Source organism: Amycolatopsis sp. 505 (assembly GCF_031625235.1).
GTDB lineage: Bacteria > Actinomycetota > Actinomycetes > Mycobacteriales > Pseudonocardiaceae > Amycolatopsis.
On record NZ_JACKQP010000004.1, the window covers coordinates 115,344 to 171,339 of the forward strand.

Sequence of the window (55,996 nt, forward strand, 5' to 3'; positions counted from 1 at the left end):
CCATCGCCGCGTCGAGGTCCTCGCAGATGCCGAGGGAGTCGTCGACGATCACCGCGCGCAGGTGGTCGAGGCCGCCCTCCAGCTCCTCGATCCACGGCGCGGTCCGCTGCAGCCGGTCGGCGGTGCGCACGTAGAACATCAGGAACCGGTCGATCGTACGGATCAGCGTCTCGGTGTCCACATCGGACACCAGGAGTTCGGCGTGGCGCGGGGTCGTGCCGCCGTTGCCGCCGACGTAGAGGTTCCAGCCGTTCTCCGTGGCGATGATGCCGAAGTCCTTGCTCCGCGCCTCGGCGCACTCCCGGGCGCACCCGGACACCGCCGACTTGAGCTTGTGCGGCGAGCGCAGGCCGCGGTAGCGCAGCTCCAGCTCGATCGCGAGGCCGACGCTGTCCTGGACGCCGTAGCGGCACCAGGTCGACCCGACGCACGACTTCACCGTGCGCAGCGCCTTGCCGTAGGCGTGCCCGGACTCGAACCCGGCGTCGACGAGCCGCCGCCAGATCAGCGGCAGCTGGTCCACGGTCGCGCCGAACAGGTCGATCCGCTGGCCGCCGGTGATCTTGGTGTACAGCCCGAAGTCGCGCGCCACCTCGCCGATCACGATCAGCTTGTCCGGCGTGATCTCGCCGCCGGGGATCCGCGGGACCACCGAGTACGTGCCGTTGCGCTGCAGGTTCGCCAGGTACCGGTCGTTGGTGTCCTGCAACGTCATCTGCTCGCCGCCGAGCACGTGCCCGTTGCCGAGGGTGGCCAGGATGGACGCCACCGCCGGCTTGCAGATCGCGCAGCCGCTGCCCGCGCCGTAGCGGGCGATGAGCTCGCTGAACGTGGTGATCCGGGTGGCCTGGACGATCTCGAACAGCTCCGCGCGTGACTGCGGGAAGTGCTCGCAGACGGCCTTCGACTGCTCGACACCGGCCGCGCTGAGCAGCTTGGACAGCAGCGGGACGCACGACCCGCAGGCGGTGCCCGCCCGCGTGCACACCTTCAGCTTCGGGACGGTGTCACAGCCGTCCTCGTGGATGGCCGTCGTGATCGCGCCCTTGGAAACGGCGTTGCACGAGCAGATCTGCGCCGCGTCCGGCAGCGCGTCGACGCCGACCGCGGCGCCGCCGCCCGCCGGGGCGAGGATCGCGCCCGGCTCGGCCGGCAGCGGACGGCCGACCAGCGCGCGCAGCGTGTTGTACTCGGTCGCGTCGCCGACGAGCACGCCGCCGAGCAGCGTCTTGCCGTCGTCGGTGACCACGAGCTTCTTGTACGTCCCGGCCACCGCGTCGTTGACGGCGACTTCCAGGGCGCCCTCGGTCGTGGCGTGGGCGTCCCCGAAGGAAGCGACGTCGACGCCCATCAGCTTCAGCTTCGTGGACGTGTCCGGCTCGGGGAACGTCCCGCCGCCGCCGGTGAGCTGCGCGGCGACGATCTCCGCCATCGCGTAGCCGGGCGCCACGATGCCGTACACGCGGCCCTCGACCGCGGCGCACTCGCCGATCGCGTAGATCGCCGGGTCGCCGGTGCGGCAGGAGGCATCCGTCAGCACGCCGCCACGCGGGCCGAGGTCCAGTCCGGACTGCCGGGCGAGGTCGTCGCGCGGCCGGACCCCGGCGGAGAACACGACCAGGTCGACGTCCAGTTCGGTGCCGTTGCCGAGCTTGGCCAGCAGCCGCGAGCCGTCGGCCTCGATCGCGTCGGTGGACGTTCCCGTGTGGACGGTGACGTCCAGGTCGGTGATCAGCCGCCGCAGGAGCGCGCCGCCGCCTTCGTCGACCTGCAGCGGCATCAGCCGCGGCGCCATCTCGACGACGTGCGGGGACAGCCCCATGTCCCGCAGCGCCTTCGCGGCCTCCAGGCCGAGCAGGCCACCGCCGATGACGACGGCCGACCGCCGGCCGCGGCCCGGCTTGTCGATCGCCGCCGCGCGGATGCTGTCGAGGTCCTCGATGGTCCGGTAGACGAAGCAGCCGTCCAGGTCGTGGCCGGGCACCGGCGGCACGAACGGCCGCGAGCCGGTGGCCAGCACCAGCGCGTCGTAGGAGACGACGTCACCGGAAGCCGTGGTCACCGTCTTGGCGGAGCGGTCGACCGACACCGCCAGCTCACCGAGCCGGAGCTCGACGTGCGCGTCGCCGGCGTAGTCGGAGCCGGGGAGGGCCAGGGTGGCCGGGTCCCAGGTGTCCACATAGGACGTGAGGGCCACCCGGTCGTACGCCGGGCGCGGCTCCTCGGACAGGACGACGATGTGCCAGGTCCCCGAAGGGTCTTCCGCGCGCACCGCCTCCACGAGCCGGTGGGCGACCATGCCGTGTCCGGCGACGACCAGGGTGGGCATCTCAGACCTCCGCTCCCGCGAGCGCCAGACCGCGCTCACTCGTGGGCTGTTCGGCGGGCTTCCGCAGGTAGACCGCCCAGGTGACGGCGAAGCAGAGCCCGTAGAAGACGAGGAATCCGATGAAGGCGGGCACGCCGCTCTTCGCGTCGGCGAAGGACTGCCGGAACGCCAGGTTGATGAAGAGGCCGCCTTCGGCACCGATCGCGCCGGCCAGGCCGATCAGCGCGCCGGACAGGCGCCGTGCCTTGAGCAGTTCGGCCGTCTCTCCGGCGCCGTTCGCGATGGCGACCTTCGCCTTGGCGCGGAAGATGGCCGGGATCATCTTGTACGTCGAGCCGTTGCCGATGCCGGTGAGCACGAACAGCACGATGAAGGCGATCGTGAACAGCGCCAGGGACTTCGACGTCGACGCCAGGATCAGCACCACCGTGGCCAGCGCCATCCCGATGAACGTGAAGAAGGTGACCTTGCCGCCGCCGATGCGGTCGGCCAGCCAGCCGCCGGTGGGCCGCGAGAGCGAGCCGAGCAGCGGGCCGAGGAACGTCACCGCGGCCGCCTGCAGCGGCGTGCGGCCGAACTGGTTCTGCAGCACCAGGCCGAAGGCGAAGCTGTAGCCGATGAACGAGCCGAACGTGCCGACGTACAGGAACGACATCACCCAGGTGTGCGGGTCCTTGACGACCTCGCGCATCGCCTTCGTGTCGCCCTTCATGGTGGCGAGGTTGTCCATGTAGAAGTACGCGCACAGCGCCGCGATGACGATCAGCGGCAGGTAGATGAACAGCACCAGCCGCGGCGCGGTCGCGCCCGCCGTGCCGATCACCAGCAGCCCGACCAGCTGGATCGCCGCGACACCGAGGTTGCCGCCGCCGGCGTTGAGGCCCAGCGCCCAGCCCTTGTGCTTCTCGGGGTAGAAGGCGTTGATGTTCGTCATCGACGAGGCGAAGTTGCCGCCGCCCACCCCGCCGAGGGCGGCGACGAGCAGGAAGGTGCCGAGCGACGTGCCGGGGTGCAGCACGATCGCGGCCAGCGTGGTCGGGATCAGCAGCAGCACGGCCGAGACGACCGTCCAGTTGCGGCCGCCGAACTTCGCCACGGCGAACGTGTAGGGCAGCCGCATCAGGCCGCCGATCAGCGTCGGCGTCGAGACGAGGAGGAACTTGTCGGCGGCGGAGAAGCCGTAGTCCTTGCCCATGAACAGGACGATGACCGACCAGAGGGTCCAGATCGAGAAGCCGATGTGCTCGGCGAAGACCGAGAACCACAGGTTGCGGCGGGCGACCTTCTTGCCCGTGGACTCCCAGAATTCTTCGTTCTCGGGTTCCCAGTGCTCGATCCAGTGCTTTCCTTGGTGGGCCACGGCGTTCTCCTTCGTGCGGGGGTTCGTGCTGGTCATTGCGCGGCGAGCCAGTTCGCGATGCCGCCGACGGTGTCGGTGCACCCGCCGCATCCCGTGGTGGCTCGCGTGGCCCGCGCCAGTGCGGGAGTGTCGGTGGCCCCGGCCTTCCAGGCCTCGATCAGCCGGCCCTTGGTGACGTTGTTGCAGCGGCAGATCACCGCCGCCGCGGGCAGGTCGGCGGGGCTGGCCGCCGGGGTGCTGCCGCTGGGCAGCGCGCGGCCGAGCAGGACGGCGAGCCGGTCGTCCGGCAGCGGCGTCCCGCGGTCGTGGAACTGCGTGATGGTGGCGGCCGCGTCGGGCAGGCCGAGCAGGATCGCCCCGGTGACGCGGTTTTCGCGGACGACGAGCTTGCCGTACCGGCCACCGGTGGGGTCGTTGAAGGTGAGCACCTCGGCGCCGTTGTCGGATGCTTCGAGCTGGGTCTCGCCGAGCGCGGCGAGGTCGATGCCGCGGGCCTTGAGCCGGGTGACAGCCGTGGTGCCGCGGTAGCGGGCCGCCGCGTTCGTCCCGGTCAGGACGTCGGCGAGGACTTCGGCCTGCTCCCAGGCGGGCTGGATCAGCCCGGCCGGGGCGCCGGGGTGGCGGGCGCAGTCGCCGAGGGCGTGGATGCGGCCGTCGCTGGTGCGCAGGACGTCGTCGACGAGGATGCCCAAGTCGACGTCGAGGCCGGCTTCGGCGGCCAGGCTGGTCTCGGCGCGGACGCCGGCGGCGACCACGACCAGGTCGGCCGGGACGAGGCTGCCGTCGTCGAGCTTGAGCCCGTCGCCGGGCAGGTAGCGGGCGGCGGTGGCGCCGAACTTGAACGTCACGCCCAGGTCGGTCAGCCGGCGGGCCAGCACGTGCCCGGCCGCGGGGTCGAGCTGGCGTTCCATGACGTGACCCAGCGGGTGCACGACGGTCACCTGGTTGCCGCGCCCGGCGAGCCCGCGGGCGGCTTCGAGGCCGAGCAGGCCGCCGCCGAGCACCGCGACCGGCGCGCCGAACCGGGCGGCGTCGAGGATCTTGGCGCAGTCGTCGAGGCTGCGGAAGGCGACCACGCCCGGGCCGGCTTCCAGGCCTTCGACCGGCGGGATCCACGGGTTCGCGCCGGTGGCGAGCACCAGGGCGTCGTAGTCGACCGAGGAACCGTCGGCCAGCTCGACACAGCGCTTCTCGCGGTCGATGCGTGCTACGTCGACGCCCAGCCGGAGGTCGATGTTGTGGCGCTGGGCCCATTCGTCGTCGTGCAAGCGGACGCTTTCGGCGCTCATCCCGCCCGCGACGACGGCGGACAGCAGGACCCGGTTGTAGGCGGCGTGCTTCTCGGCACCGAGGACGGTCAGGCGGACGCGCTCGGCGATCGGGTCACGGCGGCGGATTTCGTCGGCGAGCCGGGCGCCGGCCATGCCGTAGCCGACGATGACGACTTCACGGGGGGTCATGCGGCACCATCCACAGTAGACAGGGCAACGGCACACACCTTGAACTCCGGCATCCGGGAAACCGGGTCGAGCGCCGGGTTGGTGAACAGGTTGGCGCGCTGCTCACCCGGGAAGTGGAACGGCAGGAAGACGAGGTCGGGTTTGAGGCTCTGGGCGAACCGGACGCGCGCGACGGTTTCGCCGCGCCGGGAGCTGATCAGCGCCCGGTCGCCTTCTTCGAGCCCGGCGCGCTTGGCGGTGTCCGGGTGGACCTCGACGAACGCCTCCGGCACGACCTCGTTGAGCTCGCCGATCAACCGCGTCTGCGCGCCCGACTGGTAGTGCTGCAGCACGCGGCCGGTGGTGGCCTGCAAGGGGAACTCGTCGTCCGGGAGCTCGGCCGGGCCGGTGTGCTCGACCGGCACGAACCGCGCGCGGCCGTCCGGGTGGGCGAAGGCGTCGAGGAACATCCGCGGGGTGCCGGGGTGGTCGTTCCCGGGGACCGGCCAGTGCAGCGCCTCCCCGCTGCGGAGCCGGTCGTAGCTGACGCCGGAGTAGTCGGCGATGCCACCCTTGGACGCGACCCGCAGTTCCTCGAACACGGTCTCGGCGTCGGTCGGGAACCGGCCTTCGGGCTGGCCCAGCCGGAGCGCGAGGCCGTGGAGGACGTCGAGGTCGGACCGGACGCCCGGCGGCGGGGTCAACGCCCTGCGCCGCAGCAGGATCCGGCCTTCGAGGTTGGTGAGCGTGCCGTCCTCCTCGGCCCACTGGGTGACCGGCAGGACGACGTCGGCGAGCGCCGCGGTCTCCGACAGCACGAAGTCGGCGACGACCAGGAAGTCCAGTTCGGACAGTCGATCCTGGACCCGCTGCGAGCGCGGCGCCGAGACGACGACGTTGCTGCCGAACACCATCAGCGCCTTCGGGCCGTTCTCCTGGCCGAGCGCTTCGAGCAGTTCGGTGGCCGAACGGCCGGGACCGGGCAGGCTTTCGGCGTCCACACCCCAGACGCCGGCGACGTACGCGCGCGCGGCCGGGTCGTCGAGCTTGCGGTAGCCCGGCAGCTGGTCGGCCTTCTGGCCGTGCTCGCGCCCGCCTTGGCCGTTGCCCTGGCCGGTGAGGCAGCCGTAGCCGGAGCCCTGGCGGCCGGGCAGGCCGAGGCTGAGGGCGAGGTTGATCCAGGCGCCGACGGTCGCGGTGCCGGTGGCGTGCTGCTCGGTGCCGCGGGCGGTGAGGACGTAGGCGTTGCGGGCGCCGGCGAGCTTCTCGGCGGCGAGCCGCAGGTCGGCGGCCGAGACACCGGTGACGCGCTCGGCGCGCTCCGGCCACCAGCTCGCGGCGATCCGCCACACGTCGGCGAACCCGCTGGTGCGCTCGTCCACATAGGACTGGTCGAGGTGGCCGCCTTCGACGACGGCGTGCAGGATGCCCAGCGCCAGTGCGAGATCCGTGCCGGGCGCGGGCGCCAGGTGCAGGCTCGCCAGCTCGGCGGTCGGGGTCCGCCGCGGGTCGACGACGATCAGGTCGGTGCCGCGCAGGTGCTGGGTGAACGGAGGCATCGTCTCGGCCGGGTTCGCCCCGGCGAGCAGCACGACGTCGGCGTTCTTGAGATCGGTGACGGGGAACGGCATCCCGCGGTCGGCGCCGAAGGCCTTGATCCCCGCGGCGGCGGCCGACGACATGCACCACCGGCCGTTGTAGTCGATCTGCGAGGTGCCGAGCGCGACCCGGGCGAACTTGCCGAGCAGGTAGGCCTTTTCGTTGGTCAGCCCCCCGCCGCCGAAGATCGCGACGCCGTCGGGGCCGTGGTTTTCCTGCGTCTCGCGGAGCTTGCGGGCGACGAAGTCGAGAGCGAAGTCCCAGCTGACCGGCTCGAGCGCACCGTTGACGCGCAGCATCGGCGTGGTCAGCCGCTTCGGGCTGGTGAGCAGCGAGCCGGAGGTCCAGCCCTTCTGGCACAGGCCGCCGGCGTTGACGGGGAAGCCCCGCGGGGTGACGCGGGTGCCGTCGAGGCTCATCCCGCACTGCAGGGCGCAGTACGGGCAGTGGGTGTCGACCTGCGGCATCGGGCACCTCCTCGGCGTTTCGGGCGTGCCCTGACGCTAAGGAGGCCGTGTTAACCGGATTCGACCGAATGTTTCAGGCAGTTGACATTGCGGCGGTGTTTCCGCCGCCCGGCCGGTGAGATCCGTGTCCATCTGCCGGGAGTAGGGAGGTCAGCGGTCGGTTCCCGAAGGTGACACGGGTGGCTGGGACGTGGGTCACAAGCCCCCGGACACCGTGTCGTCCATCCAGGTACGCGTGTCGTCCATCCAGGTACGCGTGTCGTCCATGCCGGTACGCGTACACAGCCGGACGACACGCGTATCCAGATGGACGACACGCGTACGCAGGTGGACGACACGGCGGCGCTCAAAGGACGCCGGACACCTCGCGCGCCGCCGCGCGCAGGCCGTCCAGCGATGCCTGGGTCGACCTCGGGTTCAGCGCGTTCGACGCCAACCGGAACAGCACTGCGCGCAACAGCAGCTGTGGCCACTCCGGCAGGTGAGCCCACCTTTCGAGCAGGTCCCGCCCCGCGCCGCCCCAGGCCAGGGCGTCGACCGCGACGATCGCCGCGCCGTACTCGCCCGGCCGGTAGTACGGGACGAAGTCGACCAAGCCCGGGCCGGCGTCTCCGTCGAAGAGCAGCCCCGCCAGCAGCTCACCGTGCGCCACCTGCGACGGGAGCCGGATCGGGCGGCGGGCGGGTGCGAGGACCTCGAACCAGCGGCCGCCCTTCGTCTCGTCCAGGGGGACCTCGAGCTCCTCCCAGGCCACGCGGTCGGCGACCGCGTCGACGTCGGTGCGCGTGTCGAGGAAGTCCGGCCGCGGCAGGCCGACCGTGGCCCGGTGCAGCTTGACCGCGGCCAGCACCGAAGCGTCGCCGCGGTGCTCCGGTGTGCCGGAGACGAACCGGGAGGCCGTCCAGCCGCCGACGATCCAGCGGCCGTCCGTGGAGCGAACCGGCTTCGCGACCCGGAGGCCCGGCTCGCGGACGTAGTCGAGTGCGTGCGCGGTCCACAGTGTCCGGACCTTGTCGGTGACCGGCTTGAGCACCAGGTCGCCGCAGCGCCACGCCGTCGAATCCGGCAGGCGTTCACCGTCGTCCGCGGGGCCGCCGAAGGCCGCGCGGACGTGCGCCGGGGGACGTTCGAGGGTTGACCGCACGAGCCGTGACGTTACCCGGCCGGGTGTTCCACGAATGAGAAGACTCGCTGCTCACACGCGGTTTCCCGGCCGGGCGAAAGACACACTGTCAGTAGGTCGGCAGGCTCGGGTCGATCTGCTTCGCCCAGGCGAGCACGCCGCCGCCGAGGTGCGTCGCGTCCTTGAAGCCGGCCGCGTGCAGGGCGGCGAGGGCCTCGGCGGACCGGGCACCGGACTTGCAGTGCAGGACGATCGGCTTGTCCTGCGGCAGCTCGGCCAGCGCCTCACCCGAGAGGATCCGGTCCTTCGGGATCAGCGTCGCGCCCTTGATGTTGACGATCTCGTACTCGTGCGGCTCACGGACGTCGATCAGCGCGAAGTTCTCGCCGCTGTCGAACTTGGCCTTGAGCTCCGCCGGGGTGATCGTGCTGCCCGACGCCGCCGAAGCCGCCTCGTCGGACACGACCCCGCAGAACGCCTCGTAGTCGATCAGCTCGGTGATCTTCGGGGTGTCCGGGTCCTTGCGGATCTTGACCTCGCGGTACTTCATCTCCAGCGCGTCGTAGCTGATCAGGCGGCCGAGCAGCGGCTCGCCGATGCCGGTGATGAGCTTGATCGCCTCGGTCACCATGATCGAGCCGATGGACGCGCACAGCACGCCCAGCACGCCACCCTCGGCGCAGGAGGGCACCATGCCCGGGGGCGGCGGCTCCGGGTAGAGGTCGCGGTAGTTGAGGCCCTTGCCGTTCGGCGCGTCCTCCCAGAACACGCTGACCTGGCCCTCGAACCGGAAGATCGAGCCCCAGACGTACGGCTTGCCCAGCAGCACCGCGGCGTCGTTCACCAGGTAGCGCGTCGCGAAGTTGTCGGTGCCGTCGACGATCAGGTCGTACTGCCCGAAGATCTCCAGCGCGTTCGAGGAGTCGAGGCGATCGGTGTGCAGGTGCACCTTGACCAGCGGGTTGATCTCGGCGATCGACTCCTGCGCGGACGCGGCCTTGAGCTTGCCGACGTCGGACTGGCCGTGGATGACCTGGCGCTGCAGGTTCGACTCGTCCACCACGTCGAAGTCGACGATGCCGAGCGTGCCGACCCCGGCGGCGGCCAGGTACAGCAGCGCGGGGCTGCCGAGGCCGCCGGCCCCGATCACCAGGACCTTCGCGTTCTTCAGCCGCTTCTGCCCGGTCACCCCGACGTCGGGGATGATCAGGTGACGGCTGTACCGGGCCACCTCTTCCTTGGTGAGCTCGGCAGCCGGCTCGACGAGCGGCGGCAGTGCTGACATGGGTCCTCCATCTCGCGCGCGTATCGCGTCCATCCCACTATGCACAACGCGCGCAGGCAAATATGCCTTCCCGCGTCCAGGGAGTGGGATTACTGCGGGGTGGGGTTCGGCCAGGAGTTGGTCTTGCAGATGCGGCCGTCCTTGGCCACCTTGCCCTTGTCGCCGCCGGGGATGTCGTTGAGCATCGCCACGTAGTCGTCGTTGACGCCGAAGGACTGCTGCATCATCACCGGCGCCGGCTGGTCGGTGCCGCCGCAGCCGACGTGCTGGTTGCCCAGGGCGTGCCCGACCTCGTGGTTGATGGCGTACTGCCGGTACCCGGTCATGTCGGCGCCGTAAGCCTTCGCGCCGCGCACCCAGCGGGCCAGGTTGATCAGCACCCGGCCGAGGCTCTTGCGGTAGCAGGAGGCCTCGAACTTGATCTGGAACCCGCAGGCGTCCGGCCGGTGCGTGGTCTCCGGCGTGGTCAGGCTCACCCGGAACGACGGGTTCGGGAAGTTGGCGTCCACCCGCTGGAACGCGATCTTGCCGTCCCAGGTCCAGCCCTGGGTCGGGTTTGACAGCGTGCCCTGGACGGCGGTGGCGAAAGCGTCGTCACCGGCGTAGCTCGCCGGGTCGATGCCGTCCTCGACCTCGACGGTGTAGGTGTACAGCTTCCCGTTGCCGATCTTCGGGCCGCTGCCCGGGACGACGTGCCACTTGCCCGCGCCCGCCTGCGTGAACGGGATGCCCTCCGGCAGGTCCGCGGTCGGCACCTTGAGGTCGACCGGGGTGGCCGGGTTCTCCGGGATGGGCTGCTCGCCGTTGCCGTCGATCGCGCCGCCGGAGGAGTCGCCGCCCGCCGACTCGACGCCGGGCGCGGAGGCGCCGGGGCCCTGCTCGGCGATCGGCTGGGCCGGGCTGTTGGCCGTGTTGACCACGACGAGCACGGTCAGCACCACCAGGATCGGCAGCGCGTAGACGCGCCAGCCGTAGGTCTTGGTCAGCTTCCCCAGGCCGGACTTCGACGGCGGGTCCGCCTCCTGCTCCCGGGCGACCGGCACCTCCGGCTTCCAGGAGGCGCTCAGCGGCTCGGCGCTGGTCCGGCGGCTGCCCGAGCGGTAGCGGTCCTCGCCGGCGCGCAGCGCCGGCGCCTTCGACGACGGGCGGTACTGCCCGGTGCGGGGGTGGTCCTCGGCGTCCGGCGCCCGGCGAGCCGACGCGCGGTGGGGCGTCCGCCGATCTTCGCCTCGCGCGTCCTGCTTCACCCGGTCCACCGCACCAGGGTGCCACAGCGGCGAAGCGCCACTCGCGCCGACTGGCGGATCATCGAGTGAACTCGGCATCCCCCGATCGGGCTACCAGGTGCCCGCTTCGACGTGCTCCCACATGCCCAGCACGGCCTTCGCGACGACGACCGGGCGTTCCATCTGCGCCACGTGGCCCGTGCGCGGCAGCACGAGCAGCCGGGCCCGCGGGATCGCCCGGGCGGTCCGCACCGCGCGTTTCACCGAGATGACGCGGTCCTCCCGGCCCCAGACGACCAGCGTCGGCGCCTTGACGAGCGGCGCGACCGACCACAGCGACGCCTTCCCGAGCGTCGACCACGCCCGGAAGATGGCGAACGTGCTGCGCGCCATCGCGGGCGCGGCCCAGGCGAACCCCGCGCGGGCGCCGTGTTCCTCGGTCAGCTCGTCGAGCCGGCTCTCGGGGAACCGCGACGGGTCGGCGAAGCACAACTTGATGACCTGAGCGGCGCGTTCCCGCGGCCCGAGCGCGGCCAGCTGGGCCCGCACCCGCGCGCCGACGAGCGGCAGGTAGGCGAACGCCATCCGCGGGTCCGACAGCCGCCGCGGGTCGAGCCGCAGGTCGGGCACCGCCGGCGAGATGAGCGTCAGCGTCTTCACGAGCTCGGGCTTCTGGGCCGCGACCAGCAGGGCGATCGCGCCGCCCATCGAGTTGCCGAACAGGTGCACCGGTCCGCCGACCGCCTCGATGTGCTTCACGACGACGTCTGCGTGCGCCTGGAGCGTGAAGTCGAAGCCTTCTTCGGGCTCGGAGTAGCCGAATCCGGGCAGGTCGATCGCCGTGCCGCCGGCGACCGGCGAGAGCAGGGCGGCCAGGTCGGTCCAGTTCGTCGACGAGCCGCCGAGGCCGTGGACGTACACCGCCGGGACGCCGTCCGGGCCCGGCGTGCGGCGGACGTGCAGCCGGGCGGTGCCGACCTCTTCGAACGCCGCCGGCCAGGGCGGCGGGACCGGGTCGAGCGACGGCAAGGCCCTGCTCGAGAGCGGCACGTGGGTCAGCGGCGGCCGGGCCTGCACGGGGGTGTTCACGGGTCCAGAATGCCCGACCCTTGGCGCGGCACACGTACCGGCGAGTAATCTTCAGGGCGACTTCACGCGGTGGCGACCCCGCCCGTCGAAGAAGCGATGACGGGAGGATGAGCATGACGGAGATGACGCGGCTGCAGCAACGTGGGGTGCGGCTGCCCCGGACCGAGCGCCGGGCTCAGCTCCTCGCCGCGGCGCAACGGGTCTTCGCCGAAAACGGTTACCACGCCGCCGCGATGGACGAGATCGCCGAGGTCGCGGGCGTCTCGAAGCCGGTGCTGTACCAGCACTTCCCCGGCAAGCTCGATCTGTACATCGCGCTGCTGGAGAGCCACGTCGACGAGCTGGTCAAGCGCGTCCAGAACGCACTGGACTCGACGACGGAGAACAAGCAGCGCGTGCCGGCGACGGTGGGCGCGTTCTTCGACTTCGTGAGCAACGACGCGGGCGCGTTCCGGATGGTCTTCGAGTCCGACCTGCGCGGCGAGCCGGCGGTCCAGGAAGCGGTCGACCGGGCGACGTCGGCGAGCGTGGACGCGATCACCGAGACGATCACGGCGGACGCGGGCCTCGACGAGGACAAGGCGCGGCTGCTGGCTGTCGGGCTGGTCGGGATGAGCCAGGTCAGCGCCCGGTTCTGGCTGGCCCACCACCAGTCGATGAGCCGCGAGGAGGCGGTGGCCCTGACGGCCAACCTCGCCTGGCGCGGCATCGGCGGCGGCTTCCCGCTCAAGGACTCCTGACGCCTCGGGCCGGGTGTGAACTAACCGGTTAGTTACGCTGGCCCTCCAGGTGAACTATCCGGTTAGTTACGCCCTGATCCAGTGAACTATCCGGTTAGTTAACCCGGCGTTCGTTGAACTATCCGGTTAGTTACCTAGGCCGCCGATGTACTATCCGGTTAATTCCCTTGAACTCACCAGTTAGTACATTACTCAGCGCGCGGCAGCCACCCGGACCAGCGCGGAGATGCGGCGGGCGACCTCGAAAGGACGCTCCTGCGGCAGCATGTGCCCCGCACCGGGAAACCGGACGAACTCCGCGTGCGGCAGTTCCTCCGCGATCACCTTCGCGTGCGGCTGCGGGCACAGCCGGTCCTTCTCCCCCGCCAGCACCACCGACGGCACGTCGCACAACGCGCCCAGCCCGCCGACGCCCCGGTGGGCCGCGATGGCGTCCAGGAACAGCCCCGCGCTCGCCGGGTGCGCGCAGAGCAGCTGCTCGACGACGCTGTCCACCTGCGCCCGCCCCGGCCGGTCGCCGAACACGAGCCGCCGGGCGCCCGAACGGACCAGGCCCGGCCGCAGCCGCAGCGTGTCCGACCGCAAGCCGGCCAGCAGCCGGGCGACCCGTGGCTCGAAGCGCGTCACGCTCCGGCCGACCAGCCCGGGGAACCCGAGGGTCAGCTGGTCCATGTCCCCGGACGACGTCGCCACGAACGCCGCGCCGGCCAGCCGGGAAGCGACCAGCGACGGGTGCCGTTCGGCGAGCACCATCAGCGTCATCCCGCCCATCGAGTGCCCGGCCAGGACGAGGGGCCCGGAAGGGACGCGGTCGGCGATCAGCTCGGCGAGGTCGTCGGCCAGCCGCGCGATGGTGGCGCCGCCGGGCCGGGCCGGCGACGAACCGCCGTGGCCGCGCAGGTCGTAGCGCAGGACCCGCAGGCCGGGGTCGAGGTGCGGCAGCACGAAGTCCCACGTCCGGTGGTCCTGCGTCCAGCCGTGCACCAGGACCAGCGTCACCGCCGAATCGGCCGGCCCGGACTGCGAGACGTGCAGCGCGGCGCCGTCGCTCGCGACGAACCGGTGCTCGATCGCCGGGTTCCGCAGCCGGGACGCGGTCGTCATCGGCCCGCCGGGAGCAGGAACGACTTGCGCCAGAAGTACTTCCCGGGCAGCCCGACCAGGCCGGACTCCTGCAGGAACGGCATGATCTTCTCCCCGGCCCACGCGATCGTCCCCTGCCAGTTCGGGTTGTTCAGCGCCGCCTCGACGCCGTCGCGCGGGCGGATGCCGACCGCCTTGTAGACGTCCGGGTTGATGAACGCCCGCGTCACGAAGTACGAGATGACCGCGATGATGAACTGCTGGTAGGCGATCTCGGCCTTCGACAGCTTCGCCATCCCGCGCGTGACCTCTTCGCGGGCGAAGGTGACGTGCCGGGCCTCTTCCAGGACGTGGATCCGGTTGACCATCCGGACCAGTGGCTGGACGCCTTCGTCGTTCATCTGCTCGCGCTGCAGCCGGTCCAGGACCTCCTCGGCGACGAGGATCGCGCCGTAGCGGGCCGGGCCGTAGGAGATCGTCGGCATGAGCTTCGCGAGGCGCCGCAGCCACGGCACCGGGCCGTAGGCGGGGCAGCCGATCCGCGACGCCATCCGCGCGAACATCGTCGAGTGCCGGCATTCGTCGGCGATTTCGGTGAGCGCGAACTGGGCGTGCGCGGACGTCGGGTCCTGTTCGTAGACCTCTTTGAGCAGCATTTGCATCAGGAGGATTTCGAACCACAAACCGGTCGTGGCGACGCTCGCGACCTCGTGTTTGCCCAGCTCGATGCGCTGCTCGGGAGTCAGCTTGTCCCAGAGTTCGGTGCCGTAGAGCGAGGAGCGCTCTTCGAGGATGAACCGTTTGCCCTCGACCAGCGGCGCGGTCCAGTCGATGTCGACGTCGGGGTCGTAGAACTTGTTCGCCGACGACTTCAGCAGGCGGTCCGCGGTCTTCTCGCGATCCGGTTCCTTCAGCGTCCGCGTCATTGCCGACACCCCTTCCGCGACATGTAACTTGAGGTAACAGTTACCTGTGCGTAGCATGACCCTCGTGATCGAACGTGTCAAGCGCTCAGGCAAGCAGGCCGGCAAGTCCTCCCGCGGCGACGAAGCGACCGGCGACGCCCGGCGCGACCGCTGGCGCAAGCACCGGATCGCCCGGCGCAAGGAGTTCGTCGAAGCCGCGCTCCGGGCGCTCGACACGCACGGCCCGGACCTCGGCATGGAGGACGTCGCCGCGGAGGCCGGCGTCACGAAACCGGTGCTGTACCGGCACTTCGACGACAAGGCCGACCTGTACGTGGCCCTCGGCCAGCGCGGCACGGAAATCCTCTTCGAGCGGCTGATCCCGGCGATCAACGCCGAGCTGGCGCCGGTCCCGCGGATCCGGATGGCCCTCGACGCGTTCTTCACGGTGATCGAGGAGCACCCGAACCTCTATCGGCTGCTCGCGCACGGCCGGCCGGAGAAACCGGTGTCGTCGGACGTCGTGGCCGAGGACAAGGAGCTGATCGCGACGGCGCTGACCGCGCTGCTCGGCGACTACATGCGGATGTTCAACATGGACTCCGGCGCGGCCGAGCCGTGGGCGCACGGCATCGTCGGCATGGTCCAGAACACCGGCGAGTGGTGGCTGGACCGCCGGTCGATGAGCCGCGACGCGGTCGTGGAGTACCTGACGCAGATCATCTGGGCGGCCATCGACGGGCTGACCCGCCAGAACGGCGTGGTCATCGACCCGAACCTGCCCCTGGAAGCCAACAAGGTGGTCCAGCTGGGCCGCACCCCGGAGTCGCTGGAGGAAACGTCATGAGCGAGCACGAACACGACGAAGACGGCTACCACGGCGAGGCGACCCTGGTGGTCGACGGCGTTTCGCTGACGACGACGGTCGAGCTGCGCGGCTACTTCCAGCCGATCGACGGCTATTACCGCTGGTACGGCCGGGTGGCGGTGAACGAGGAGCTGACCCGCCTGGCGGGCGGCAAGAAGAAGGCCGTCGCCATCCAGGCGGGCGCGCACTCGGCCACCGGGGAACTGTCCGACCCGGACCCGTGGGGCCGCTACCGGATCACGGGCACGAGCACGCCGCCGTTCCACGTGCCCACGACCCTGGAAGAGCTCAACGCCTAGGGCAGCCGCGGGCCGGGCAGCTCCACGCCGGGCAGCACGCCGTTCGCGATGTCCGTGGCGCGCCACTTCGGCACGCTCAGCCGGACGGCCGTGACCGGCGCGGCCAGGAAGGGCGCGGCCTCGGGGACCTTGGCGACGAGCAGCTCGCGCACCCGCGCGTCTTCGTCGCCGCCGAGGATCTCGGCGGTGGCCTGGGCCTGCAGGAACGGCTGCATCGGCGAGCCGGTGGAGACGACGACCGAGACCACCGGGCTCTCCCGGATGGCGGCCAGCGTCCGGCCGCGGTCCTCGAGCACGAGGTTCAGCGTGAACTCGCCGCTTTCGGCGAAGTAGACCCCGCCGACCCACGGCCCGGCGCTGCCGGCGGTGGCGAGAAACATCGACTTGTGCGCGGACAGGGTGTTCCGCACGAGGTCCGCGACGGCGGCCTGTTCAAGAGTGGTCACCGGGCGAAGCTAGGGGCCGGAAAAGCGACACTCCAAGGAAAACGCCACCATCCGGTGAAACCGGGAAGGCCGTCCCTCGGGACGGCCTTCCCGCCGGGACCGAGTCAGTCGCCGACGCCGAAGCCGACCTTGCGGACGTCCGAGGGGGCGATCTCGACGTACGCGATGCGGTCGGACGGGACGATGTACTTGCGCCCCTTCTCGTCGTTGATGCGGAAGAGCCCGTCACCGGCCGTCAGGGCCTCGGCGACCAGCTTCTCCACCTCTTCGGGAGACTGGCCACTGGACACCACCAGCTCGCGCGGCGTGTCCTTGATGCCGATCTTGACCTCCACGTGGGACCTCCGCTGGAAATTCGTAAGGGATGTGCCGGCCAAGGCTAACCGAACCGGCTCGTTCCGGTGGCGCATGTCCGCGCCCGACCGCGTCGTCACTTCCGGGTACTCCATCGGGTTCAGCCCAGGCCGAGCGCCTGCATGCGCTTCGTGTGCCCCTGTTGCAACCGCCGGAACAGCGCCGCGATTCCGGAAAGGTCGCCCGAGCCGCTGATGATGAGCTCGGCCAGCCCGTCGCGCTCGGCGACGACGTACTGGGCCTGGGTCAGGGCCTCGCCGAGCAGGCGGCGGCCCCACAGGGCGAGCTTGTCGCGGGTCTTGGGGTCGGCCTCGATGCCGGCCGCGACCTCGCGTTCGGCGAAGGCCGAGTGGCCGGTGTCGGCCAGCACGGTCAGCACCAGGTCCTTCGTCTCCGGGTCGAGCCAGCTGGCGATCTCCCGGTACAGGTCGGCGGCGAGCCCGTCGCCGACGTAGGCCTTGACCAGCGACTCCAGGTACGACTTCGGGGGCGTCGAAGCGTGCCAGGCGTCGATGTGGTTCACGAACGGGGCCATCGCGTCTTCGATCTTGATGCCGTTCGCGGCCACGTGCTTGGCGAGCTGGCCGTAGTGACCGATCTCGGCGGCCGCCATCGCCGCCAGCGCGGCCCGCCCGGCCAGCGTGGGGGCGCTGCGCGCGTCCTCCGCCAGCCGGTCGAACGCGGACAGTTCGCCATAGGCGATCACCCCGAGAAGGTCGACTACGCCTTCACTGATCTCTTTGGGCTCGGTCACGGGGGCAGGGTATCGCCGAAGCACCCGGGCGTGTCGGGACGAGACCGATCACACTGGTTCCGGCGCGCCGGGTACTGTCGAAAAACTGCTGACCAGGTACACTGGCACACGATATCGAGCTTCCGTACGCCATACCGGCGTCGGGAAACAGGCAGGTCACGTGGCCTGCCGACGTACTGCAATGTGCGTGCACGCCTCTTCCGGCATTCCCGGGACGGACCGGTTCCGCGCTCCAGAACAGCGCCAGGGACCAGGGTTTACTCCCGGTCGAGTGTCGAGCGGACCCACGGCTGTGCGCGCTGGTCACGAGAGAGGCGATCACCCTGACCGCAGAAATTCCCACAACCGAACAGACCCCCGCCGTCGCGCTGGAACACAGCGAGACCGGCCCGGCCGCGCTCGACACGTCGCACCCGCTGCAGGCGGGCGTCGAGGTCGAGCCCGAGGCCCCGACCTTCGCGTCCTTCGGCGTCAAGCCCGAGATCGTCAAGGCTCTCGGCGAGGCCGGCATCGAGCGGACGTTCGCCATCCAGGCGCTCACCCTGCCGCTGGCCATGGCCGGCGACGACCTCATCGGCCAGGCCCGCACCGGCATGGGCAAGACCCTCGGCTTCGGCGTCCCGCTGCTGCACCGCGTGCAGGTCCCCGGCGACGGCACCCCGCAGGTGCTCGTCGTGGTGCCGACCCGCGAGCTGTGCATCCAGGTCGCCAACGACCTCAAGGGCGCCGGCAAGCACCTGGGCATCCGGACGCTGGCCATCTACGGCGGCCGCCCGTACGAGCCGCAGATCGAGGCGCTGCGCAAGGGCGTCGACGTCGTGATCGGCACCCCGGGCCGCCTGCTCGACCTGGCCGAGCAGCAGCACCTGGTGCTGGGCAAGGTCCGCGGCCTGGTGCTCGACGAGGCCGACGAGATGCTCGACCTGGGCTTCCTGCCCGACATCGAGCGCATCCTGCGGATGGTGCCGGACGAGCGGCAGACCATGCTGTTCTCGGCCACCATGCCCGGCCCGATCATCACGCTGGCCCGCACGTTCCTGAACCAGCCGACGCACATCCGCGCCGAGGAGAACGACGCCGGCGCGGTCCACGAGCGCACCACCCAGTTCGTCTACCGGGCGCACTCGATGGACAAGCCGGAGGTCATCGCCCGGGCGCTGCAGGCCGAAGGCCGCGGCCTCACGATGATCTTCAGCCGCACCAAGCGCACCGCGCAGAAGGTGGCCGACGACCTGGTCGAGCGCGGTTTCGCCGCCGCCGCCGTGCACGGTGACCTGGGCCAGGGCGCCCGCGAGCAGGCGCTGCGCGCGTTCCGCTCGGGCAAGGTCGACGTGCTGGTCGCGACCGACGTCGCCGCCCGCGGCATCGACATCGACGACGTCACGCACGTGATCAACTACCAGTGCCCGGAGGACGAGAAGACCTACGTCCACCGGATCGGCCGCACCGGCCGGGCCGGGCGCACCGGCGTCGCGATCACCCTCGTCGACTGGGACGAGGAGCCGCGCTGGAAGCTGATTTCGGACACCCTCGGCCTGGACATGCCGGAGCCGGTGGAGACGTACTCGTCGTCGAAGCACCTGTACGAGGACCTGGGCATCCCGGAGGGCACCACCGGGCGGCTGCCGCTGGCCAAGCGAACCCGCGCCGGCCTGGCCGCCGAGGAGGAAGAGGACCTGGGCGGCAAGAAGCGCGGCCGTCGTCGTGGCGAAGCCGCCTCGGAGGACGCGCCGCGCAAGCGCACCCGGGCCCCGCGCAAGCGGACCCGCGGCGGCTCGCGGGCGGCCGAGGCGATCGAGGCTGCGGACAACGCTGCCGCTGCTTCCTCGGACGGGGCTCCCGCTTCGGCGGAGGGCCGCACCCGGACCCGCCGCCGCACCCGCAGCGGAAACGCCCCGGAGGCGACCGGCCCGGCCGTCGAAAAGGAAGCCGGCGAGAACGCCGAGCGCCCGGCTCGACGGCGCCGCCGTCGCCGCCCGGCCGCGACGTCTGATACACCTGCGTCGGCAGACTGAGGCTTCTCCATCGGGGGTTCGGGTACGTGAGCGACGTCGAGAAGGCGGACTTCGGGTCCGAGGACGTACTCGAGGACACTCCCGAGAGCACTCCGCCCGCCCCGCGGGTCAAGGCACGTCGTTCGCCTTGGAACCGCGGGCGGGACAGGGTGGCCGCCGCGCTGATCGCGGTGGGCGTGCTCGCGGTCGCGTTGATCATCGGCGTGACGAGCGACAGCGCGGCCACCGACCGGACCGAGGCGGCGCCACCCCCGGCGCTGCCCGCGGTCCCGGACAAGGTCCCGGGGTCGATGGCGGAGATCTGGAGCGCCCCGAGCGGCGCGACACCGGTCCCGGTCGTGGCCGGCGAGTCGGTGGCCACCGCGAACGGCGGCGAGGTCGCCGCGCGCGACCCGCTGACCGGGCAGATCCGCTGGCACTACACGCGTGACCTGCCGTTGTGCACGCTGGACCAGGTGTGGGGGCGGCTGAACGCCGTCTATGCGAAGTCGATGGGGTGCAGCGAGGTCACGCAGCTGGACCCGGGCACGGGCCGCATCACGGCCCAGCGCAACGGCAACGCGGAGCTGGGCACCCAGCTGGTCGACGACGGCTCCCACGTCACGGCGACGGGCAAGAAACTCCTCACCACCTGGCGTGACGACCTGGTGCAGAGCGCGGAGTACGGCCAGGTCCCGGCGCTGGTCAACGCGGGCAAGCAGCCGCGAACGGGCTGCACGTACGGAACGGTCGCGGCGGGCTCGGGCAAGATCGGCGTGATCGAGCGCTGCCCGGGCGACCCGGCGGACCGGCTGACGGTGTACAAGGCGGCCCCGGAGAAGGACGACGAGCCGCAGGTCAGCTTCAGTTCGGTGCTGGCGGGCAAGAGGGCCCGCGTGATCGCGATGTCGGGCGACCTGACGGCGGTGGTGCTGCCGGACCAGAAGCTCCTGGTGGTCTACAACGGCGACGGCACCCAGCGCGCGGCGTACCCGCTGGACGTCCCGCCGGGCGACCTGGCGGCCGACCCGCCCTCGGGCGTCGAGGCCACCACCCAGACGGCGGCGAACATGTACTGGTTCAGCGGCTCGAAGCTGGTGGCCCTGTCCCGCGACGACCTGTCACCGCGCTGGACGTTGAGCAGCGCAGCGGGGCCGGGGATCACGTTCGCCCAGCAACTGGTGGTCCCGATCAAGGGCGGCTTGGCGGTGCTGAACGAGACGGACGGTTCGACGATCCGCACGGTCGGCGTCGACCGCCGCGGCTACCAGGGAGTGGTCCGCCTGGGTGCGGCCGGCCCGGTCCTGCTGGAACAACGCGGCCCGACCCTCACCGCCCTGAAGTAACCCGCCTGGTTCCGATCAGGCGAGCCAGAACATCGTTATGGCGGAGACCGTGAAGAGCACGACCGCGAGCCCGGCTCCCACGGCGGGCGGCCCGTTGCGGCGGTCGGCGACCCGCTGAGCAAGCAGGGCCAGCACGGCGGCGATCGGGTGACCGATCAGGAGCGTCGCGCCGGGGCCGGGTGCGCCGGTGAACAGGCAGATGATCCCGACGGCGAGCACCCCGGCGGCGAGGACGGCGAGCCCGGCCGCCAGCGAGCCGGTGAAACCGCGCCACCAGCGCCCACGGTCTTTCGCGGCCTTGGCGGGGGCCCTCTCGTCGGCCTCCGGAGAGGGCTCCACCGGCTCGACCCGCTCCGGCTCGACCCGCTCCTGCGGCTCGGTCGGCGCATCAGCCACAGCCCGCCCGCCGACCGGCGGCACAGCCGCCGCGCCGCGCACGGCCGCTGGCCCAGCAGGCTCGAGTGGCACGGCTGCCGCGCCGTGCGCGGGGACCGGCTCGGCGGGCTCGGCCCGCATCGACGGCACCGGACCCGGCACGGTCGGCGCATCAGCCACAGCCCGCCCGCCGACCGGCGGCACAGCCGCCGCGCCGCGCGCGGCCGCCGGCCCGGCAGGCTCGGCCCCGTCGCGTGGCACAGCCGCCGTGCCGCGCGCGGGCGTCGGCTCGGCGGCTTCGCGGGCCGCCACCTGCTCGGCGTCAGGCTCTCCGGCCGGCAGCGGCACTGTCGCCAGTTCGTCGGTGTCCGGTGAAGCCAACGTTCCCTCCCGTTCAGGGCGCGAGCAGGTCCCAGGGCTGCGCCGCCGGGGCTGCTTCCTGGCCCGCCGCGCAGCTCGGCCTGAAGTCGCACCAGGCGCACCTTCGGTCCGGGCGGGCCGGGAACAGCACCTCTGCGTCGCCGCCCGCGTCCAGGGTATCCGTGGCCAGCCTCAGGTCGCCCGCGGTCTCCTCTGCCCTCTGCAAGTGCCTCTGCAAGCTCTCCGGGGTGTGCTCCGCCGCCGCGATCGTGCCCGTCGGGACGTGGTGCAGCTCCACCGTCGTGCACGGCATGCGCAACGTCCTCGCCGCCGCCACCGCATACAGCGCAAGCGCTTGCGACGCCCTCGCCTCGTACTCGTCCGGCGGGCGGCGGCCCGTCTTGTAGTCCACGATCACCAATTCCCCGGCGCGGGCGTCGATCCGGTCCGCGCGCCCCTCGATGATCATCGACGGCCGCTCCCCCGGCGTGCCGGACACCGGCGCCGACACCCAGCGCTCCAGCCCCACCGGGTCGTGCGAGACGTCGTTGTCCTCGACGTACTCCGCCACCCAGCCCTTCGCCCGCGCCCGGTACCGCGCCGCCTGCTCCTCGCTCTCGAAGCCCGCGTCCTTCCAGAACTCCGCCACCAGCGCCACCGCCCGCTGCGGCACCCGCTTGAGCACCGGCAGGTCGAACAACGCCCGCAGCGCGTTGTGCACCACCGCGCCCAGCGTGCTGTGCGCCCACGGCCCGGTGCGCTGCGGCGTCGGCCGTTCGAGGTACGCGAGGCGGTACCGGCGCGGGCAATCGTCGAAGGTCGCCAGCCGCGCCGGCGAGACCTTCGTGAGCCGCACCGGTTGCGCCACGCCGAAGTCGAAGCCCATCTGCTCCTTCACGATGCCCACGCTACGCACCACCACCGACACTTTTTTCGGGGGTTCGGGTGGCGGAGCCCCCGACCTGGGGCGAAGCCCCAGATGTCACTGCCACTTTCCGCGCGGGGCGAACCCGCCCCGCGCGGAAAGCCGGTCACCGCATCACGAGCACCGTGTGCGTCCCACCGGAAACCGTCAGCGGGCCCGCCGCGCGCAGCGGACGCCCGTCCAGCAGCACCAGCCGCCCCGAAGGCACCACCAGCGAACCGGAAGTCCCCCGCGGCGCGGTCACCGTCAGCGAAAACACCGAACCCTGCTGAGACCACGAAGCCGACAACGCGCCCTTCGGCGTCGGCACCGCCCCTCGCGCCCACGAAACCGAACCTGGGTGCGGCGAAACCGTCCAGGTCGCGAAGCCCGGCGACGTCGGCGAGACGCCCAGCAGCTCGTTCGTCAGCGCCGGCACGACGCCGGTCGACCACCCGTGCGCGGCCGACGTGTAGCCCTGCTCGTAGTGCGAGCCGCCCTCGCCGATGCCCTCCCACGCCGTGATGCCCGGGTCGTGCGTGGCCATCCAGCCGTACATCCGCTTGATCTGGTCGATCGCCGACGCCGTCTGCCCGGTCCGGAACCGCGCCTGCAGCTCGGGGAACGACGTGAACGCGTACACGCGCTTCGTGCCGTCGCCGACCAGAGTGTCGTTGTCCATGAACGGATTCCCGTACGGCAACGCGCCCGCCGCGAGCCGCGCCAGTGCCGAAGTCGCCTGCGCAGGCGAAGCGATGCCTGCCAAGACAGCGTGGCTGTTGCCGTCCTGCCCGTGTCGCACCGCGCCCGTCGCCGAGTCGAGGTACGCGCCCGCCGCCGGGTCCCACAGGTACTGGTTCACCGCCGCCGATACGTCCGAAGCGCGCGAAAGCCACCGCTGCGCGTCGGCCGGGTGCCCCGTCGCGCGCGCCAGGCCGGCAGCACCCTGAAGCGCTCGGACGTACAACGCGTTGTAGTACGTCACTTCGCCCGTACGCGGCAGGAACGCGTAGTCGCCGTAGCCGCTGGTGCCGTTGAGCCCCTTGGCGAGCAACCCGCGCGAATCGGTGACCGACGGGTACCAGCTGTCGAGCGTCTTCACGAGGTGCGAGTAGTACGAGTTCGCGTAAGCGGTGTCGCCCGTGTAGAGCACGTAGTCCCAGCTGGACGTCACCCACCAGAGCGGATAGTCGAACAGAGGCAGCGTGTAGTTGTTGATCGACGCGGGCGGGATCCAGCCGTCCGCGCGCTGGTGGTCGGCCAGATCGGCGAGGACGTTCCGAGCCGCCGTGCCGTCCTGGTGCGTCAGGTACTGCGTGAGACCGGAGACCGCGACGTCGCCGACGTACGGGTCCCGGTCGCGCTTCGCGCCGTCGTGCAGCACCAGCTTCCCATCCAGTGACGGCGAGAACGCGCCGCGAGGGTCCACATCGGACTCGCGGAAGGTGTCCATGCCCAGTTCGTTCGTGTAGGACGCCGCGTACCAGTAGCGGTTCAGGTCCTCGTCGGACGACTCGAACCAGCCGCGGTAGGTCGACGGCGTGCCGAGGAACGGCGTGAAGTCGAGCGAGACGCCGCTGATGCGCACCTCACCGGAGGGCTGGGCCAGCGGCGCGTCCGATGCCAGCGCGTCGAGGCTGATCCGCAGGTAGCGGAAGCCGTGCAGGCCGTCCGCACACACCTGCGTGCCCGAGGCGCAGCCCTTGGTGTCCCGCCACACCGTCGGCGTCGCGGGCACGGCGAACTGGTCGGTGCCCGGCCCGCCGGAGAAGTCCGAGCGGGTGAAGTCGGAGCGTTCGCCCAGATACTGCCGGGTTTCCGAGAACGCCAGCCGGACGCCCGGCCGGTTCGCCGACGCGCCCGCGAACGCGATCTTCGGGTAGCCGGCGACGACCTTGCCGAAGTCGACGACGGCGGTCGGCACCGGCGGGTCGGCGACCACGCCGGGCCACACCTCGGCGACGCGGCTGAACTCGCCCGAAGGGGTGTTCTGGTCCTTGGTCACGGTGATCCGGACCTGCGCGGCCGTCACCGGCCGGTCGAAGGTGACCGCGCGCTGCACGGCCGTGTTGCCGCTGACCGTGGCGGCCGTCCGCCACACGCCGGCGTCCAGCACCTCGACCGTGAAGTCCTGCGGCACGCCGTCCACATTGGACAAAACGGTGACTTCGGGCAGCGCGACCGGCGCGCCCGCGGTGATCGTCAGGACGTCGGGGTAGGCGCCGATCGTGTCGTCGTTCCAGAACGTCTCGGTGTTGCCGTCGACGGCGTTGCCGGGGTCGTACGTCCTGGGCTGCCCGTTCCCGCCGTTGTTCGGCGCGTGGAACGACGACGCGGCCGCGGTGGTGCCCGACGGCCAGGCCGGCTTCGGCGGCGGCGCCTGCCGCTTGAACGTCGCCACCCCACGCCCGAGCAGGCCGTTGGGGTTCGTGACGTCTCCGGTGGTGGACAGCACCTGCACCGGGCGGACGTCCCGGCTCGACGGTGCGACGACGTACTTCTGCCAGCCCGGCGCCGCGTCGGCGGGCACGGCGACGACGCCGCTCGCCACCAGCACCGTGACCGGCAGGACTGCTCTGAGCCACTTCATCGAGGCCTCCGCAAGGGCGTTGAATCGTTTCAAACGCTGAGCTGAGGTTCAGGCTGCGGGAGCGGTGCCAACGATGTCAACGAACCGGGCGCATCCTGTCCGGCAGGACAACCCGGGTGGCGGTCTCAGCCGGCGCCGGAGATGAACCCGCGGACCGAGTTCGCGACGAGCTCCACGGCGATGGCCGCGAGCAGCAGGCCGGCCACCTTGGCCAGCAGCGTGATGCCGCTTTCCTTGATCAGCCGGATGACGAGGCCGGAATAGCGCATGCAGAGGTAGATCACGAAGTGCACGGTGACGATCGCCAGCGCCAGGGCGATGTACGCGCCGAGGTGCCCGTCGGCCTGCCGGACGAACACGATGGTCGCGGCGATCGCGCCGGGCCCGGCCAGCAGCGGCGTGCCGAGCGGCACCAGCGCGACGTTGACGTCGTCGGCCGCCGCTTCGGGCTCGTGGCCGTTGCTGGTGAGCAGCTGCAGCGCGATCAGCAGGAGCAGCAGCCCGCCCGCGCCCTGCAGCGCGGGGATGCCGATGCCGAGGTAGGCCAGGATCGCCTGCCCCGCGATCGCGAACAGGCTGATGACCAGCAGCGACACCAGGACGGCCTGCCGGGCGGCGCGCGCCCGGGTCGCCATCGGCTTGCGGCCGACGAGGCTGAGGAACACCGGCACGGTGCCGGGTGGGTCCATGATGACGATCAAGGTGATCGTCGCGCTCATGAAGAGCTTCGCGTCGAAGAAGTCGGCGAACGCCATGTCAGCCCTTCACGACCTGGAACCCCGTCGCGCGCGAAGCCAGCTCCTCGAACTGCCCGGGGTCAGTGGTGCACTCACCGAGCTTGATCGTCTTGTTCGTGCCGTGGTAGTCGCTGGATCCGGTGAAGACGAGCCCGAGCTCGGCGGCCAGCTCGCGGACGCGGGCCCGCGTCGCCGCGTCGTGGTTCGGGTGGTCGGCCTCGACGCCGGTGAGCCCGCGCGCGGCCAGCCCGGCGAGGGTGTCCTCGCTGATGGTGGCGCCGCGGCTGAAGGCGAAGGGGTGCGCGACGACCGTGACCCCGCCGGCCGCGGCGATCATGTCGATGGCCTCTTCGACCGGCGTGTCCCGGCGGGCGACGTAGTAGCCGCGGCGGGGGCTGAGGTAGTCGGCGAAGGCCTCGTCCACGGACTTGACCAGCCCGGCCCGGACCAGCGCCTGGGCTAGGTGGGGGCGGCCGGGCGGGGAGTCCTCGGGCAGCAGGCCGAAGATCTCGTCGATGTCGATCGGGAGGCCGTCGGCGGCCATCCGCTCGGCCATCCGGCGCAGTCGCGTGCGGCGCTCGAGCCGCAGCCGGGTCTGCTCGGTGACGACCGGCTCCGACGTCGGGTCGAAGAGGTAGGCCAGCAGGTGGACGCTGATCTGGCGACCCGTCTCGGGGTCGATCGACACCGTGGAGAGCTCGGCGCCGGGGACCAGCGTGAGGCCGGGTGACACCGCTTCGGAGGCGGGCGCCCAGCCCGCGGTGGTGTCGTGGTCGGTGATCGCGACGACGTCGAGCCCGGCTTTCGCGGCCGCGGCGACGAGCCCGGCCGGCGTGTCGGTGCCGTCGGAAGCGGTGGAGTGGGCGTGCAGGTCGATGCGCATCGTGTCCATTGTCGACGATGCGCTGCGTCACACGCTCGCCGGGACTCCTAGCCGACCGGCTTCTTGCCCCGCGCGGCCCGCTGGGCCTTGATCATGGAGAAGCGTTCGGCCTGCTTCTGCTTGTCGCCGAAGACGAGCTCCGAGATCGTGTCGTAGAACTCTTCGGGGCGCGGCAGGAAGTCGATCTTGTTCAGCGCCTGGATCTGACCGGCGGACTCGACCACCATCGTGCCGTAGCCCATCATGCGGCCGGTGGCGGTGCGGACGTAGCTGAGGTCGGTGACCTTGCTGATCGGCATCATCAGCACCTTGGTGGTGAACACCCCGGTGGTCATGACGAACCGCTTGTCGGTGACCACCAGGCGCTCGACCCACCACTCCATCACCACGTAGGCGAACCGCAGGACGACGAGCAGCGCGACGTACCAGAGGATGTTCTGGCCGATGTACAGCGCCGGCGGCAGCAGGTAGGACACCAGCACGCAGACGGCCAGCAGCGCGGCCGCCTCGAAGGTGTCCCACAGGAGCACCGCCCAGTGGCGGCGGATCCGGATGACCCGCCGCTCGGTGTCGAGGAGGTACTCGTCGGGGTCGCGTGGCGCGAACATGGTTCGAGGGTAACCCCGCGATCAGCCCTTGAACACGTTGCTGACGAAGGTGATCACCGATTCGGCCGAGCTGCGCAGGAAGTCGATGATGTTGCCGACGAGGCCGGCGGCCTGCCCAGGCTGGGCGATGACGAAGAACAGCACCAACGCGATACCGGCGAGGCCCGCAATCTTCTTCACGTTCACCGCGATCAAATCCCGTCTCTTACGGTGACACCGGACAACAGCAGTTTTTACGTTGTACCGCACCGAACAGGCGCAGGGGAGGAAAGTCCCGCGCTTGGGTCAGCACGCGGTCCGAAGTGTACCGTATGGCTACTCTCCGTGTACAGGACAGCCGTTTTCACCTCGGCTGCGTCTACCCTTCGGGACATGGAGGGCGTCACCAGCACCACGATCCGCTGCGTCGGCGGGATCGTGTTCGACCCGTACGGCCGTTTGCTGCTCATCCGGCGCGTAAATGACCCCGGTTCGGGGCAATGGTCGCTGCCGGGCGGCCGAGTCGAACCGGGCGAAACGGACAAAGAGGCCGTGGTCCGGGAGCTTTCCGAGGAGACCGGGCTGGACGTGATTCCGGGCACACTGGTCGGTTCCGTGCGGCGGGGACCGTACGAGATTTTCGACTACGCCTGCGAGGTCGAGGGCGGAAAACTCACGGCCGGTGATGACGCGTCGGAGGTGCGTTGGTCCGATGCGGCAGACCTTGCCGGGCTGGAGGCGGCCGGAGACCTGGTGGACCTCCTTTACGTGACGCTGCGTGAGTGGAACGCCCTACCGCGGGCCTGACTACAGCGGCAACCAGGTCATCCGCTGCCCGTGCGGCACGGTCCGCGCCAAGGCGTGCGCCTCGGCCTTCCCGTCCTCCCACCGCACCACGCCCAGCGTTGCGAGCCCGTCCGACCCGGCCAAATCGGACCGCCCCGGCAGCACCAGCTCCAGCCCGGCGCCGTAGAACTCCTCCGACACCCACCAGACCGGCCGCGAAGAAGCCAGCTCGGCCAGCGCCTCGACGAACGCGGCCCGTTTCTCCGCCGGGAAGTACGCCAGCGCGTGGCTCGTGACCACCACCAGCGGCCCCTCCAGCGACGAAGCCGCCGAGGCCAGGTCGTCGACGCCGTCGCCGGGGATCAACCGCGGCCGGTGGCGCGCCTGCTCGGCCGCCGCCGTGCGCAGGAGCCGGATGCGGTCCGGCTGGTCCGCCCAGACGCACGCCTCCAGCCAGGCCAGCTCGTCCTCGTCCGACAGGTCCACCGGCGCCCGGTCGAGGCCCGCGCGGTCGAGCAGCGCCAGCTTCTTCGGCAGCTTCGGCACCGTCGCGCCCGGGGCCAAGTCCAGCGCGCAGTGCAGCCCGACCGCCGCCTTCGCCGGCCCCGCCGTCAGCTGGTCGCCACCGTCGCACTGGTAGCGGTAGCCGAAGCGGTCCAGCCCGAGCAGCAGCCCCGCGCTGCAGCCGACCTCCAGGAGCGAGACCTTCCCACCCGCCTCGCGGGCCGCCCGCGCCACGCCCGGGTACAGCAACGCCGCCCGGCGGACCTCGTTCGTCTGCGTATACCGCGCAGCGACCAACGCGCGCGCCTTGTCGGCGCGCTCCAGGAGGAACGACCGGAACAGCGGCCACGTGTCGGAGTCGACGCCGTCGAACCCGCCCAGCGACGGGTAGTACCGCGAGAGCGGGTGGATCGGGTCGGCCTGCACCAGCCGGTGCGCGACCGCCATCAGCAGCGTCCCGCGCACCTCGCCGTCGCGAGCTCCCGACAGCAGACCCGCCACGTCGTCGTCCGCCGCCGCCTGCAGCGCCAGGTGCTCGTACAGCGGCGAGACCCCGCGGGCCTCGACTTCCGCGAACGTGCGGAGTATCCCCTTGATCCCGTCCAGGTCCATCAAAGCCTCATTCGTGCGGCACCGGCCGGCCCGGCTGCTCCCCGCCCCGAGTCTCCCCGTACGACCGCTTCGGCACCATCACCTTCCGCCGGAAAGTGCACACGATCAGGCCGTCCTGCTTGTAACCGCGCGTCTCGACGTACACCACGCCGCGGTCGTCCTTGGACTTCGACGGCGTCTTGTCGAGCACCTCGGTCTCGCCGTAGATCGTGTCGCCGTGGAAGGTCGGCTTCACGTGCTTGAGCGATTCGACCTCGAGGTTCGCGATCGCCTTGCCGGAGACGTCCGGCACCGACATCCCGAGCAGCAGCGAGTAGACGTAGTTCCCGACCACGACGTTCTTGCCGAAGTCGGTGGTCTCCCCGGCGTAGTGCGCGTCCAGGTGCAGCGGGTGGTGGTTCATGGTGATCAGGCAGAACAGGTGGTCGTCGTATTCGGTGACCGTTTTGCCCGGCCAGTGCTTGTAGACCGCACCGACCTCGAACTCCTCGTAGTACCGGCCGAACTGCACTCGTCATCTCCTTGCCCGCGTAACACCGCGTGAGGCTGGTACGACACGCATCCGTAGTGAGGAGTACCCTCAACCATCGGTGTTCGCGCGTCAACGCGAGCCCCACCACTCTGGACCCGGCCCGAAGGAGGTGAGGAACTCGATGAGTAGTGGCGATAGTCCGCTCCCTAGTAGTCCCAGCGTTCCCACCTCACCGGCCGGCCGGCTCATCTCCTGGTAGGCCTTCTCACCCCGGGAACGCTGGTGTGTCGCCGGGCGGACGTCTTTTCCGCCCCTGGTCCGTCGTCTCGCACGACCACGCACGACACCAGGAGATCCCATGCCTGCCATCCCCTCCCTCGGCGGCCTGCGCGGCCGCGGCAACAAGGGCACCGTTCCCGTGCGCCCGGTCCCGGTGCCGCTGTCCGCGTACGTCGTCGACTGCGCGGTGTACGTCGGCGGTGAGCGCCTGCCCGGCCGCTGGACCCACTCCGAGGCGATCAAGGAGGTCCGGAAGCGGCACGAGGGGTTCGTCTGGATCGGCCTGCACGAGCCGGACGCCCAGCAGATCCAGGGTGTCGCGGACACGTTCGGGCTGCACGAGCTGGCGGTCGAGGACGCGCTCGAAGCGCACCAGCGGCCGAAGCTGGAGCGCTACGACGACACGCTGTTCCTGGTGGTCAAGACCGTCCGGTACGTCGAGCACGAGTCCCCCACCACGGCGAACGAGATCGTCGAAACCGGTGAGCTGATGGTGTTCCTCGGCCGCGACTTCGTGATCACGGTCCGGCACGGGAACCACTCGGGACTGGCGCGGCTGCGGCGCGAGCTGGACGAGGACCCGGAGCGGCTGAAGCTGGGCCCGTCCGCGGTCGTGCACGCGATCGCCGACCACGTCGTCGACCACTACCTCGACGTCACCGGCCGGATCGAGACCGACATCGACGTCATGGAGGCGCAGGTCTTCGCGCCCCGCTCGCAGGTCAGCGCCGAGCAGATCTACCTGATGAAGCGGGAGGTCCTCGAGCTGCGCCGCGCGGTGATGCCGCTGGCCACGCCGATCCAGCGGCTGGCCGAGGGCTACACGCGGCTGGTGCCCGACGACGTCCGCTCGTACTTCCGCGACGTCGCCGACCACCTCACCACCGTGTCCGAGCGGGTCGCGGCGTTCGACGAACTGCTGTCAACCCTGGTCGACGCGACCGTCGCCAAGATTTCCCTGCAGCAGAACACCGATATGCGCAAGATCACGTCGTGGGCGGCGATCATCACCGTGCCGACGATGATCGCGGGCATCTACGGGATGAACTTCGACTACCTGCCCGAACTGCACTGGAAGTTCGGGTACCCGCTGGTGATCAGCGTGATCCTGGCGATCTGCCTGTTGCTGTACCGAATATTCCGGAAGAACGGCTGGCTCTGAGTCCCTTTCCCCACCGGATTTCCTTCGGAGAACTGTCATGTCCAGGTTGCTGTCCAACTTGAAGTTCTGGGCGCTCGCGCTCAGCGTGCTGTGGATCGTCGTCATCACTTTCGTCATCGTCGCCGACCCCGGGTTCGCGCACGGGATGAAATGACGCCCGCGGGTCGTACCCTGGGCGCATGCCGAAAGCGCTGGTCGTCTCCGACGAGGTCGACGAGCGGTTGTGGACCGACGCGGTCCGCAGCCACTCCGTCGACCTGGTCATCGGCGCCGGGGACCTGCCGTACGACTACCTGGCGTTTCTGGCGAGCGCGCTCGACGTGCCGTGCGTGTTCGTGCCCGGCAACCACGACCCCGACCTGAGCGGCTACACGCGCTACGGCGGGCTGTCCATGAAGGACGGCTTCCCCACGGTCTGGCCCGGCCCGGCGGGCGGCATCAACGCCGACGGGCGCCTCGTCGACGTCGCCGGCCTGCGGTTCGCCGGGCTCGGCGGCTCGATCCGCTACAACGAAGGCCCGAACCAGTGGACGCAGCGCCAGCAGGCGCGGCGGGCCCGCGGGCTGGTCCGGCGCGCCCGCTTCCGGCGGTGGCGCGACGGGCGCGACGTCGACGTCCTGCTGACGCATTCGCCGCCGCTGAACCTGGGCGATCGGGCCGACCCGCCGCACCGCGGGTTCGCGTGCCTGCACCGCACGATCGAAGCGCTGCGCCCGAAGTGGCTGCTGCACGGGCACATCCACCCCCACGGCGAGCCGGTGCCGGACCGGGTGGTCGGCACGACGCGGATCCGCAACGTGGTGGGCCACCGGATCATGGAGTTCTGATGAAAGAGACGGGATTCCCCCGCGCGGACGCGGAGAACGACTTCCTCCGCGCCCGCCGCGGCCAGGTGCTCTCGCGGCTTTCGACGTGGCTGCGCCGGGAGCCCGACGACGTCAACATCATGCTGCCGTTCCACGAGGTGGTGGAGGCGCTCGGCTACCTCGGCGAGCACCGGATCGGGCTGCGGGTGATCAAGCTGGAGTCGATCGTGGGCACGGTCGACCGCAGCCGCGACTTCGACCGTCGCTTCCGCCCGACGTCGGCCCGCGTCCGCGAGCGCTGGGAACGCCTGGCCCTGGCCGCCCGCCGCGGCGAGGAGATCCCGCCGATCGAGGTCTACCGGGTGGGTGAGCTGCACTTCATCATCGACGGCCACCACCGCGTCTCGGTGGCGATCGCCCAGGGACTGTCCACAATAGAGGCTTCGGTGACGGTCGTCCGGACCAAACTGGACCCGGGCGGCATCCGCCACCGCGGCGACCTGATCGTCAAGGACTACCGGCGGCTGTTCCTGGAGCGAGTCCCCCTGACGGGCCACGCGCGGGCGTCGGTGATCGTGTCGGACCCGTGGGACTACGCGCGGCTGGGCGAACACGTGGAGGCGTGGGGCTTCCGGTTGATGCAGGACGAAGGCAAGTTCTGCGACCGGGCGAGCGTGGCGCAGCGCTGGTTCGAGGAGGAGTTCGTCCCGGTGGTGGGGATGCTGCGGCAGGCGGGGCTGATCGGCGACCGCACGGACGCCGAGGCGTACATGTGGGTGGCGGCGGAGCGGTACCGGCTGATCCGGACCCACCGCTGGGACGACGACGTCATCGAGCGGCTGCGGTCACGGCACCACTAGGTGGTAGACCACCAGGGTCTGTTCGGGCCGCTCGGCGACGTGGAACGCGGCGTGCGGCACGGTGATCTCGCCCAGCCGCGGGTGCCGCAGGCGCTTGTGGCCCGCGTGGCTGAACTGGACTTCGTACCGCGGCCACCACGCGCGGACCTCGGGGCTGGCCTCGGTCAGCTCGGCCACCAGCCGGGTCACCCGCGGGTGGTCCGGGTACCTCCCCGCGATCGCCCGCAGCCGGGCCAGGACCGCGCGGGCCTCCTGCTCCCAGTCGACCAGCACCTCGCGCGCGGCCGGCTCGGTGAACAGCCAGCGCACGATGTTCCCACCCCGTCCGATGCCGCGGAGCAGCTCCTCGGCGGCGGCGTTGAGCGCGAGGACGTCGTAGCAGATTCCGGTGACGTACGCGGGATTCGCGCCCAGCAGCGCCGGGACGCCCGCGACCTCGGGCGCGGCTTCCTCGCTCTCCACCGGCTTCGGCCCGCCGCCGGCGAGGCGGTGCAGGTGCTCCTGCTCGGCGCCGGTCAGCCGCAGCGCCCGAGCCAGCGCGTCGAGCACCTGGCCGGACGGACGCACGTCACGGCCCTGCTCGAGGTAGGTCAGCCAGGTGGCGCTGATGCCGGCCAGCAGGGCCAGCTCTTCGCGGCGCAATCCCGGCGTCCGGCGGCGCCCGGTGGCGGGCAGGCCCGCGTCGGCCGGGGTCAGCCGCTCGCGGCGGCTGCGGAGGAACGCGCCCAGTTCGGTGCTCACCCTGGGACCTCCAGTACCAGAATAACGCGATTCTGGATACCAGCTTAGCGGGCCGCCAGGCTGGTGCCATGCAAGCTTGGATCGCGACCGGACAAAACGTCCGTCTCGAAGAAGTGCCGGAGCCTGCGCTGAAAGGCGGCGGCGTGCTCGTGGAGGTGCTCGCCGCGCACGTCCCGGCGTACACGAGAGCCGTGGTGCAGGAGAACCGCGGTGGCCTGCCGGTGCCCCTGGTGCTGGGGCCGTCCTGCGTCGGGCGGGTGCTCGACGTCGCGCCGGACGTGTTCCACGTCGCGCCCGGGGACCTCGTGCTGGACACCGCCCTGCTCGACGCGGGCGACGGCGACGAGGTCCTGGTGGGCTGGGTCGGCCTGGGCGGCTCCGGCGCGGGCAGCGCGCGGACGGACCGCATGCGCACGGTGTGGCGCGACGGCGTCTTCGCGGAGAAAGCCCTGTGCGCCAAGGAAACCCTGGTCAAGCTGCCCGGGGCGGAGAGCTACCCGGACCCGGCCCGCCTGGCGTTCCTGCCGTGGCTCTGCATCGCCGCGTCCGGCCTGCACGCGGCGGGCCCGCTCGCCGGCCGCGACGTCGCGGTGGTCGGGGCGACCGGTCAGCTGGGCGGCGCGGCGGTGCTGACGGCGCTGGCGGAAGGCGCGGCGACGGTGACCGCGGTGGGCCGCAACGAGGCCGCCGTCGACCGGCTGGCCGAGCTCGATCCGCGCGTGCGCACCCACCGGCTGACCGGCGACCGGGCGGCGGACGCGGCGGGCATCGCCCCGGTGGACGTCGCCGTCGACACGCTCGGGGCCACGCCGTCGGCCGACGCGACGATGGCCGCCTACGACAGCCTGCGGGTGCGCGGCACCCTGGTGCTCGTCGGCGGCGTGCGCCAGGACCTCCCCCTCCCGTACGGCGACCTGATGCACCGGCGCCTCACCGTGCGCGGCTCGTGGATGAGCGATCCGGAGACGGTGACCACGGTGTGGCACCTGGTCCGCTCCGGGCTGCTGGACCTCTCGGCGGTCGAGCTCGTGACGACCGGCCTGACCGACCCGGCGGCCGCCCTCGGCGTCGCCGAACGCACCACCGGCCTCGGCTTCGTCGCGCTGGTCCCCTGAACTAGATGTGGTGTCCAGGGAGGTTGGTCAGCCGGGTGATCGGCGGCTTGCCGCCGGTTGAGCTGTGGGGTCGATGGTGATTGTAGAAGTGCAGCCACCCCGGCAGCGCCGCCCGCCGCAGTGTCTCCGTCGGGTAGAAGCAGGCGTAGGCCCACCCGTCGGCCAGCGTCCGGTGGAACCGTTCTATCTTGCCATTGGTCTGCGGCCGGTAAGGCCGGGTCCGTTTCGGGATGATCCCCAGCTCGGCGCACGTGTCCCGCCAGGCGTGCGAGCGGTAGGCCGAGCCGTTGTCGGACAGGACTCGTTCGACGGTGACGCCGAGGTCGGCGAACCAGGCGACCGCGCGGCGCAGGACTGCGGTGGCGGTGGCGGCGGTTTCGTCGGCGTGGATCTCGGCGTAGGCGACGCGGGAGTGATCGTCGATGACGGTGTGCACGAACGCGGTCCCGGTGCGGGGCTTGTAGTCCGCGCCGCGGGCCAGGCCTGGGGTGGCGCGTTTGTTGATCTCGCCCTGTTGCCGGCCGACGTAGCGGTGGCCGCCGCCGTCGGGGATGTTGCCGAACTTGGTGACATCGACGTGGATCAGCGAGCCGGGGTGGTCGTGTTCGTAGCGGCGCAGCGGTTCGCCGGTGACCCGGTCGATACGGGACAGGCGGTTGATCCGGCAGCGCACCAGGACCGCGTGCACGGTGGATGCGGGCAGACCGAGCCGGCCGGCGATCTGGACCGGGCCCAGCCGCTGCCGCCACCGCAACTTCACGATCGCCCGGACCACCGGCCCGGGTGTGCGGGCCGGACTGTGTGGGGCCGGCTGCTGCGATCAGCCATCCCGGCCGCGCCCTCGTCGCGGTAGCGCTTGGCCCACTTCGCCGCGGTCTTTGCGGCGACCATGAATATCTTCGCTGCTTCGGCGCAGGTCCAGCCTTGTTCGACGATCAGGCGTGCCAGTCGTAGCCGGGTGCGTGGGGTCAGGGTGGCGTTAGGGTGGGACACGAAGGCCTCCGGCGCGTGATGTGGTTCCTAGACAGCTCCACTTCACAACCGGAGGCCTTCACCTGCCAGCACGACAGGCCGACACCGGGTCACCTCAAATCGGAACAACGTCCCTGGACATCACAACTAGAGGTCCAGGCCCGGCGTCAGCGTCAGCTGCCGCACCTGGTCGAGGGTCAGCGTCGGCTCCGGCCGCTGCTTCGGCAACCGGACGCCCGTCCGCGGCAGCACGCCGCTGTTGTCCGACCAGAACTGCACGTGCGCGTTCGGCGCGGCCAGGCCGACCCGGTTGGTCACGACGTCGCCCGAGCGCAGGGTCGACAGCCACAGCAGGCCCCGCGGGGTGGTTTCCGTGCGGCAGCCGATCTGGTCCGGGTCACCGCACTTCGGGCCGCCCCCGCCGCCGGGCAGGATGAGGACGTACACCGAGCCGGTGCCCCGGGCGTCGGTCACCCGGACGCCCAGGTGGAACAGCGCCTCGCCGGGGGCGTCGCCGGCCGGGTCGGCGATCAGGTGGAACGGGTCCGCCGGCGGGGTCTCGCCGGGGATCGTCAGCCGCGAGATCTGCGCCTCCGGCGGCAGCATCGCGCGCACCGCCCGCCCCACCAGGCAGCTCAGCCGCTCGACCAGCGCCGCCCGCGTGTCCGTGGCGCCCGGGCACGGCGGGCTCGCGACCTCGGCCCGGTGGGGCAGCACGACCACCGCCAGCGCGAGGGCCAGCACGACGACGCACACCGCCGCAGCGCCGGTGACCAGGTGCTGCCGGCGCGCCCGGCGGGCCGCCGCCAGCACCGCCTCCCCGGACAAGCCGATCGGGGGCTCGCCTTCCGTCACGTACGCCTTCAACACGGTCCGGACGTCTTCCATCACGACTCCTCCGTCGCCGGCGCCGGCAGGGCCGTGCGCAACGCCTCGACCCCGCGGGCCGTCTGGGACTTGACCGTTCCCTCCGCGACGCCCAGCAGCGTCGCCACCTCGCTCACCGGGAGGTCCTCGAGGAACCGCAGCACCACCATCGCGCGCTGCCGGGGCGTCAGCTCCGCCAGCGCGCGTTCGACGTCCAGGCGCAACGACGGGTCCCGGCCCGGTGGCGACGCGCGCTCCGGCACCGACGACGTCACGTACTCGCGCCCGGATCCCCGGCGCCCGGCCAGGAACAGGTTCACCAGGATGCGGCGCGCGTAGGCGTCGACGGTGGCCGGGCGGACCCGCCGCCAGCGCCGGTACAACTGGACGAACATCGCCTGGACCAGGTCCTCGGCCGCGTGCCAGTCCCCGCTGAGCGCGAACGCCACCCGGCGGAACCGCTGGACCCGCGCGGCGAAGTACTCGCTGAATTCGACGTCTCCGGACACGTCCTCATTAGGGCGCGCGGGCCCCGGGAGGTTCAAGCGTCCCCCGTGCGAGCTACGCGCGGGTGTCCGCTCGCTGGTGACGATTCCCGCCCGCCGGATCCCTAGCGTTCGCCGTGGAGCCGCGGGACCACCCCGCGGACGGGACGAAGGGGTTGTGATGAGGGTCGTCTGGCAGCTGCTGACCGTGGCCGCGATCGCGTTCATCGGGCAGCAAGCGATCGCCGTGGCCGACGGGAATCCGTGGCTCACGCTGGTCTTCGGCGGGCTGACCGCCGTGCTCGCGGTGCTCGGCTACCGGTGGGTGGTGCGGAAGACCGAACACCGCCCGGTCACCGAGCTGGCCGGGCCGGGCGCCGGGCTCGCGCTCGGCCGAGGAACGCTGATCGGGGTCGCGCTCTTCGCGGCCGTCATCGCCAACATCGCCCTCCTCGGCGACTACGAAATCCGGGGCTGGGGCACGGTCGCGGGCGCCGCCGGGCTCGTCGGCTTCATGGCCGCCGCCGCGGTGACGGAGGAACTGCTGTTCCGCGGCATCCTCTTCCGGTTCGTCGAAAAGTGGACCGGCACCTGGATCGCCCTGGTGGCCACCGGGGTGCTGTTCGGCCTTTCGCACCTGTTCAACGAACACGCGAGCCTGTGGGGCGCGATCGCCATCGCCATCGAAGCCGGCGGCCTGCTGACCGGCGCGTACATCGCGACCCGCAAGCTCTGGCTGCCGATCGGCCTGCACTTCGGCTGGAACTTCGCCGCGGCGGGGATCTTCGGCACGGAGGTCTCCGGCAACGGCACCCCGCAGGGCCTGCTCGACGCCGTGACGTCGGGGCCGTCGGCCATCACCGGTGGCGACTTCGGTCCCGAAGGCTCCCTCTACTCGGTGCTGTTCTGCGTCCTCGCGACGTGCGCGTTCCTGTGGCTGGCCCACCGGCGCGGCCGCCTGGTGCCGCGCCGCCGCGCCGAGCGGGTCGACGACGTCACTACACTTTCCCGGTGATCGATCACCGGGCGGTGCGCGCGCGGTGGCGCCGGCTCGACGTCGTGGTCCGCGACCTCCCGCTCGGGCTGCTGTTCCTGGCGGCCTCGTTCCTGCCGGTGGTCCAGAACCACGGGACGCAGCTGGGCGGCGTGCCGGCGCGGCCCTTCGACGCGCTGGCCGTCGTCGTGGTCGCCCTCGAGAGCCTCCCGCTCGCCGTGCGGCGGCGGTGGCCGGCCGCGTGCCTGACGCTGGTGGCGCTCGGCTTCGCCGTCGACCAGTTCCGCGGCTACCACTCGGTCGCCGGGACCGCGCTGGGGGTCGCGCTGGTCAGCGCGGGCGCGCATCTGGAACGGCGCCGGCGCACCACCGCACTCGTGCTCTCGGCGGCGTACGTGGTGCTGGCGATCGTGCTCTCCCCGTTCGGCTCGGAGCCGGTGTCGGAGTTCGTGACGTTCTTCCTGCTGCTGGTGTTCGCGTGGGGCATCGGGGCCTGGCTGCGCACCACCCGCGCCGCGGAGGCCGGGCACCGGCGCCGCGTCGCCGAGGCCACCCGGGCCGCCGAGCGCGCCACCATCGCCCGCGAGCTCCACGACGTCGTCACCCACCACGTGACGGCGATGGTCGTGCAGGCGGAGGCGGCCCGCTACCTCACCGCCGCGCCCGATCGGCTGGATCGGACGCTGACCGCGATCACCGACACCGGCCGGCGGGCCATCACCGACCTGCGGCACCTGCTCGACCTGCTCAACCCCGAGCACGAGACGCCGTCGCCGGGCGGGCTGCACGCCCTGGTGGAGCAGGCCCGCCAGGCCGGGCAGCCGGTGGAGTTCACCGAGGAGGGCACGCCCGCGGAGTCGGCGGGCAGCGCCGATCTGGTGGCCTACCGGGTCGTGCAGGAGGCCCTGACGAACGCCCTCAAGCACGCGCACGGCAGCCGCACCGAGGTCGAGGTGCACCACGGCGACCGGGACATCGCCGTGGCGGTCCGCACGGCCGGGTCCGGGAGCGTGTCCCCCGGCGGCAGCGGCCGCGGGCTGGCCGGGCTCCGGGAGCGCGTCGGCCTGCTGGGCGGCGACTTCAGCGCGGACCGCGACGGCGCCGGGTTCACCGTGTCCGCCCGGATCCCGACGTGAGCGCGCCGATCCGGGTCCTCGTCTGCGACGACCAGATGCTGATCCGCACCGGCCTGGTGACGATCATCGGCGCCCAGCCGGACTTCGAGGTGGTGGGCGAGTGCGGCGACGGGCGGGCCGCGGTCGACCTCGCGCGGCGGCTGCGGCCGGACGTCGTCGTGATGGACGTGCGGATGCCGGTGCTCGACGGCATCGAGGCCACCAAGCTGCTGGCCGGGGCCGGGGTGCCGCACCCGGTCAAGGTGCTGGTGCTGACGACGTTCAACCTCGACGAGTACGTCTACGAAGCCCTGCGCGCGGGCGCGAGCGGCTTCCTGCTCAAGGACGCGCCACCGGACCGGCTGCTGCACGGCATCCGCACGGTGGCCACCGGCGCGGCCCTGCTGGACCCGGACGTGACGCGCCGGCTGGTCGGCCGCTACGGCGCCCGGATCCGGCCCGCGCCGGACGCCGCCCCGGACGCGCCGCTGACCCCGCGTGAGCTGGAAGTGCTGCGCCTGCTCGCGGACGGCCTGTCCAATAGCGAGATCGCGGAACGGCTGTTCATCAGCCAGGAGACGGTGAAGACGTTCGTGTCGCGCATCCTGACGAAGCTGGACCTGCGCGACCGCGTCCAGGCGGTCGTCTACGCCTACCGGCACGGGCTGGTGACGTGACCGGGAACCCGGTCACGTCACCAGGAACCCCTACATGTGCACGGCGCCCGGCGCCGCTTCGCCCTTCGGGACGCCCGGGCGCAGCAGCAGGCCGCTGAGCACCGCACCGGCCACGTAGATCACCGCGGCCCAGGTGAACGCCGTCGTGTAGCTCTCGATGGCCGCCTCGGCCGCCAGCTGCGGCGTCGGGGTCTTGCCCGCGACGTAGGCCACCGCCGCGTTGCCGGCCAGCGTCGACAGCAGCGCCGTGCCGATCGAACCGCCGACCTGCTGCATCGTGTTCACCGCCGCCGACGCGACACCCGCGTCGTGCGCCTCGACGCCGAAGGTGGCGACGCTCATCGCCGGCGCCATCGCCAGCCCGATGCCGAAGCCCATCACCAGGAGCGGGCCGAGGACACCGGAGACGTACGTGCTGCCGAGGTCGATGCCGCTCAGCCAGAACAGGCCCGCGGCGGCGATCGCCATGCCGGTCGGCACCAGCGGCCGGGGACCGAACCGCGGCAGCAGCACGGCCGTCGCCGTCGTCGCCGACAGCATCAGCGTCGCCACCATCGGCAGGAACCCGACGCCGCTCTGGATCGGCGTGAACCGCAGGTTCTGCTGCACGTAGAAGGTCAGGAACAGGAAGATCGCGAACATCCCGATGGCGAGCAGGAACATCGCCAGGTAGGAGCCGCCGCGGTCCCGGTCGAGCAGCACGCGCAGCGGCAGCAGCGGGTGTTCGACGCGCTGCTGCAGCCACACGAACACGCCCAGCAGCACCACGCCGGCGGCCAGGAAGCCCCAGACCGACGCCGACGACCACTTGTCCGACTCGGCGTTCGCGAAGCCGTAGACCAGCGCGAACAGCCCGGCCGACGCGGTGATCGTGCCCGGCAGGTCGAGCTTCGGCCGCGGGCCTTCGTCCTTCTGGTTCCGCAGCAGGACCGAGCTGCCGGCGAACGCGATGACCGCGAAGATGATGTTGACGAACATGCACCAGCGCCAGTCGAGGTACTCGGTGAGCACGCCGCCGAGCAGCAGCCCGACCGCCGCTCCGCCACCACCGATGGCCCCGAAGACGCCGAACGCGCGACCGCGCTCCTTCGGGTCGGTGAACGTGGTGGTGAGCAGCGAAAGCGTGGCGGGCGCGAGCAGCGCGCCGAACACACCCTGTGCCGCCCGGGCGACCAGCAGCATCTCGATGTTGGTCGCCGCACCCCCGAGCGCGGACACCGCGGCGAAGCCGGCCAGGCCGACGAGGAGGGCGTTCTTGCGGCCGAAGAGGTCCGCGAGCCGCCCGCCGAGCAGCAGCAGGCTGCCGAACGCGAGCGCGTAGGCCGTGACGACCCACTGCCGGGCGTCGTTGGAGAAGCCCAGGTCGAGCTGGGCCGACGGCAGCGCGATGTTCACGACGGTCGCGTCCAGCACGACCATCAGCTGCGCGATGCCGATCATCACCAGGATCAGCCACCGTCTGGCGTGGTGGGGATTTTCGTCGGCGCGCGTGTCCCCCGACGGCGCGACGGCGAGCGTGGACTCGGACATGAAAGATCCTCACAGAACGTGATCGGAAGACTATGTGGAGTAGGTATCTCCCCTTACTCGCCCCAAGGTACACAAGAAGCGGAGAAGGCGCCTCTACTTGAGGGGTTAGACTGGAGGGCATGGCACGGGACGCTGGTCCCGCCGCACCGGCGCGGCCGCTGCGGCGTGACGCTGAACTCAACCGCCGTCGCATCCTGGCGTCGGCCCGCGAGGTGTTCGGCCGGCGCGGGCTCGAGGCCACGCTGGACGACATCGCGCACCACGCCGGCCTCGGCGTCGGCACGGTCTACCGCCGCTTCCCCAGCAAGGAACACCTGGTCGAGGCCATGTTCGCCGAGCGGATGGAGGAGATCGGCGACCTCGCCGTGGAGTCACTGGAGGCCGAGGACGCGTGGCAGGCGTTCGTCGACTTCACGTGGAAGGCGGCCGAGCTGCACTCCGCCGACCGGGGGTTGCGCGAGATCATGCTGTCCAACAGGTTCGGCCACGAGCACGTCGCCGAAGAGAAGGCGCGCATGGTGCCGTTGATCACAAAACTCATCGAGCGGGCGCAAGCGGCCGGAGGCCTGCGCCCGGACTTCGCGCCCTCGGACATGGCGATGGTGCACATGATGGTGGGTTCGGTGGTCGAGTTCACGTGCGCGGTGGACCCGGACCTTTGGCGACGTTCCCTCGCCATGCTCCTCGACGGGCTCCGCGCCGAACCGGGCAAGCCATCGGAGCTGCCCCACCCGCCGCTCAGCGAGCGCGAGGTCGACGAAGCGATGTCCTGCTGGCGCCCCTGACGACGACGCGCCGGTGATCCCCACGGATCACCGGCGCGGTCTTCACTTTCCCGCCGAGCGGGTTCACTCGGACGGAATGACCGCCCAGAGGATCAGATAAGCCACGAACTGCGGCCCCGGCAGCAAACAAGACAACACGGCCAGCAGCCGGACGGTCCCGGGCTTCATCCCGTACCGCTGGGCCAGTCCGGCACACACGCCGCCGATCATGCGGCCGTGGCGCGGGCGGGACAGCCGTCGTGTGACCGGTGCGCTCATCGTCTTTCCCTTTCCTCGAAGATCCGATACCTCCACTTCACCACCGGAGTACCCGCTTCCGCATCGCTCGCGGGATGGATCGCTCCCTTAGGGGACGGCAAATCCGAAAATCGTTCAGATGGCCGGGGAAACCCCGGCGCGTGCACCGAAAGCCGCCTGAACTGCCCGTTCGCACCGACCGCGTCGAAAAGATTGAGAGATGTCCCCGTCAGGGCTGGTTTTTCCGCGCGATGTGGTGATACTTGCACCCCGTGTACCCGCGTCCGAAAAGCTTGGCCGTCGCGATGTTCTGCGCCCTCCTCACCGCGGGCTGCGCCAGCACCCAGGCCGCGCCCGAGCCGGATTCCGGGCCCACCCCGCTGACCGCCTCCGCCGCGCTCGGCGACTTCGGCAGCATCGACTTCTGCAGCCTGCTGACCGTGCCCGGGGTGACCGAAGCCGTCCCGACGTTCGACAGCTGCCGCGCCCAGGCCGGTCCGCGCACGATCCTCGTCGGGCCGCTCGCCTTCGACTCCGACCCGAACATCAAGCCCTACGAGGGCTACCCCGGCTCGGTGCCCGACGGCGTCGCGGTCCAGCAGTCGATGTTCAACGACCGCCGCGCCTGCACCCGCGCGATCACCTTCGCCGACGGCAACCGGATCGACCTGTCGGTCACCGACGGCACCGGCGACCAGGAGGCCCGCTGCGGCGTGGCGGACGCCGCCGTCGGCTCGGTGCTGACGGCGATCACCCGGCACAAGGTGGGGCGGCTGACGTTCCCGGAAGGCTCGTGGGGCCGGGCGGCGCCGTGCGTCCCGCTCGACAACCCCGGCCTCGACGCGGCCGCCGGCCCGAACAGCCGGCCGACGATCGGCCTGTCCGGGCACAGCTGCATCCGCGGCAAGGTGAGCTTCAAGCTGACGGTGGAGACGGTCGAGCCGGCCGGCCCGGCCGAGAAGCTCGGTGGCCGCGACGCGCGCGTCCGGCCGGCCGGCGCGTTCTGCCTGGTCGACACGACCCAGCCCGCTCCCGGCCTGCCGGGGCGCCGCGAACTGGCGGAGATCAGCGTGGTCGAGACGGCGGGCACCGCGGGCGACGCCACCTGCGCGCTGGCCCGCGGTGCGGCCGGCTCGATCTTCCCCCGTCTCCCCGACCGCTCGTGAGTGGCAAGGCGGGTCAGAACCCGCCTTACCACTCACGACCGCCGCGGCAGACCTAGTCCTCGTAGGTGAGGTTCTTGCCGTTCGACGGGTCGAACAGCTTGATCTTGTCCGCGTCGTACCAGACTTCGAGGTCCGCGTTCTCCGTCGCCGACGACTCCGCCGACAGCCGGGCCACGATCTGGGACTCCGCGCCCGGGACGTCGGACGAACCGCTGTCCGCGGCCAGTTCCGCCAGTTCCTCGGACGTGGCCGTCTCGCCCTCGACCGTGAAGTGGGCGAACTTCTCCGAACCCATCGACTCGAGCACGTCGATGTGCGCGGTGAACGTCCCCCCGCTGCCCTTGTCGGCGACCAGCGCCGCGTCCTCGAAGTGCTCCGGCCGGATGCCGACGATGACGTCGCGGGGCGCGTTCGCCCGCTCCACCAGCTGCCGGACGCGGTCGGTCAGCGGCGTCGTGCCCAGGGCACTGCGCAGCTCGTTGTTCTCCAGCGTCGCCGGGACGAAGTTCATCGACGGCGAGCCGATGAAGCCGGCCACGAACAGGTTCGCCGGGTTGTCGTAGAGGAACTGCGGCGAGCCGATCTGCTGCACGTACCCGGCCCGCAGCACCACGACCCGGTCGCCCAGGGTCATCGCCTCGGTCTGGTCGTGCGTCACGTACAGCGTCGTCGTGCCGAGCTGCTTCTGGATCTTCGACACCGACGTGCGCATCTGGCCGCGGAGCTTGGCGTCCAGGTTGGACAGCGGCTCGTCCATCAGGAACGCCTTCGGGCTCCGGACGATCGCCCGGCCCATCGCCACGCGCTGGCGTTGGCCACCGGAGAGGTTGGCCGGCTTGCGGTCCAGGTGCCCGGTCAGGTCGAGGATCTTCGCCGCCTCTTCGACCTTCGCCCGCACCGTCTTGTCGTCCACCTTGGCCAGCCGCAGCGGGAAGGCCATGTTCTCCCGGACGCTCATGTGCGGGTAGAGCGCGTAGGACTGGAACACCATCGCGATGTCCCGGTCCTTGGGGGCCTTCTCGTTGACGCGCTGCCCGTCGATTCGCAGCTCGCCGGAGGAGATGTCCTCCAGGCCCGCCACCATGTTCAGCGTCGTCGACTTCCCGCAGCCGGACGGGCCGACCAGGATGATGAACTCGCCGTCGGCGATGGTGATGTCCACTTCGGACACGGCGAGGGCGCCGTCGGGGTACTTCTTCGACACCTTGTCGAGCACGATCTCTGCCATAGCGCTACCCCTTCACCGCACCGGAGGTCAGCCCCGCCACGATGCGACGCTGGAAGAACAACACGAACACAATGATCGGGATGGTGATCACGACCGCGGCCGCGCACACCTGCCCGGTCGGGTCCTCGAACTGCGAGGACCCGGTGAAGAACGACAGCGCCGCCGGCACCGTGCGCGACGCCGTGGTCGACGTCAGCGAGATGGCGAACAGGAAGTCGTTCCAGCAGAAGATGAACACCAGGATCGCCGTGGTGAACACGCCCGGCGCGGCCAGCGGCGCGATCACCCGGCGGAACGCCTGGGCCGGCGTGGCGCCGTCCATCTTCGCCGCCTTTTCCAGCTCCCACGGGATTTCCCGGAAGAACGCCGACAGCGTGTAGATCGACAGCGGCAGCGCGAACGTGATGTAGGGCAGGATCAGCCCCGGCCACGTGTCGAACAGCCCGATGTTCCGCTCGATGTTGAACAGCGGCGTCACCAGCGACACCTGCGGGAACATCGCGATCAGCAGCGACAGCCCGACGAGGACCTGCTTGCCGGGGAAGTCGAGCCGGGCCACCGCGTACGCGGCCATCGTGCCCAGCACCACCGCGATCACGGTCGAGATGATCGCGATGCCGATCGAGTTCACCAGCGCCAGCAGGAACTCCGACGTCTGGAAGATGTCGGCGTAGTTCTGCCAGGTCCACGACTGCGGGATGAACGCCCCGTCGGTGATCGTGTCCTTGGTCTTGAACGACAGCGAAACCACCCAGAGCACCGGCACCAGCGCGAACACCAGCACGAGGATGTCGACCAGGCCCCACCTGACCTTGCGGCCCGTCGTGACGGTTCCGATCGCCATCAGCGCTTACCCCCGTTGTCCGAACCCGGTGCGGCCGTGCCGAACACCTTGATGAAGATGAAGGCGATGATCGCCACCGTGAGGAAGATCAGCACCGCCATCGTCGACCCGATGCCCAGGTTGAGGCCCTTGACCAGGTTGTCGTAGGTCTGCATGGACACCGACCCGGTGTCCTGCGCGCCGTTGGTGAGCACGTAGATGTTGTCGAAGATGCGGAACGCGTCGAGCGTGCGGAACAGCAGCGCCACCAGGATCGCCGGCTTCATCACCGGCAGCATCACCTTCGTGAACCGCTGCCACGCGGTCGCGCCGTCCATCGCCGCGGCCTTGAGCAGGTCGTCCGGCACCAGCGCCAGGCCCGCCATCAGCAGCAGCGCCATGAACGGCGTGGTCTTCCACACCTCGGCGCCGATGATGATGAACAGCGACGGCCACTGCTCGGTGAGCGGGGCCGCGTCGGCGGCGAGGAAGTTCGCCAGGTAACCGGTCTTCGGCGTCCACGCGTAGTACCACGAGAACGCCGCGACGACCGTGACGATGCCGTACGGGATCAGCGCGACGGTGCGGACCAGGCCGCGGCCGACGAGCGTCCGGTGCATGATCAGCGCCAGCGCCATGCCGAGCACGAACTCGATGGCCACCGACACGACGGTCAGGAACATCGTCGTCCCGAACGCCGTCCACCAGTACGAACTGGACAGCACGGCGCCGTAGTTCTCGAAGCCGATGAACTCCTGCTGCGCCGGGAAGCGCAGGTCGTACCGCTGCAGCGACAGCCAGAACGAATAGAGGATCGGGTAGCCGGTGACCGCGATCATCACGATGAACGCGGGCGCGCACAGCCACAGCCCGAGCCGCCGCTCGGCCTTCTTCCCCTCGGACAGGGCGGGTTTGCCCTTCTTGTGCGACGTCGCCTCGCCGGCGACGGTCGCCCCGGCGGTCTCGGCCGGGGTCGAGTCCTGGACGGTCACGGGATCACTCCCTTCGACTGGAGCGCGTCACCGAGCTGCTCGCGCAGCTTGGCCGCGGTGGCCTGCGGGTCGATGTCCGACGGCGGCGAAAGGATCTTCGAGATGACCGTCGAGGCGTTCTGGTACGCCGGGGTCAGCGGGCGCACCGCGGCGGTCTTCAGCGCGGCGAGGATGGCGTCGCGCATCGGGTACTGGATCGCCATGTTCGGGTTGTCGGCCGAAGCCGGCTTGCCCGGGTCGAGCGGAACGTCGTTGTGGTACACGGATTCGATGCTCGGCGGCACGCCGTCGTTGATCGCCGAGATCTTCTGGCTTTCCGGGCTGCGCAGGCACAGCGCCGCCTCGAAGGCCTCCGGCTTGTGCTGCGAGTACGTGCTCACCGCCAGGTCGAACCCGCCGATGGTGGTCCGGGCGGGCATGCCGGCCTGGGCCTCGGGGTAGACCGCCCACTTGAAGTGCGGGAGGTCGGCCTTCTTGTCCTTGGCGTAGGCGGCGTAGACGTAGGGCCAGTTGAGCTGGAACGCGGCCTGCCCGCGCTGGAACGCCTGCCGGATGTCGTCTTCCTTCTGGTTGCTCAGCGACGGGTCGGTGAGCCCGGAGGTCGAGACCTTCTTGAGCAGGTCCAGGGCCTTCACCGCGCCGTCGTCCATCACGACGGACTTGCCGTCGTCGGACAGGATGTGCCCGCCCATCGACGCGACCAGCGTGTTGTAGAAGACGACCAGGCCTTCGTACTGCGCGCCGGTGAAGACGATCTGGTAGGGCTTGCCCTGGCCCTTGAGCTGCTGGGCCTCCTGCATCATCTCGTCCCAGGTGGCCGGCGGCTTCGGCGTCAGCCGGTCGTCGTACCACAGCAGCTGGACGTTGGTGTTCTTCGTGGCCGCGTACAGCTTCCCGTTGTGGGTCGCCGTGTCGAGCGGCCCCTGCAGGACGCCCTGCGACGCCTCCGCCTTGTTCTGGCCGGTCCACTCCTCGGCCCAGCCGGCCTCGGCGAACTCCGAGACCCACGTGACGTCGAGGCCCAGGATGTCCATGGCGGTGTCACCCGCCGCCAGCCGGCGCGCCATCTGCAGCCGCTGGTCGTCCGCCCCGCGGGGCAGCTTGTTGTAGACGATCTCGTACTTGCCGGCCGCCTTCTGGTTGCAGCCGTCGACCACTTTCTGGAAGTTGTCCTCGGGCGACATGTAGATGTTGATCTTCAGCCCGGAACTCGTCCCGCACCCGGCGAGCATGCCGGTCACCAATGCCCCTGCCCCCAGCAGGACGGCGGTGCGGCCGGGCGACCGTCCCCGTTTGCCCGCGCCGATCCTCTTCCCCATAAGGCCTCCTCACCCGCGTGCACGCCGGTTACCGCGGCACCGGGTGGGCACCGCGACGCGATGAGGCGAAACCGCGCCAGCACCCCGACGTGCTAGTGCTCGGGCCGCCGCGCTGCAGGGCGAGGCCGCCCGACTGGTGTCGGACAACTTATGCCGGGCGATCACACCCCGCAAGCAGTATCGGTAACGATCCAGCGGATCGCGCGCCGAAACGTGATTCTTCGCAGGTGGAACTGGGGTTTTTCAGGGGTTCGCCGAGGGCGGTTTAAGGGCCAGCTTGGCGAGCAGTTCCCGCCCCTGTTCGGCCGAGCGCGGCTGGCACAGGACGTCGTAGCGGCCGGCGACGAGCTGGCTCGCCGAGGAGAAGTCCCGGCGGCCCCGCGACATGCTGTACCCGATCGCGGCGAACATCAGCCCGGACAGCACGCCGAGCACCAGCCCGGTGAGCACCTGCAGCGCGAAGCCCTGGTTGACGAACAACCCGAGCAGCAGCCCGGCGAACAGGCCGAACCAGGCCCCGGACACCGCGCCGGTGCCGAGCACCCGGCCCCAGCTGAGCTTGCCGATCACGCGCTCGACGAGCATCAGGTCGACCCCGACGATCGTGACGTCGCCGACGGCGAACTCGCTGTCGGCGAGGAAGTCGACCGCCTTCTGCGCCTCGCCGTAGGTCGCGTACGACCCGATCGGCCAGCCGGTCGGCGGGGTCGGCAGCCGCGGCAGGCCACCGGGCGCCCGCCCCCCGCCAAAGGGACTACTCACCATCATCACCTGCGCACTCGTTGTCCGGGCGTCCATCTTGTCAAGAACGCCCGGACCGTGCGAGCCGCTTACCCCGAAAGGCCGGGCGGTCAATTGTCGACAGAGCGACAAACGTCCGTCAGGACCGCGATTTGTACTCCCGCAGCAGGCCGCGGCTGATGATCGTCTTCTGGATCTCGCTGGTACCCTCGCCGATCAGCAGGAACGGCGCCTCGCGCATCAGCCGCTCGATCTCGTACTCCTTGGAGTACCCGTAACCACCGTGGATGCGGAACGCGTCCTGCGTGACCTCCGCGCAGTATTCGGAGGCGATCAGCTTCGCCATCCCGGCCTCGACGTCGTTGCGCGCGCCGGAGTCCTTGAGGCGGGCCGCGTTCACCATCATCAGGTGCGCCGCCTCGACCTTGGTCGCCATCTCGGCCAGCTTGAACGCGACGGCCTGGTGCTCGGCGATCGCCTTGCCGAACGTCTTGCGCTGCTGGGCGTACTCCACCGCCAGCTCGAACGCGCGGATCGCGATGCCGCAGGCGCGCGCGGCGACGTTCACGCGGCCGACCTCGACACCGTCCATCATGTACGCGAAGCCCTTGCCCGGCGCTTCGCCGAGGACCATGTCGGCGCCGATCTGGTAGCCGTCGAAGACCGCCTCGGTCGTGTCGACGCCCTTGTAGCCCATCTTGTCGATCTTGCCGGGGATGGTCAGCCCGGGGGCCACCTCGCCGAAGCCCTCGGGCTTCTCGACCAGGAAGGTCGTCAGGTTCTGGTGGGGCTTCTCCGCGCCTTCGTCGGTCTTCACCAGCAGCGCGATGAGGTTGGACGACCCGCCGTTCGTCAGCCACATCTTCGAGCCGTCGATGACGTAGCCGTCGTCGGTCTTCTTCGCCTTGGTCTTGATCGCGGCGACGTCCGAACCGAGGTCGGGCTCCGACATCGAGAAGGAGCCGCGGACCTCGCCGGTGGCCATCCTCGGCAGGAAGTGCCGCTTCTGCGCCTCGGTGCCGTGGCGGGAGATCATGTGCGCCACGATGAAGTGGGTGTTGATGACACCGGACACGCTCATCCAGCCGCGCGCGATCTCCTCGACGACCAGCGCGTAGGTCAGCAGCGACTCGCCGAGCCCGCCGTACTCCTCCGGGATGGTGATCCCGAACAGGCCCATCTCCTTCATGCCCGCGACGATGTCGGCGGGGTAGGTGTCGGCGTGCTCGAGCTCCTGGGCGTGCGGGATGACCTCCTTGTCCACGAACTGGCGGACGGTGGCGAGGATCTCCGACTGCACGTCGGTCAGGCCGGCGGTCTGGGCGAGACGGGCCATCACGGCTCCCTTTCCGGAGTACGACGCCGCTCCCGGCGCTGGGTTACCGGTGAGTATGACTCCAAAGCCGCAACGCTGCTATGAGGGCGCTCACGCTGAGCGGGTCCGGCACCGTAAAGTGCGGCGAGGAGGGGAGAGATCATGACTTACCCGCAGGATCCGAACAACCCGTACGGCCAGCAGCCGCCTTCGGGCGGCTACCAGCAGCCCGGATACGGCCAGCCCGGTTACGGCCAGCAGTACCCGAGCGGCGGCTACCCGCAGTACCCGCCGGGCCCGGGCTACCCCGGGATGCCGGGTCAGCCGCGGGAGGGCTCGGGACTGGCGGTGGGCGCGCTGATCTGCTCGATCCTCGGCATCTTCCTGTGCTTCCTGATCACCATCGCGGGCATCGTGATGGGCCACATCGCCCACGGCAAGGCCAAGCGCGGTGAAGCGGACGGCCAGGGCGTGGCGATGGCGGCGATCATCGTGGGGTACGTGGGGATCGCGCTCAACATCGCGCTCGTGGCCCTCGGGCTCGCCCTCGGCTTCCTCGACTCCTGGCGCTGACCGGGCCGCCGGGGCGCCCCCCCGTTTTCGACTCTACCGGCGACCACCGACAATTCCGCCGCGCCGCCGGCCTCCCACCCGCACCGAGGGGACCCGTCATGACCGACCCGTCCGGGGACAAGGACCGCCCGGCCGCCGACCCGACCGCGGCGTCGTACGACCCGCCGGCGCCGGCGGACCCGGCGCCGTACCAGCCGGAGAACTACGACCCGCCGTCGCCCGACGCCACGATCGCCGCGGCGACGCCGGACGACACCACGGCCGCACCTGAGGCGGCCACCGCCGCGGCCGACGTCCCGGCGACCGACGCTCCGGCCGCCGACACCACCGACACCACCGTCGCCTCGGAGCAGCCGGCCTGGGACGCGACCGTGGCCGCGGAGCAGCCCGGCCCGCTGCCGCCCGGGGCGTACGAGACCCCGGCGGCCTACATCCCCGGCACGCCGTTCGCACCCCCGGGGCAGCCGGTCCCCCCGGCCTACCAGCAGCAGCCGTACCCGCCGGCCTACGGGCAGCCGTACACGTCGCCGGCGCCATACGGCCAGCCCGCGCCGTACGGGCAGCCGTACGCGGCTCCGCGCGCGCAGGACAACGCGCTGGCCATCGGCGCCCTCGTGTGCTCGATCCTCGGCTTCTGCTCCGGCGTCACCGCGATCGCCGGGCTGATCATGGGCCACGTCGCGCTGAGCAAGACCAACCGCGGCGAAGCGGGCGGCCGCGGGCTGGCCACGGCCGCCGTCATCGTCGGCTACGTCGTGATCGCGCTGTGGGTCGGCTTCTTCACCACCCTGATCATCCTGGGCACGAACGGCTACCTGAACTAGTCCGCCGGCAGCACCGCGTCACCGGGGCTGCGCGGCGACGGCGTCGCGTGGCCGTTCACCTCCGGCTTCGCCTCGAGCTGCCCTTCGGTGAGCTCCGGCTCGGCCTTCGGAGCCGGGGCCGCCGCCTTCGGCGTCTGCGCGTCGAGGAACCGCAGCAGCTCCACCGGGAACGGCAGCACCAGCGTCGAGTTCTTCTCCGACGACACCTGCACCACGGTCTCCAGCAGCCGCAGCTGCAGCGCCGAGGGGGTGTCGGCCATCGTCGCCGCGGCCTGCGCGAGCTTGTGCGACGCCTGCAGCTCACCATCGGCGGAGATGACGCGCGCGCGCCGTTCCCGCTCCGCCTCGGCCTGCCGCGACATCGAGCGCTTCATCGCCTCCGGCAGCGCGACGTCCTTGATCTCGACGCGGTCGATGTGGATGCCCCAGTCCAGCGCCGGGCTGTCGATCATCAGCTCCAGGCCTTCGTTGAGGCGCTCGCGGTTCGACAGCAGGTCGTCGAGCTCGCTCTTGCCGATGATCGAGCGCAGCGACGTCTGCGCGACCTGGCCGACCGCCGACCGGTAGTCCTGCACGTTGACCGCGGCGACGACCGGGTCGATGACCTTGAAGTAGACGACCGCGTCCACCCGGACCGTGACGTTGTCGCGGGTGATGCCGTCCTGGGCCGGGATCGGCATGGTCACGATCTGCATGTTGACCTTCTGGAGCCGGTCCGCGAACGGCACGAGCACCGCCAGCCCGGGTTCGCGGACGCGGGACCGCACCCGCCCGAACCGGTAGATCAGCCCGCGTTCGTACTGCTTCACCACGCGCACGCTCGACGCGAGCCAGACCCCGCCCGCGAGGACGACGGCGCTGAGAATCTCCACCACCATGGCAGCTCCCGGGGTTGCGTTTCCCCTTGAAAGCCCAGCGTACGCCCGCCCGGCACCTGACGAAATGCGCTGGACGCGGCTGCCAGGCTGGACCGGTGACCGACCTTCGCATCCCCCCGCTGTTCGCCGCCCGCGCGCCTAAGGTGCTCGGGCCGGAGGCGGTCCCCTGGCTCGCCGCCCTGCCGGAGCTCGCCGCGGAGTACGCCCGGAAGTGGGGACTGACGTTCGAGGGCGAGGCGATGCACGGCTACGTCGGCGTGGTGCAGCCCGCGCGCCTGCCCGACGGCACGCCGGTGGTGCTGAAGCTGGGCTGGCGCGACGAGGAGTCCGCCGACGAGCCGCTCGCACTGTCCACATGGGCCGGCCGGGGTGCGGTGCTGCTGCTGGAATCCGCGCCGGACGACGGCGTCCTGCTCCTGGAACGGCTCGACGCCGGGCGCACCCTCGACGACCTCCCGCTGCGCTCGGCGATCCCGCTCATCGGCGGCCTGGCGCGGCGTTTGGCCGTCCCGGCGCCGGCGTCTATCCGGCGGCGACTGCGGGCCGAGGCGGCGCGGCTGACCGGGGAACTCCCCCGCCGCTGGGCCGAACTCGGCGAGCCGTTCGAGAAGCGGCTGGTCGAAGACGCCGTCGCGATCTGCCGCGAACTCGGACCGGACGCGGGCGAACTGTTGGCGAACGAAGACCTGCACTTCCAGAACGTCCTGGCGGGCACGCGGGAACCGTGGCTGGTGATCGACCCGAAGCCCCTCGCCGGCGACCTCGAGTGGGGCGTGATCCCGTTGTTCTGGAACCGGTTCACCGAGTCCACACTGGACGAACGGTTCGCGCTGATCGTCGCTTCGCACGAGCTGGACGCTTCGAAGGCGCGGGCCTGGACGCTCGTGCGGGCCGTGCAGAACTGGATCTGGATGATCGAAGAGTTCGCGGAGACCGGGCAAGACAGCGACGACCCGGCCTTCGTCACAGTGGCGGAAATCGCCCCCTGGGCGGCCAGCCGATAGTGTCAGCGGCATGGCCGCGGTCAACAGGGTTTTCGCAGCTCAGCTGTCCGGGTTGCCGGTATTCGGCCCCGACGGCGAGTCGATCGGCCGGGTCCGCGACCTGGTGGCCGGCCTGCGCCTGGACGCGCAGCCGCCGCGGATCCTCGGCCTGGTCGTCGAGCTGGCCACCCGGCGGCGGGTCTTCGTGCCGATGCTGCGCGTCACTTCGATCGAACCGAGCGCGGTGACGCTCGCCACCGGCTCGGTCAACATGCGCCAGTTCAACCAGCGCCCCAACGAGGTGCTGGTGCTCGGCCAGCTGCTCGACGCGCACGCGACGCTGGCCGGGTCGGACACGCGGATCACCGTCGTCGACGCCGGGATGGAACCGACCCGCACCCGGGACTGGGTGCTCGCCAAGCTGGCCATCCGCGAGCGGCGGGTCGGGCTGGGCCGCCGCCGCGCCGCGATGCAGGTGCTGCCCTGGTCGGAGGTGGCCGGGCTGGGCCTGGCCGACCTGGGCGCCCAGCCCCAGGGCGCGGGCCAGCTGCTGATGCTGTTCGACACGATGCGGCCGGCGGACATCGCCGCCACCGTGCGCGACCTGCCGCTCAAGCGCCGGCACGAGGTCGCCGACGCGATGGACGACGAACGCCTCGCCGACGTCATCGAGGAGCTGCCGGACGACGACCAGAAGGAGCTGCTGGCCTACCTGGCCGAGGAGCGCGCGGCCGACGTCCTGGAGGCGATGAACCCCGACGACGCGGCCGACCTGCTGGCCGAGCTGGCCCCGGCCGACCAGAGCCGGCTGCTGGAGCTGATGGAGCCGGAGGAGTCGGCGCCGGTCAAGCGGCTGCTGGAGTACTCGTCCGACACCGCGGGCGGCCTGATGACGCCCGAGCCGGTGGTGCTGACCCCGGACACGACCATCGCCGAGGCGCTGGCCCACATCCGCAACGCCGAACTGCCGCCGGCGCTGGCCAGCATGGTGTTCGTCTGCCGCCCGCCGACGGCGACGCCGACCGGGCGCTACGTCGGCGTCGTCCACTTCCAGCGGCTCCTGCGGGAGCCGCCGGCCGAGCTGGTGGCCAGCGCCGTGGACACCGGGCTGCCGCCGCTGAAACCGGGCGCGTCGCTGGCCGAGGTCACCCGCTACTTCGCGGCCTACAACCTGACCTGCGGGCCGGTCGTCGACACCGAGGACCACCTGATCGGCGCGGTGACCGTCGACGACGTCCTCGACCACCTGCTGCCCGAGGACTGGCGGGAGACCGGGCTGCACGACACCTTGGAGGAAGACCGTGCCTGAGCCGACTTCGGGACGGCGGCTCGACCAGCCCCGCGGCCAGAACCGGTTCAGGCTGAACATCGACCCGGATTCGTTCGGGCGGTTCACCGAGCGGATCGCGCGGTTCCTGGGCACCGGGAAGTACCTGTTCTGGCAGACGCTGATCGTCGTGGTGTGGATCGTGCTGAACATCACGGCGGTTTCGCTGCAGTGGGACCCGTACCCGTTCATCCTGCTCAACCTGGCCTTTTCCACCCAGGCTGCGTACGCGGCGCCGTTGATCCTGCTGGCGCAGAACCGCCAGGACGACCGCGACCGCGTCTCCCTGGAGGAGGACCGCAACCGCGCGGCCCAGACGAAGGCGGACACGGAATACCTGGCCAGGGAGCTGGCGGCGCTGCGGCTGGCGATCGGCGAAGTGGCCACGCGCGACTACCTCCGCACCGAGCTGGACCGGCTCCGGGAAGACCTGGACGTAAAGCCCAAGAAGTCCCGCACTCCTACCGGCTCGTAACATGGACGGGGTGACCAGCACCCAGCAGCTCCCCAGCGTCGACGACGTCCGCAGCGCGCTGAAGAGCGTGCAAGATCCCGAGATCCGGAAACCCATCACGGACCTGGGGATGGTCAAGGACGTGGCGGTGGCGCCGGACGGCGTGGTCACGGTCGGCATCTACCTGACGGTGGCCGGCTGCCCGCTGAAGGCGACGCTGACCAACGACACGCGCGAGGCCGTTTCGAAGCTCCCGGGCGTCGTCGACGTGCGGGTCGAGCTGGACGTGATGAGCGACGAGCAGCGCTCGGAGCTGCGCAAGTCCCTGCGCGGCGACGCGGCCGAGCCGGTGATCCCGTTCGCGCAGCCGGGCTCGATGACCCGGGTGTACTGCGTGGCCTCGGGCAAGGGCGGCGTGGGCAAGTCGTCGGTGACGGTCAACCTGGCCGCGGCGATGGCGGCCCGGGGGCTGTCGGTCGGTGTGGTGGACGCGGACATCTACGGCCACTCGATCCCCCGCATGCTGGGCGCCCGCGAGAAGCCGACCAAGGTCGACACGATGATCATGCCGCCGCAGTCCCACGGCGTGAAGGTGATCTCGATCGGCATGTTCACCCCGGGCAACACCCCGGTGGTGTGGCGCGGCCCGATGCTCCACCGCGCGTTGCAGCAGTTCCTGGCGGACGTCTTCTGGGGCGATCTGGACATCCTGCTGCTGGACCTGCCCCCGGGCACGGGCGACATCGCGATTTCGGTGGCCCAGCTGATCCCCAACGCGGAGATCCTGGTGGTGACCACCCCCCAGCAGGCGGCGGCCGAGGTGGCTGAGCGCGCAGGGGCGATCGCGCTGCAGACGCGTCAGCGCGTGGCGGGGGTCATCGAGAACATGTCGTGGCTGGAGACGCCGTCCGGGGAGCGCATGGAGATCTTCGGCTCGGGCGGCGGCTCGACGGTGGCCGAGTCGTTGACGAAGTCGATCGGGTCGGAGGTGCCCCTGCTGGGGCAGGTCCCGATGGACCCGAGGGTGGTCGCCCAGGGCGACGCGGGGACGCCGATCGTGCTGTCCGAGCCGGAGGCCCCGGCATCGGTGGTGCTGAGCGACGTGGCGAAGAAGCTCTCGGTCCGCGCCCGCGGGCTGGCGGGCATGATGCTGAACGTGACCCCGGCGGGCCGCTGAGCGACGCAGCGCACAAAAGAGCTGGGTGGTCATCCCGGAGCCTGCCTGTCCGGCG

Annotated in this window: 55 protein-coding genes and 1 pseudogene (1 of these 56 running past the window's edge); 21 read left to right on the forward strand and 35 right to left on the reverse strand. The window is 71.0% G+C overall.

All coding sequences use genetic code 11. The features are described 5' to 3' along the window. The 8 genes from nirB to H5965_RS16420 all read right to left on the reverse strand — a co-directional run. Nucleotides 1-2,329: the 5' portion of a nitrite reductase large subunit NirB gene (nirB, locus tag H5965_RS16385; protein ID WP_310970751.1), read on the reverse strand. 179 nt of this gene lie to the left of the window's left edge; only the first 2,329 of its 2,508 coding nucleotides appear in the window; the start codon lies at nucleotides 2,327-2,329; the stop codon falls past the left edge of the window. Between the two features lies 1 nt (nucleotide 2,330). Further along, nucleotides 2,331-3,725, reverse strand: coding sequence for a nitrate/nitrite transporter (locus H5965_RS16390; RefSeq protein WP_310970752.1), 1,395 nt, complete (start codon nucleotides 3,723-3,725; stop codon nucleotides 2,331-2,333). Beyond that, entirely contained in the window at nucleotides 3,722-5,149 is a 1,428-nt protein-coding gene (locus H5965_RS16395) for an FAD-dependent oxidoreductase (RefSeq protein ID WP_310970753.1), read from the reverse strand. The genes H5965_RS16390 and H5965_RS16395 overlap by 4 nt, the downstream gene beginning before the upstream one ends. Next, nucleotides 5,146-7,194, reverse strand: a complete 2,049-nt coding sequence (locus H5965_RS16400) for a molybdopterin oxidoreductase family protein (protein ID WP_310970754.1) — start codon at nucleotides 7,192-7,194, stop codon at nucleotides 5,146-5,148. The genes H5965_RS16395 and H5965_RS16400 overlap by 4 nt, the downstream gene beginning before the upstream one ends. 346 nt (nucleotides 7,195-7,540) lie before the next feature. Next, nucleotides 7,541-8,338: a TIGR02569 family protein gene (locus tag H5965_RS16405; RefSeq protein WP_310970756.1), complete on the reverse strand. Its 798-nt coding sequence runs from the start codon at nucleotides 8,336-8,338 to the stop codon at nucleotides 7,541-7,543. An 88-nt stretch (nucleotides 8,339-8,426) separates the two neighbouring features. After that, a complete protein-coding gene (gene moeZ, locus H5965_RS16410) occupies nucleotides 8,427-9,602 on the reverse strand; it encodes an adenylyltransferase/sulfurtransferase MoeZ (protein ID WP_310970757.1) in 1,176 nt (391 codons plus the stop codon). 89 nt (nucleotides 9,603-9,691) lie between these two features. Continuing rightward, on the reverse strand, nucleotides 9,692-10,858 hold the full coding sequence (locus tag H5965_RS16415; RefSeq protein ID WP_310970758.1) for a DUF3152 domain-containing protein: 1,167 nt from the start codon (nucleotides 10,856-10,858) through the stop codon (nucleotides 9,692-9,694). Nucleotides 10,859-10,939: 81 nt separating this feature from the next. Continuing rightward, entirely contained in the window at nucleotides 10,940-11,917 is a 978-nt protein-coding gene (locus H5965_RS16420; RefSeq protein WP_310970760.1) for an alpha/beta hydrolase, read from the reverse strand. A 113-nt stretch (nucleotides 11,918-12,030) separates the two neighbouring features. Here H5965_RS16420 and H5965_RS16425 point away from each other — a divergent pair, with 113 nt between their 5' ends. Further along, entirely contained in the window at nucleotides 12,031-12,657 is a 627-nt protein-coding gene (locus H5965_RS16425) for a TetR/AcrR family transcriptional regulator (protein WP_003095505.1), read from the forward strand. 192 nt (nucleotides 12,658-12,849) lie between these two features. Here H5965_RS16425 and H5965_RS16430 read toward each other — a convergent pair whose 3' ends face one another. Further along, a complete protein-coding gene (locus tag H5965_RS16430; protein ID WP_310970762.1) occupies nucleotides 12,850-13,761 on the reverse strand; it encodes an alpha/beta hydrolase in 912 nt (303 codons plus the stop codon). Then, nucleotides 13,758-14,666: a diiron oxygenase gene (locus H5965_RS16435; protein ID WP_310970763.1), complete on the reverse strand. Its 909-nt coding sequence runs from the start codon at nucleotides 14,664-14,666 to the stop codon at nucleotides 13,758-13,760. Before H5965_RS16435 ends, H5965_RS16430 begins: the two co-directional genes overlap by 4 nt. Nucleotides 14,667-14,721: 55 nt before the next feature. On the opposite strand from H5965_RS16435, the gene H5965_RS16440 reads away from it, so the two are divergent. Further along, nucleotides 14,722-15,492: a TetR/AcrR family transcriptional regulator gene (locus H5965_RS16440; protein ID WP_310970765.1), complete on the forward strand. Its 771-nt coding sequence runs from the start codon at nucleotides 14,722-14,724 to the stop codon at nucleotides 15,490-15,492. Continuing rightward, on the forward strand, nucleotides 15,489-15,812 hold the full coding sequence (locus H5965_RS16445; protein ID WP_310970766.1) for a DUF4873 domain-containing protein: 324 nt from the start codon (nucleotides 15,489-15,491) through the stop codon (nucleotides 15,810-15,812). The genes H5965_RS16440 and H5965_RS16445 overlap by 4 nt, the downstream gene beginning before the upstream one ends. Here the strand turns inward: H5965_RS16445 and H5965_RS16450 are convergent. The 3 genes from H5965_RS16450 to H5965_RS16460 all read right to left on the reverse strand — a co-directional run bounded on the left by H5965_RS16450 (nucleotide 15,809) and on the right by H5965_RS16460 (nucleotide 17,366). Next, on the reverse strand, nucleotides 15,809-16,258 hold the full coding sequence (locus tag H5965_RS16450) for a pyridoxamine 5'-phosphate oxidase family protein (protein WP_310970768.1): 450 nt from the start codon (nucleotides 16,256-16,258) through the stop codon (nucleotides 15,809-15,811). The genes H5965_RS16445 and H5965_RS16450 overlap by 4 nt on opposite strands. A 104-nt stretch (nucleotides 16,259-16,362) precedes the next feature. Continuing rightward, nucleotides 16,363-16,593, reverse strand: coding sequence for a DUF3107 domain-containing protein (locus tag H5965_RS16455; protein WP_013223016.1), 231 nt, complete (start codon nucleotides 16,591-16,593; stop codon nucleotides 16,363-16,365). A 119-nt stretch (nucleotides 16,594-16,712) separates the two neighbouring features. After that, complete coding sequence (locus H5965_RS16460) at nucleotides 16,713-17,366, reverse strand: ferritin-like fold-containing protein (RefSeq protein ID WP_091304346.1); 654 nt, start codon at nucleotides 17,364-17,366, stop codon at nucleotides 16,713-16,715. Between the two features lie 554 nt (nucleotides 17,367-17,920). Between H5965_RS16460 and H5965_RS16465 the strand changes: the two genes are divergently transcribed. Beyond that, on the forward strand, nucleotides 17,921-19,381 hold the full coding sequence (locus H5965_RS16465; protein ID WP_310970772.1) for a DEAD/DEAH box helicase: 1,461 nt from the start codon (nucleotides 17,921-17,923) through the stop codon (nucleotides 19,379-19,381). Nucleotides 19,382-19,407: 26 nt separating this feature from the next. Continuing rightward, on the forward strand, nucleotides 19,408-20,706 hold the full coding sequence (locus H5965_RS16470) for a hypothetical protein (protein ID WP_310970774.1): 1,299 nt from the start codon (nucleotides 19,408-19,410) through the stop codon (nucleotides 20,704-20,706). Between the two features lie 15 nt (nucleotides 20,707-20,721). On the opposite strand, the gene H5965_RS16475 is transcribed toward H5965_RS16470, so the two are convergent. The 7 genes from H5965_RS16475 to H5965_RS16505 form a co-directional block, all read right to left on the reverse strand. Then, nucleotides 20,722-21,462 carry a hypothetical protein gene (locus tag H5965_RS16475; RefSeq protein ID WP_310970775.1) on the reverse strand — a complete coding sequence of 247 codons (741 nt, stop codon included), beginning with the start codon at nucleotides 21,460-21,462 and terminating at the stop codon, nucleotides 20,722-20,724. A gap of 13 nt (nucleotides 21,463-21,475) precedes the next feature. Beyond that, nucleotides 21,476-22,327, reverse strand: coding sequence for a PD-(D/E)XK nuclease family protein (locus tag H5965_RS16480; protein ID WP_310971362.1), 852 nt, complete (start codon nucleotides 22,325-22,327; stop codon nucleotides 21,476-21,478). A gap of 145 nt (nucleotides 22,328-22,472) precedes the next feature. Beyond that, on the reverse strand, nucleotides 22,473-24,935 hold the full coding sequence (locus H5965_RS16485; protein ID WP_310970776.1) for an alpha-L-rhamnosidase C-terminal domain-containing protein: 2,463 nt from the start codon (nucleotides 24,933-24,935) through the stop codon (nucleotides 22,473-22,475). A 125-nt stretch (nucleotides 24,936-25,060) separates the two neighbouring features. Further along, nucleotides 25,061-25,690, reverse strand: coding sequence for a MarC family protein (locus H5965_RS16490; protein ID WP_310970777.1), 630 nt, complete (start codon nucleotides 25,688-25,690; stop codon nucleotides 25,061-25,063). 1 nt (nucleotide 25,691) lies between these two features. Beyond that, entirely contained in the window at nucleotides 25,692-26,555 is an 864-nt protein-coding gene (locus H5965_RS16495) for a PHP domain-containing protein (RefSeq protein ID WP_396136909.1), read from the reverse strand. Nucleotides 26,556-26,602: 47 nt separating this feature from the next. Beyond that, nucleotides 26,603-27,163 carry a PH domain-containing protein gene (locus tag H5965_RS16500; protein ID WP_003095467.1) on the reverse strand — a complete coding sequence of 187 codons (561 nt, stop codon included), beginning with the start codon at nucleotides 27,161-27,163 and terminating at the stop codon, nucleotides 26,603-26,605. A 21-nt stretch (nucleotides 27,164-27,184) separates the two neighbouring features. Further along, nucleotides 27,185-27,349, reverse strand: a complete 165-nt coding sequence (locus tag H5965_RS16505) for a hypothetical protein (RefSeq protein ID WP_162146229.1) — start codon at nucleotides 27,347-27,349, stop codon at nucleotides 27,185-27,187. A 186-nt stretch (nucleotides 27,350-27,535) separates the two neighbouring features. Here H5965_RS16505 and H5965_RS16510 point away from each other — a divergent pair, with 186 nt between their 5' ends. After that, the gene (locus H5965_RS16510) at nucleotides 27,536-27,949 is read left to right on the forward strand and encodes an NUDIX domain-containing protein (protein ID WP_310970780.1); all 414 of its coding nucleotides are present in this window, start codon (nucleotides 27,536-27,538) and stop codon (nucleotides 27,947-27,949) included. Here H5965_RS16510 and H5965_RS16515 read toward each other — a convergent pair whose 3' ends face one another. Continuing rightward, nucleotides 27,950-29,044, reverse strand: coding sequence for a DUF2332 domain-containing protein (locus tag H5965_RS16515; RefSeq protein WP_310970781.1), 1,095 nt, complete (start codon nucleotides 29,042-29,044; stop codon nucleotides 27,950-27,952). It lies immediately after the preceding gene. 7 nt (nucleotides 29,045-29,051) lie between these two features. Continuing rightward, a complete protein-coding gene (locus H5965_RS16520; RefSeq protein ID WP_247014510.1) occupies nucleotides 29,052-29,555 on the reverse strand; it encodes a MaoC family dehydratase in 504 nt (167 codons plus the stop codon). A gap of 319 nt (nucleotides 29,556-29,874) precedes the next feature. On the opposite strand from H5965_RS16520, the gene corA reads away from it, so the two are divergent. From corA to H5965_RS16535, 3 genes are all read left to right on the forward strand, one after another. Continuing rightward, entirely contained in the window at nucleotides 29,875-30,957 is a 1,083-nt protein-coding gene (gene corA / locus H5965_RS16525) for a magnesium/cobalt transporter CorA (RefSeq protein WP_310970782.1), read from the forward strand. A gap of 179 nt (nucleotides 30,958-31,136) precedes the next feature. Continuing rightward, complete coding sequence (locus H5965_RS16530) at nucleotides 31,137-31,784, forward strand: metallophosphoesterase (RefSeq protein WP_310970784.1); 648 nt, start codon at nucleotides 31,137-31,139, stop codon at nucleotides 31,782-31,784. Continuing rightward, the gene (locus H5965_RS16535; RefSeq protein ID WP_310970785.1) at nucleotides 31,784-32,623 is read left to right on the forward strand and encodes a chromosome partitioning protein ParB; all 840 of its coding nucleotides are present in this window, start codon (nucleotides 31,784-31,786) and stop codon (nucleotides 32,621-32,623) included. The genes H5965_RS16530 and H5965_RS16535 overlap by 1 nt, the downstream gene beginning before the upstream one ends. On the opposite strand, the gene H5965_RS16540 is transcribed toward H5965_RS16535, so the two are convergent. After that, nucleotides 32,609-33,364, reverse strand: a complete 756-nt coding sequence (locus tag H5965_RS16540; RefSeq protein WP_310970787.1) for a helix-turn-helix transcriptional regulator — start codon at nucleotides 33,362-33,364, stop codon at nucleotides 32,609-32,611. The two genes, H5965_RS16535 and H5965_RS16540, sit on opposite strands and share 15 nt — an antisense overlap. A gap of 68 nt (nucleotides 33,365-33,432) precedes the next feature. Between H5965_RS16540 and H5965_RS16545 the strand changes: the two genes are divergently transcribed. Then, the gene (locus H5965_RS16545; RefSeq protein ID WP_310970788.1) at nucleotides 33,433-34,479 is read left to right on the forward strand and encodes a zinc-binding dehydrogenase; all 1,047 of its coding nucleotides are present in this window, start codon (nucleotides 33,433-33,435) and stop codon (nucleotides 34,477-34,479) included. A 1-nt stretch (nucleotide 34,480) separates the two neighbouring features. Here H5965_RS16545 and H5965_RS16550 read toward each other — a convergent pair. The 3 genes and pseudogenes from H5965_RS16550 to H5965_RS16560 form a co-directional block, all read right to left on the reverse strand. Continuing rightward, nucleotides 34,481-35,472, reverse strand: a pseudogene (locus H5965_RS16550) (IS481 family transposase). Nucleotides 35,473-35,598: 126 nt separating this feature from the next. Beyond that, entirely contained in the window at nucleotides 35,599-36,339 is a 741-nt protein-coding gene (locus H5965_RS16555; protein ID WP_310970790.1) for a hypothetical protein, read from the reverse strand. After that, a complete protein-coding gene (locus H5965_RS16560) occupies nucleotides 36,339-36,827 on the reverse strand; it encodes a SigE family RNA polymerase sigma factor (RefSeq protein WP_310970791.1) in 489 nt (162 codons plus the stop codon). Before H5965_RS16560 ends, H5965_RS16555 begins: the two co-directional genes overlap by 1 nt. A gap of 157 nt (nucleotides 36,828-36,984) precedes the next feature. Here H5965_RS16560 and H5965_RS16565 point away from each other — a divergent pair, with 157 nt between their 5' ends. Genes H5965_RS16565 through H5965_RS16575 form a run of 3 tightly spaced genes read left to right on the forward strand, consistent with a single transcriptional unit; the run spans nucleotide 36,985 to nucleotide 39,589 of the window. After that, the gene (locus H5965_RS16565; protein ID WP_310970794.1) at nucleotides 36,985-37,818 is read left to right on the forward strand and encodes a type II CAAX endopeptidase family protein; all 834 of its coding nucleotides are present in this window, start codon (nucleotides 36,985-36,987) and stop codon (nucleotides 37,816-37,818) included. Next, complete coding sequence (locus H5965_RS16570; protein WP_310970795.1) at nucleotides 37,815-38,933, forward strand: histidine kinase; 1,119 nt, start codon at nucleotides 37,815-37,817, stop codon at nucleotides 38,931-38,933. Before H5965_RS16565 ends, H5965_RS16570 begins: the two co-directional genes overlap by 4 nt. Continuing rightward, nucleotides 38,930-39,589 (forward strand): response regulator transcription factor, encoded by a 660-nt coding sequence (locus H5965_RS16575; protein WP_310970796.1) that lies wholly within the window; start codon nucleotides 38,930-38,932, stop codon nucleotides 39,587-39,589. The genes H5965_RS16570 and H5965_RS16575 overlap by 4 nt, the downstream gene beginning before the upstream one ends. A gap of 30 nt (nucleotides 39,590-39,619) precedes the next feature. Here H5965_RS16575 and H5965_RS16580 read toward each other — a convergent pair whose 3' ends face one another. Beyond that, a complete protein-coding gene (locus H5965_RS16580) occupies nucleotides 39,620-41,119 on the reverse strand; it encodes an MFS transporter (RefSeq protein ID WP_310970797.1) in 1,500 nt (499 codons plus the stop codon). Between the two features lie 119 nt (nucleotides 41,120-41,238). Between H5965_RS16580 and H5965_RS16585 the strand changes: the two genes are divergently transcribed. Next, entirely contained in the window at nucleotides 41,239-41,904 is a 666-nt protein-coding gene (locus tag H5965_RS16585; RefSeq protein ID WP_310970799.1) for a TetR/AcrR family transcriptional regulator, read from the forward strand. A gap of 63 nt (nucleotides 41,905-41,967) precedes the next feature. On the opposite strand, the gene H5965_RS16590 is transcribed toward H5965_RS16585, so the two are convergent. Continuing rightward, nucleotides 41,968-42,162 (reverse strand): PspC domain-containing protein, encoded by a 195-nt coding sequence (locus H5965_RS16590; RefSeq protein ID WP_176172951.1) that lies wholly within the window; start codon nucleotides 42,160-42,162, stop codon nucleotides 41,968-41,970. 251 nt (nucleotides 42,163-42,413) lie between these two features. On the opposite strand from H5965_RS16590, the gene H5965_RS16595 reads away from it, so the two are divergent. Continuing rightward, nucleotides 42,414-43,307 (forward strand): hypothetical protein, encoded by an 894-nt coding sequence (locus H5965_RS16595; RefSeq protein ID WP_310970801.1) that lies wholly within the window; start codon nucleotides 42,414-42,416, stop codon nucleotides 43,305-43,307. A 52-nt stretch (nucleotides 43,308-43,359) separates the two neighbouring features. Here H5965_RS16595 and H5965_RS16600 read toward each other — a convergent pair whose 3' ends face one another. The 6 genes from H5965_RS16600 to H5965_RS16625 all read right to left on the reverse strand — a co-directional run bounded on the left by H5965_RS16600 (nucleotide 43,360) and on the right by H5965_RS16625 (nucleotide 49,746). Continuing rightward, entirely contained in the window at nucleotides 43,360-44,535 is a 1,176-nt protein-coding gene (locus H5965_RS16600) for a sn-glycerol-3-phosphate ABC transporter ATP-binding protein UgpC (RefSeq protein WP_310970803.1), read from the reverse strand. 4 nt (nucleotides 44,536-44,539) lie between these two features. Further along, a complete protein-coding gene (locus H5965_RS16605; RefSeq protein WP_310970805.1) occupies nucleotides 44,540-45,379 on the reverse strand; it encodes a carbohydrate ABC transporter permease in 840 nt (279 codons plus the stop codon). Beyond that, entirely contained in the window at nucleotides 45,379-46,350 is a 972-nt protein-coding gene (locus H5965_RS16610) for a sugar ABC transporter permease (protein WP_310970808.1), read from the reverse strand. The genes H5965_RS16605 and H5965_RS16610 overlap by 1 nt, the downstream gene beginning before the upstream one ends. Further along, nucleotides 46,347-47,669: an ABC transporter substrate-binding protein gene (locus tag H5965_RS16615; protein WP_310970810.1), complete on the reverse strand. Its 1,323-nt coding sequence runs from the start codon at nucleotides 47,667-47,669 to the stop codon at nucleotides 46,347-46,349. The genes H5965_RS16610 and H5965_RS16615 overlap by 4 nt, the downstream gene beginning before the upstream one ends. Before the next feature lie 243 nt (nucleotides 47,670-47,912). Then, complete coding sequence (locus H5965_RS16620; protein ID WP_167455155.1) at nucleotides 47,913-48,437, reverse strand: general stress protein; 525 nt, start codon at nucleotides 48,435-48,437, stop codon at nucleotides 47,913-47,915. Nucleotides 48,438-48,549: 112 nt separating this feature from the next. Then, a complete protein-coding gene (locus tag H5965_RS16625) occupies nucleotides 48,550-49,746 on the reverse strand; it encodes an acyl-CoA dehydrogenase family protein (RefSeq protein WP_310970812.1) in 1,197 nt (398 codons plus the stop codon). A gap of 141 nt (nucleotides 49,747-49,887) precedes the next feature. Between H5965_RS16625 and H5965_RS16630 the strand changes: the two genes are divergently transcribed. Further along, nucleotides 49,888-50,298 (forward strand): DUF4190 domain-containing protein, encoded by a 411-nt coding sequence (locus H5965_RS16630; protein WP_310970813.1) that lies wholly within the window; start codon nucleotides 49,888-49,890, stop codon nucleotides 50,296-50,298. A 98-nt stretch (nucleotides 50,299-50,396) separates the two neighbouring features. Beyond that, nucleotides 50,397-51,122, forward strand: coding sequence for a DUF4190 domain-containing protein (locus H5965_RS16635; RefSeq protein ID WP_310970815.1), 726 nt, complete (start codon nucleotides 50,397-50,399; stop codon nucleotides 51,120-51,122). On the opposite strand, the gene H5965_RS16640 is transcribed toward H5965_RS16635, so the two are convergent. After that, nucleotides 51,119-52,000: a slipin family protein gene (locus tag H5965_RS16640; protein ID WP_310970817.1), complete on the reverse strand. Its 882-nt coding sequence runs from the start codon at nucleotides 51,998-52,000 to the stop codon at nucleotides 51,119-51,121. The genes H5965_RS16635 and H5965_RS16640 overlap by 4 nt on opposite strands. Before the next feature lie 95 nt (nucleotides 52,001-52,095). Here H5965_RS16640 and H5965_RS16645 point away from each other — a divergent pair, with 95 nt between their 5' ends. The 4 genes from H5965_RS16645 to H5965_RS16660 are packed head-to-tail and all read left to right on the forward strand — an operon-like array spanning nucleotide 52,096 to nucleotide 55,941. Then, nucleotides 52,096-53,004: an aminoglycoside phosphotransferase family protein gene (locus H5965_RS16645; RefSeq protein WP_310970819.1), complete on the forward strand. Its 909-nt coding sequence runs from the start codon at nucleotides 52,096-52,098 to the stop codon at nucleotides 53,002-53,004. 10 nt (nucleotides 53,005-53,014) lie between these two features. Further along, nucleotides 53,015-54,292, forward strand: coding sequence for a magnesium transporter MgtE N-terminal domain-containing protein (locus tag H5965_RS16650; protein ID WP_310970820.1), 1,278 nt, complete (start codon nucleotides 53,015-53,017; stop codon nucleotides 54,290-54,292). After that, a complete protein-coding gene (locus H5965_RS16655; protein WP_310970821.1) occupies nucleotides 54,285-54,785 on the forward strand; it encodes a DUF1003 domain-containing protein in 501 nt (166 codons plus the stop codon). The genes H5965_RS16650 and H5965_RS16655 overlap by 8 nt, the downstream gene beginning before the upstream one ends. A gap of 10 nt (nucleotides 54,786-54,795) precedes the next feature. Next, nucleotides 54,796-55,941: an Mrp/NBP35 family ATP-binding protein gene (locus H5965_RS16660; protein WP_310970823.1), complete on the forward strand. Its 1,146-nt coding sequence runs from the start codon at nucleotides 54,796-54,798 to the stop codon at nucleotides 55,939-55,941. Nucleotides 55,942-55,996 lie beyond the last annotated feature (55 nt).

Bases quoted from the DNA above. Each gene is read 5' to 3' on its own strand.
- H5965_RS16510 (WP_310970780.1), top strand. From the start codon at position 27,536: ATGGAGGGCGTCACCAGCACCACGATCCGCTGCGTCGGCGGGATCGTG.
- H5965_RS16490 (WP_310970777.1), bottom strand. From the start codon at position 25,690: ATGGCGTTCGCCGACTTCTTCGACGCGAAGCTCTTCATGAGCGCGACG.
- H5965_RS16625 (WP_310970812.1), bottom strand. From the start codon at position 49,746: ATGGCCCGTCTCGCCCAGACCGCCGGCCTGACCGACGTGCAGTCGGAG.
- H5965_RS16480 (WP_310971362.1), bottom strand. From the start codon at position 22,327: ATGGGCTTCGACTTCGGCGTGGCGCAACCGGTGCGGCTCACGAAGGTC.
- H5965_RS16630 (WP_310970813.1), top strand. From the start codon at position 49,888: ATGACTTACCCGCAGGATCCGAACAACCCGTACGGCCAGCAGCCGCCT.
- H5965_RS16640 (WP_310970817.1), bottom strand. From the start codon at position 52,000: ATGGTGGTGGAGATTCTCAGCGCCGTCGTCCTCGCGGGCGGGGTCTGG.
- H5965_RS16590 (WP_176172951.1), bottom strand. From the start codon at position 42,162: ATGAGCGCACCGGTCACACGACGGCTGTCCCGCCCGCGCCACGGCCGC.
- H5965_RS16465 (WP_310970772.1), top strand. From the start codon at position 17,921: ATGGCCGGCGACGACCTCATCGGCCAGGCCCGCACCGGCATGGGCAAG.
- H5965_RS16605 (WP_310970805.1), bottom strand. From the start codon at position 45,379: ATGGCGATCGGAACCGTCACGACGGGCCGCAAGGTCAGGTGGGGCCTG.
- H5965_RS16430 (WP_310970762.1), bottom strand. From the start codon at position 13,761: ATGACGACCGCGTCCCGGCTGCGGAACCCGGCGATCGAGCACCGGTTC.
- H5965_RS16620 (WP_167455155.1), bottom strand. From the start codon at position 48,437: ATGATGGTGAGTAGTCCCTTTGGCGGGGGGCGGGCGCCCGGTGGCCTG.
- H5965_RS16600 (WP_310970803.1), bottom strand. From the start codon at position 44,535: ATGGCAGAGATCGTGCTCGACAAGGTGTCGAAGAAGTACCCCGACGGC.
- H5965_RS16565 (WP_310970794.1), top strand. From the start codon at position 36,985: ATGAGGGTCGTCTGGCAGCTGCTGACCGTGGCCGCGATCGCGTTCATC.
- H5965_RS16530 (WP_310970784.1), top strand. From the start codon at position 31,137: ATGCCGAAAGCGCTGGTCGTCTCCGACGAGGTCGACGAGCGGTTGTGG.
- corA (WP_310970782.1), top strand. From the start codon at position 29,875: ATGCCTGCCATCCCCTCCCTCGGCGGCCTGCGCGGCCGCGGCAACAAG.
- H5965_RS16635 (WP_310970815.1), top strand. From the start codon at position 50,397: ATGACCGACCCGTCCGGGGACAAGGACCGCCCGGCCGCCGACCCGACC.
- moeZ (WP_310970757.1), bottom strand. From the start codon at position 9,602: ATGTCAGCACTGCCGCCGCTCGTCGAGCCGGCTGCCGAGCTCACCAAG.
- H5965_RS16495 (WP_396136909.1), bottom strand. From the start codon at position 26,555: ATGCGCATCGACCTGCACGCCCACTCCACCGCTTCCGACGGCACCGAC.
- H5965_RS16515 (WP_310970781.1), bottom strand. From the start codon at position 29,044: ATGGACCTGGACGGGATCAAGGGGATACTCCGCACGTTCGCGGAAGTC.
- H5965_RS16650 (WP_310970820.1), top strand. From the start codon at position 53,015: ATGGCCGCGGTCAACAGGGTTTTCGCAGCTCAGCTGTCCGGGTTGCCG.
- H5965_RS16580 (WP_310970797.1), bottom strand. From the start codon at position 41,119: ATGTCCGAGTCCACGCTCGCCGTCGCGCCGTCGGGGGACACGCGCGCC.
- H5965_RS16440 (WP_310970765.1), top strand. From the start codon at position 14,722: ATGACCCTCGTGATCGAACGTGTCAAGCGCTCAGGCAAGCAGGCCGGC.
- H5965_RS16425 (WP_003095505.1), top strand. From the start codon at position 12,031: ATGACGGAGATGACGCGGCTGCAGCAACGTGGGGTGCGGCTGCCCCGG.
- H5965_RS16545 (WP_310970788.1), top strand. From the start codon at position 33,433: ATGCAAGCTTGGATCGCGACCGGACAAAACGTCCGTCTCGAAGAAGTG.
- H5965_RS16390 (WP_310970752.1), bottom strand. From the start codon at position 3,725: ATGACCAGCACGAACCCCCGCACGAAGGAGAACGCCGTGGCCCACCAA.
- H5965_RS16535 (WP_310970785.1), top strand. From the start codon at position 31,784: ATGAAAGAGACGGGATTCCCCCGCGCGGACGCGGAGAACGACTTCCTC.
- H5965_RS16445 (WP_310970766.1), top strand. From the start codon at position 15,489: ATGAGCGAGCACGAACACGACGAAGACGGCTACCACGGCGAGGCGACC.
- H5965_RS16485 (WP_310970776.1), bottom strand. From the start codon at position 24,935: ATGAAGTGGCTCAGAGCAGTCCTGCCGGTCACGGTGCTGGTGGCGAGC.
- H5965_RS16435 (WP_310970763.1), bottom strand. From the start codon at position 14,666: ATGACGCGGACGCTGAAGGAACCGGATCGCGAGAAGACCGCGGACCGC.
- H5965_RS16400 (WP_310970754.1), bottom strand. From the start codon at position 7,194: ATGCCGCAGGTCGACACCCACTGCCCGTACTGCGCCCTGCAGTGCGGG.
- H5965_RS16555 (WP_310970790.1), bottom strand. From the start codon at position 36,339: ATGGAAGACGTCCGGACCGTGTTGAAGGCGTACGTGACGGAAGGCGAG.
- H5965_RS16585 (WP_310970799.1), top strand. From the start codon at position 41,239: ATGGCACGGGACGCTGGTCCCGCCGCACCGGCGCGGCCGCTGCGGCGT.
- H5965_RS16615 (WP_310970810.1), bottom strand. From the start codon at position 47,669: ATGGGGAAGAGGATCGGCGCGGGCAAACGGGGACGGTCGCCCGGCCGC.
- H5965_RS16500 (WP_003095467.1), bottom strand. From the start codon at position 27,163: ATGTTCGCGCCACGCGACCCCGACGAGTACCTCCTCGACACCGAGCGG.
- H5965_RS16395 (WP_310970753.1), bottom strand. From the start codon at position 5,149: ATGACCCCCCGTGAAGTCGTCATCGTCGGCTACGGCATGGCCGGCGCC.